Origin of the sequence: Flavobacterium sp. (assembly GCF_046293665.1) — a bacterium.
Taxonomy (GTDB): domain Bacteria; phylum Bacteroidota; class Bacteroidia; order Flavobacteriales; family Flavobacteriaceae; genus Flavobacterium.
Window position 1 is genome coordinate 1 of sequence record NZ_JBKBOL010000013.1, and the last position, 45918, is coordinate 45918.

At 35.8% G+C, this 45918-nt stretch carries 33 protein-coding genes; 28 read left to right on the plus strand and 5 right to left on the minus strand.

Features of this window, described 5'->3' with window-relative positions:
• From ACK4R1_RS14345 to pafA, 4 genes are all read left to right on the plus strand, one after another.
• Nucleotides 1-3257: gliding motility-associated C-terminal domain-containing protein (locus ACK4R1_RS14345; protein WP_409688548.1), on the plus strand; the 3257-nt coding region annotated here is incomplete at its 5' end.
• Nucleotides 3258-3274: 17 nt separating this feature from the next.
• The gene (locus tag ACK4R1_RS14350; RefSeq protein ID WP_409688551.1) at nt 3275-4228 is read left to right on the plus strand and encodes a type IX secretion system membrane protein PorP/SprF; all 954 of its coding nucleotides are present in this window, start codon (nt 3275-3277) and stop codon (nt 4226-4228) included.
• Nucleotides 4229-4238: 10 nt separating this feature from the next.
• Nucleotides 4239-6119 carry an OmpA family protein gene (locus ACK4R1_RS14355; RefSeq protein ID WP_409688554.1) on the plus strand — a complete coding sequence of 627 codons (1881 nt, stop codon included), beginning with the start codon at nt 4239-4241 and terminating at the stop codon, nt 6117-6119.
• A gap of 162 nt (nt 6120-6281) precedes the next feature.
• The gene (gene pafA, locus ACK4R1_RS14360) at nt 6282-7892 is read left to right on the plus strand and encodes an alkaline phosphatase PafA (protein ID WP_409688557.1); all 1611 of its coding nucleotides are present in this window, start codon (nt 6282-6284) and stop codon (nt 7890-7892) included.
• Nucleotides 7893-8028: 136 nt separating this feature from the next.
• On the opposite strand, the gene ACK4R1_RS14365 is transcribed toward pafA, so the two are convergent.
• The 3 genes from ACK4R1_RS14365 to ACK4R1_RS14375 all read right to left on the minus strand — a co-directional run bounded on the left by ACK4R1_RS14365 (nt 8029) and on the right by ACK4R1_RS14375 (nt 10358).
• Complete coding sequence (locus tag ACK4R1_RS14365; protein WP_409688560.1) at nt 8029-8511, minus strand: SixA phosphatase family protein; 483 nt, start codon at nt 8509-8511, stop codon at nt 8029-8031.
• A gap of 150 nt (nt 8512-8661) precedes the next feature.
• Nucleotides 8662-9867 carry a diaminopimelate decarboxylase gene (gene lysA / locus ACK4R1_RS14370; RefSeq protein ID WP_409688563.1) on the minus strand — a complete coding sequence of 402 codons (1206 nt, stop codon included), beginning with the start codon at nt 9865-9867 and terminating at the stop codon, nt 8662-8664.
• An 86-nt stretch (nt 9868-9953) separates the two neighbouring features.
• The gene (locus ACK4R1_RS14375; RefSeq protein ID WP_409688566.1) at nt 9954-10358 is read right to left on the minus strand and encodes a hypothetical protein; all 405 of its coding nucleotides are present in this window, start codon (nt 10356-10358) and stop codon (nt 9954-9956) included.
• 186 nt (nt 10359-10544) lie between these two features.
• Between ACK4R1_RS14375 and sucC the strand changes: the two genes are divergently transcribed.
• From sucC to ctlX, 15 genes are all read left to right on the plus strand, one after another.
• The gene (gene sucC, locus ACK4R1_RS14380; RefSeq protein ID WP_409688569.1) at nt 10545-11738 is read left to right on the plus strand and encodes an ADP-forming succinate--CoA ligase subunit beta; all 1194 of its coding nucleotides are present in this window, start codon (nt 10545-10547) and stop codon (nt 11736-11738) included.
• 95 nt (nt 11739-11833) lie between these two features.
• Nucleotides 11834-13195 (plus strand): glycosyltransferase family 39 protein, encoded by a 1362-nt coding sequence (locus tag ACK4R1_RS14385; protein WP_409688572.1) that lies wholly within the window; start codon nt 11834-11836, stop codon nt 13193-13195.
• Nucleotides 13195-14151: a glycosyltransferase family 2 protein gene (locus ACK4R1_RS14390; protein ID WP_409688575.1), complete on the plus strand. Its 957-nt coding sequence runs from the start codon at nt 13195-13197 to the stop codon at nt 14149-14151. Before ACK4R1_RS14385 ends, ACK4R1_RS14390 begins: the two co-directional genes overlap by 1 nt.
• A gap of 11 nt (nt 14152-14162) precedes the next feature.
• The gene (locus ACK4R1_RS14395) at nt 14163-14900 is read left to right on the plus strand and encodes a class I SAM-dependent methyltransferase (protein WP_409688578.1); all 738 of its coding nucleotides are present in this window, start codon (nt 14163-14165) and stop codon (nt 14898-14900) included.
• A 104-nt stretch (nt 14901-15004) separates the two neighbouring features.
• Nucleotides 15005-16966 carry a tetratricopeptide repeat protein gene (locus ACK4R1_RS14400; protein WP_409688581.1) on the plus strand — a complete coding sequence of 654 codons (1962 nt, stop codon included), beginning with the start codon at nt 15005-15007 and terminating at the stop codon, nt 16964-16966.
• A gap of 64 nt (nt 16967-17030) precedes the next feature.
• Nucleotides 17031-17789, plus strand: coding sequence for a LytR/AlgR family response regulator transcription factor (locus tag ACK4R1_RS14405; protein WP_409688583.1), 759 nt, complete (start codon nt 17031-17033; stop codon nt 17787-17789).
• A 57-nt stretch (nt 17790-17846) separates the two neighbouring features.
• Complete coding sequence (locus ACK4R1_RS14410) at nt 17847-20744, plus strand: T9SS type A sorting domain-containing protein (RefSeq protein ID WP_409688586.1); 2898 nt, start codon at nt 17847-17849, stop codon at nt 20742-20744.
• Nucleotides 20745-20929: 185 nt separating this feature from the next.
• Nucleotides 20930-22213: a citrate synthase gene (locus ACK4R1_RS14415; RefSeq protein WP_409688589.1), complete on the plus strand. Its 1284-nt coding sequence runs from the start codon at nt 20930-20932 to the stop codon at nt 22211-22213.
• 372 nt (nt 22214-22585) lie between these two features.
• Nucleotides 22586-24769 carry a beta strand repeat-containing protein gene (locus tag ACK4R1_RS14420; protein ID WP_409688592.1) on the plus strand — a complete coding sequence of 728 codons (2184 nt, stop codon included), beginning with the start codon at nt 22586-22588 and terminating at the stop codon, nt 24767-24769.
• 1 nt (nt 24770) lies between these two features.
• Entirely contained in the window at nt 24771-26744 is a 1974-nt protein-coding gene (locus ACK4R1_RS14425; RefSeq protein WP_409688595.1) for a T9SS type A sorting domain-containing protein, read from the plus strand.
• A gap of 110 nt (nt 26745-26854) precedes the next feature.
• Nucleotides 26855-28474, plus strand: coding sequence for a hypothetical protein (locus tag ACK4R1_RS14430; RefSeq protein ID WP_409688598.1), 1620 nt, complete (start codon nt 26855-26857; stop codon nt 28472-28474).
• Nucleotides 28474-29538 (plus strand): lipid II:glycine glycyltransferase FemX, encoded by a 1065-nt coding sequence (locus ACK4R1_RS14435; protein ID WP_409688601.1) that lies wholly within the window; start codon nt 28474-28476, stop codon nt 29536-29538. Before ACK4R1_RS14430 ends, ACK4R1_RS14435 begins: the two co-directional genes overlap by 1 nt.
• Nucleotides 29535-30008, plus strand: coding sequence for a hypothetical protein (locus ACK4R1_RS14440; protein ID WP_409688604.1), 474 nt, complete (start codon nt 29535-29537; stop codon nt 30006-30008). The genes ACK4R1_RS14435 and ACK4R1_RS14440 overlap by 4 nt, the downstream gene beginning before the upstream one ends.
• A gap of 85 nt (nt 30009-30093) precedes the next feature.
• Complete coding sequence (locus tag ACK4R1_RS14445; RefSeq protein WP_409688607.1) at nt 30094-31008, plus strand: dimethylarginine dimethylaminohydrolase family protein; 915 nt, start codon at nt 30094-30096, stop codon at nt 31006-31008.
• Nucleotides 31009-31082: 74 nt separating this feature from the next.
• Complete coding sequence (gene ctlX, locus ACK4R1_RS14450) at nt 31083-32018, plus strand: citrulline utilization hydrolase CtlX (protein WP_409688610.1); 936 nt, start codon at nt 31083-31085, stop codon at nt 32016-32018.
• A gap of 91 nt (nt 32019-32109) precedes the next feature.
• On the opposite strand, the gene ACK4R1_RS14455 is transcribed toward ctlX, so the two are convergent.
• The gene (locus ACK4R1_RS14455; protein WP_409688613.1) at nt 32110-32745 is read right to left on the minus strand and encodes a MarC family NAAT transporter; all 636 of its coding nucleotides are present in this window, start codon (nt 32743-32745) and stop codon (nt 32110-32112) included.
• Nucleotides 32746-32833: 88 nt separating this feature from the next.
• Between ACK4R1_RS14455 and ACK4R1_RS14460 the strand changes: the two genes are divergently transcribed.
• Nucleotides 32834-33199: a CoA-binding protein gene (locus tag ACK4R1_RS14460; protein ID WP_409688616.1), complete on the plus strand. Its 366-nt coding sequence runs from the start codon at nt 32834-32836 to the stop codon at nt 33197-33199.
• Nucleotides 33200-33291: 92 nt separating this feature from the next.
• Here the strand turns inward: ACK4R1_RS14460 and ACK4R1_RS14465 are convergent, their stop codons facing one another.
• Complete coding sequence (locus tag ACK4R1_RS14465) at nt 33292-34788, minus strand: sodium:solute symporter (RefSeq protein ID WP_409688619.1); 1497 nt, start codon at nt 34786-34788, stop codon at nt 33292-33294.
• 143 nt (nt 34789-34931) lie between these two features.
• On the opposite strand from ACK4R1_RS14465, the gene recR reads away from it, so the two are divergent.
• The 8 genes from recR to ACK4R1_RS14505 form a co-directional block, all read left to right on the plus strand.
• The gene (gene recR, locus ACK4R1_RS14470) at nt 34932-35552 is read left to right on the plus strand and encodes a recombination mediator RecR (RefSeq protein WP_409688622.1); all 621 of its coding nucleotides are present in this window, start codon (nt 34932-34934) and stop codon (nt 35550-35552) included.
• 77 nt (nt 35553-35629) lie between these two features.
• On the plus strand, nt 35630-36418 hold the full coding sequence (locus ACK4R1_RS14475; RefSeq protein ID WP_409688625.1) for a polysaccharide biosynthesis/export family protein: 789 nt from the start codon (nt 35630-35632) through the stop codon (nt 36416-36418).
• A 12-nt stretch (nt 36419-36430) separates the two neighbouring features.
• The gene (locus ACK4R1_RS14480) at nt 36431-38899 is read left to right on the plus strand and encodes a polysaccharide biosynthesis tyrosine autokinase (RefSeq protein WP_409688628.1); all 2469 of its coding nucleotides are present in this window, start codon (nt 36431-36433) and stop codon (nt 38897-38899) included.
• Nucleotides 38899-39885, plus strand: coding sequence for an SDR family oxidoreductase (locus ACK4R1_RS14485; RefSeq protein WP_409688631.1), 987 nt, complete (start codon nt 38899-38901; stop codon nt 39883-39885). Before ACK4R1_RS14480 ends, ACK4R1_RS14485 begins: the two co-directional genes overlap by 1 nt.
• 15 nt (nt 39886-39900) lie before the next feature.
• Complete coding sequence (locus ACK4R1_RS14490; RefSeq protein WP_409688633.1) at nt 39901-41292, plus strand: UDP-glucose 6-dehydrogenase; 1392 nt, start codon at nt 39901-39903, stop codon at nt 41290-41292.
• A 113-nt stretch (nt 41293-41405) separates the two neighbouring features.
• A complete protein-coding gene (locus ACK4R1_RS14495) occupies nt 41406-42683 on the plus strand; it encodes a nucleotide sugar dehydrogenase (protein ID WP_409688636.1) in 1278 nt (425 codons plus the stop codon).
• Between the two features lie 147 nt (nt 42684-42830).
• On the plus strand, nt 42831-43868 hold the full coding sequence (gene rfbB, locus ACK4R1_RS14500) for a dTDP-glucose 4,6-dehydratase (protein ID WP_409688639.1): 1038 nt from the start codon (nt 42831-42833) through the stop codon (nt 43866-43868).
• A gap of 648 nt (nt 43869-44516) precedes the next feature.
• The coding region (locus ACK4R1_RS14505; RefSeq protein WP_409688642.1) for a MopE-related protein at nt 44517-45918 on the plus strand (1402 nt) is incomplete at its 3' end.

Genomic DNA, 45918 nt, shown 5'->3' on the forward strand with positions numbered 1-45918 from the left:
GTGTAGCGAGTTCAGGCACGCCAAGTTGTGTCAATCCACAAACGAGCAGCGTGACTTTAACCATTCAGCCATTGCCAACCGCAAGTGTTTCGGTAAGTCCGACAACATTGTGTTCGGGAGACTCAGCCACGTTTACTTTCACCGGAACACCAAATGCAACGGTTACTTATAACATCAATGGCGGTGCAAATCAAACCATCACCTTAAACGGAGGCGGAACAGCAAGCATCATCGGGAATTATACCGCCAATACCACTATAAACATTGTTAGTGTAGCGAGTTCAGGCACGCCAAGTTGTGTCAATCCACAAACGAGCAGTACAGTACTAACAATTGTAGAACCGCCAATAGCCGGTACAAGTTCAAGTACAACCATCTGTATTCTGAATCCTTCATTTGATTTGTTTCCATTATTAGGGCCAACAGCCCAAGCGGGTGGAACTTGGTCACCAACATTAGCTAGTGGAACCGGAGTGTTTAATCCTGCTATTGATACCGCAGGAACTTATACCTACACTATAGTTGGAACATCTCCTTGTCCGTCTTCATCAGCTTCTGTAGAAGTAATTGTTAATCCAATTCCGGATGCGGGAATCGATGGAACTTTGCCTATTTGTTCGAATCAAAACTCAGTTGATTTATTTGCCTCTTTATCTGGGACTCCACAAATAGGAGGAACATGGTCTCCTGCGTTAGACAGTGGCACCGGAATTTTTAATCCTGCAGTCGATCCTTCAGGCGTTTATACTTATACGGTTCCCGGAATTTCACCTTGTGTTGATGATACTTCAACTGTAACCGTAACCGTCACTCCCGGACCTGAAGCAGGAACTAATAATTCTGTTACGTTATGTGTAAACAGCTCGTCTCAAGATTTAGCTTTGCTATTAGGTCCAAATTCACAACCGGGTGGAGTTTGGTCTCCGGCTATGGTAAGTGGAACCGGGGTTTTTAATCCGGCAGTAGATCCGCAAGGCGATTATACTTATACGTTAACGGGAAACCAACCTTGTGATAATGATTCAGCAATTATTACTGTAACCGTGAATCCGGTTCCGAATGCAGGAAATGACAGTTTGGTTGAATTATGTTCCAATGGTACAGCTCAAGACTTATTCCTGTTGTTAGGTTCCAATGCACAAGCAGGCGGGACTTGGTCTCCGACTTTAGCTAGTGGAACTGGAATTTTCAATCCGGCTATTGACACTGCCGGAACTTATACTTATAGCGTTGGTGGCGGTTTATGTACAACAGATACTGCTGATGTAGTTGTTACTATAATCCAAGCAGCAAATTCCGGTGGAGTTGGCCAAACTTTGAATGTCTGTGTAACTTCAACTTCAGTAGATTTATTTACCGGATTAGACGGAACCCAAGGAATAGGCACTTGGAATGATGACGATGCTACCGGAGCTTTAACAGGCAATGTATTCAACCCATCAACAGTTGGTGTTGGAACCTATAATTTTACTTATACCGTAATTGGAACTTCGCCTTGTGCTAATTCGAGTTCAACCGTTACCGTAATTGTAAATCCACAGCCTAATGCAGGAACATTTACAGGAATCGTTTCGTTATGTCCAAGTGTAGGTGTTTTAGATTTAACAACATTATTAACCGGTCAGAATTCAGGCGGCGTTTGGACAGACAGTAATGCAGTAGTGGTAACTTCGCCTATTACGATTATCAATTTTGCTCCGGGAACTTACAGCTATACTTATTCGGTTACCAATGCTTGTACCACTGATACCGAAGTTGTTCAATTTACCATTTTAGCCAATCCAATCATTTCAACCGTTAATGTCACAATTTCTCCGGCTTGTTTAGGGTCAAATGTGATTGTGAATTTAAACGGAATGGTAGATGGAACTTACACTTTGAGCTACGATTTATCAGGAGCCAATACATTATCAGGACAAACAGCAACAGTTACGATTGCTTCCGGAATTGGCAATTTCAGTATTCCAACGGCTTCACTTCCTAACATTGGAACAACCGTAATCACATTCACCAATATTTTAAACACGGTTACCAATTGTTCAAGTGTGTTGACCAATGTAACAGCACAAATTCAAGTTAGACCTTTAGCCGATATTGATAGTCCGAATTTATCTGCAGCTAGTGTTTGTTTCGGAAATAGTATTGTGGTGAATATTGCCAATGCAATTAATTTACCCGATGGTGTTTACCAATTTAATTACTCTATTCCGGGTGCAACGCCAACTACCGGTGTTACAGGTAATGTAACCGTTGCCGGTGGAATAGGGCAGTTCACTGTTCCGGCTTCGATATTTACAGTAGCAGGGAATTATACTTTAACCATTATTGGAATTATAGCCACAACCGGTTGTACCAATGCCAATGAAAATGTGGCGGTAAGTTTTACCATTAATCCAATTCCGGATTTGACAGGTGTAATTATTACTGCTCAAAATACTTGTTTGAATTTTGATTCAACAGTCACTATTAATGCTCCAAGTATGCCAGATGGTACATATACTATAAATTATGTATTATTGAATTCAAATACGGGCAACGGAACAACTGTTGCAACCTTTACAAATGGCATAGGTACTTTCGTAATTCCAGGAAGTTCATTGCCTAATGGAGGAATTACAGGTCTTTCAATTGCAGATTTCACCAATAATCAAACACTTTGTTCTGCAAATATTAATATACCAATTGGAAATATAACTAGTTTCAATGTTACAGAACTTGGTACTCCACAAATCATCCAAAGCGGTAATCTTTTCTGTCAAGATGATAACCCAACAATTGAAAGCTTAACCGCCAATTTGATAGGATTCCCAACTGTAATTTGGTACAATGCACCAACCGGCGGAACAGCTTATTCAAGTACAGATTTATTGGTTAACGGAACCACTTACTACGCAGCTTTAGTAGCAGCCAGTGGATGTGAAGGAGCTATTAGATTAGAAGTAACAGTTGATACAACCGTGTGTGATGACTTATTCATCCCGGATGGTTATTCACCTAACAATGATGGCATCAACGATACTTTTGAAATTCCAAACTTAGCGTTATTGTATCCGAATTTCAAGTTAGAAATTTATAATCGCTACGGAAATTTAATCTATACCGGAAACAGAAATACTCCAAACTGGGACGGAACAACTACCGTTAGCGGATTGAATCTTGGTAATAATTTATTACCGGTAGGGGTTTATTTCTACATATTGAATTTCAATGACGGAGCCAGAAAAGCCATCCAAGGCAGAGTATATCTAAACAGATAAGGAAGATGAGTACAATTATGAAACATAGCCTTTTAAAATATCTTTCTACAATACTTATCGTGTTGGGTTCTTCTTCATTGCTAGCGCAGCAAGATCCTCAGTTTACTCATTATATGTATAATATGAGTGTCATCAATCCGGCTTATGCAACAGAGAATAAAGATGTGATCAATATGGGTGGCATCTATCGTGCCCAATGGGTTGGTCTTGAAGGCGCACCAACAACCCAATCCTTTTTCGCCCACAAACCATTATCTAAGAAAGTCGAAGTGGGTATTTCGATTATTCATGACGAAATTGGAGATGTAGTGCAAGAAAGTAACATTTTTGCCGACTTTGCCTATGTTTTATCATTGTCAGAAAGAACCAGATTGTCCTTTGGAATTAAAGCCGGAGTAACACTTTTTAGTGCTAATTTCAACGGATTTCAATACACCGATCCGGTACTGGATCCGGCGTTTCAGAATAACATCAACCAAACATTTCCTAACATTGGTGCCGGAACTTATTTATTTGGCGATAATTATTATTTCGGATTGTCTGCTCCAAATTTAATGACTTCACGACATTTGGAAACCAATAACGGATTAGTTGGCAGCGGTGTTGAATCTATCCATTTCTTTATGACCGGTGGTTATGTGTTTACATTCAACGGTAATGACAATTTTAAAGTGAAACCGGCGTTTATGGCCAAAGGTGTCGAAGGTGCTCCGGTTTCTTTAGATTTTACTACAAATGTATTAATCAACAAACGATTCGAAGCCGGAGTTGGTTATCGAGTGGATGATTCGCTTAGCGGTTTGGTAGGTTTTTACGTTACACCAACACTAAGAATTGGTTATTCTTATGATTATACACTTTCGAATTTGAGAAGTTTTAACTCGGGTTCGCATGAGGTGTTTGTTTTGTTCGACCTCGATTTGGGCCGACTTTCGAAAAAAGGGTATGATAAATCACCAAGATTCTTTTAAAATGGATACGATGAAAAAAATCTTCTACCTACTTTTTGTTTTTTGCAGTATCACCACTCTTTTTGCCCAAAAAAAAGTCAGTGTCAAGCAAGCCCATGCTTTGTTTGACAGAAAATCCTATGTCAAAGCTGCCGAAGCTTATGAGCAGTGCAAACAGTCACAAAAAGTGTTGCAGAATTTAGGTGACTGTTACTATTACAATTTCCAAATGAGTAATGCCGTTCGTGCCTATGGACAATTGTTCTTTACTTACAAAGACAGCGTGAAAAAAGAAGTTTATTTCCGCTATGCAAATGCTTTAAAAGGAACCAAAGATTTTGACAAAGGCGACAAAATCATGTCGGAATATTTAGGCTTCGACCAAAATACACCGAAGTTCATGAAGAATGTAACTAGAAATACACCCAATAGTTTCAAACTCGAAATGATGTCGAAAAACAAGACCAATGGTGATTTCGGAATTGCTTTTTTTGGAGATAAAGTAACTTTTGCTTCACTCAGAAATGCTGATGAAAAAGCATATGGTTGGAATGACAGACCTTATCTAGACTTGTTTATGGCTTCTGTAAACGATAAAGGACAATTGGTCAAAGTGGAACCGTTTCCGGAAATTATCAATACTAAAAAACACGAAAGTAATGCTACTTTCAGTGCCGATGGTAAAACCATGTATTTCAATAGAACCGGTGACAAACAAGTAGAAGTCAATAATGAAAGAGTTGCCACAGTAAAAATATACAAAGCAGAATATGTTGGTGACAAATGGACCAATGTAAAAATGTGTTCGTTTTCGAGCGATGAATATTCTGTTCAACATCCATTCTTAACCAAAGATGGAAAAAAACTCTACTTCGCCAGCGATATGAAAGGAACGATTGGTTCGATGGATATTTTCGTAGTCGATATTTTGCAGGATGGCACTTTTAGCCAACCCAGAAATTTAGGAGAAACCATCAACACCATTCACCGCGAACAATTTCCTTTTGTAACCGAAGACGGAACGTTATATTTTGCTTCCGATGGTCATCAAGGCAATGGGAATCTGGATATTTTCATGAGTTATAAATTGACCGAAACCGAATTTGATAAACCGCTAAACTTAGGCTCAACGATTAACAGTGAAATGGATGATTTTAATTTCATTTTAGATGAAGCCAATGACAAGGGTTATTTTGCTTCAAATAGAACCGGAGATGACAATCTATACACTTTTGTCCGCGAAGAAAATAAATTACAATATTTAGTCGAAGGTGAAGTTAGGGATTTGAAATCATTAGAGCTTTTGCCGGGCGCAACCGTTAAATTGTATAATGACAAAGGCGAATTGCTCGAAGAAGTTTTGGTTGGAAAAGATGGTGATTTTACCTTCAATACGGAGCCAAATAAAAAATACAAAATCATGGCTTTCAAAGATTTCTATATTCCGGCCGAAGCCGAGTTTGACACTAGCCAAAAAGGGAAAGTTTATCTCGATTTACAAATGAAAGTTGAGTCTTACTACGATGCTGAAGATATCATCAACAAGAAAGATGACGGAACGGTATTAATTGATTTGGAAAACATTTACTTCGATTTAGACAAATGGAACATCAAACCACAAGCAGCGCAAGTCTTAGATGTTTTGGTTGGCTTGTTGAAAAAATACCCTTACATGGAAATTCAAATCGGTTCACACACCGATACAAGAGCTTCCGAAATGTATAACTTGAGATTGTCCAACAGAAGAGCGGCTTCGGCCTTAGAATATTTGGTGCAAAACGGAATAGACAGAAAACGTCTGAAATCTGTTGGTTATGGCGAAAGCAAGCCATTGATTATTTGTCCGAAAAATGATTGTACCGAAAGTGAGCATGCCACCAATCGTAGATGTACGTTTATGATTTTGAAATAAGTTAGTTGTTAAGTGTTGTTATAAATTGGATTTTTGAACTCAGATGCATGCTTTACCGAGCGTGCATTTGTTTTTTAGTAAAAACGTAACTTTACATTAACGTTAATATTCAGAAGGTTTTCAGTTGTATTCCTTATTTTTGTTGTTCAATAATAAACTTCGATGAAAAAAATATTCTCGTTATTCTCCTTAATTGTTTTCTCTAATCTTTCTGCCCAAGAAAGACCAAAGTTGGTTGTAGGTATTGTGATTGACCAAATGAAAATGGAATACTTATATCGTTTTCAAAATGATTTCTCCGAAAATGGTTTTAAACGATTGATGAATGATGGTTACACTTTTCACAATATGCATTACAACTTTATGCCAACCTATACGGCGCCGGGCCATGCTTCCATTTATACCGGAACAACGCCGGCGATGCATGGAATCGTAAGTAACGAATGGTTTCACCGAACCTTAAAAAAAGAAGTGTATTGCACAGATGATGAAAGTGTGACGACTTTGGTTCCCGGAACAGAAAAAGAAGGTAAAATGTCACCCAAAAACCTTCAAACTACAACGATAACGGATGAGTTGAAGTTGGCAACTAATTTCAAAGGTAAAGTAATCGGATTGAGTATAAAAGACAGAGGAGCTATTCTACCGGCCGGGCATTTCGCAGATTGGGCTTTTTGGTACACCAAAACCGGTGAATTTATCTCTAGTTCATTTTATGGCAATGCTTTGCCAAAATGGGTTGATGAGTTTAACAAAGAGAAACAATATTTACCTTACATGAACAGTGGTTGGTCATTGTTAAAACCTATCGAAACTTATAACGAAAGTTTGACAGATAACAACAGTTACGAAGGGAAGTTGTATAAAAAAGAACCGGTTTTTCCATACAATTTAAAAGAAATGTACGAAAGTAACGATGCCGGTGTGTTACGCGTTACGCCTTTTGGGAACGATGTGTTAGCCAATTTTGCCAAAAGAGCCATCGAAAAAGAAGCATTGGGTAATGATGACATCACTGATTTTTTAGCGGTAAGTTTTTCTTCAACAGATTACATCGGCCATACTTTTGGTCCGCGCTCTATAGAAATTCAAGATACCTATTTGCGCCTTGATTTGACTATAGCTGATTTTTTAAATTATTTAGACAAAACCGTTGGCAAAGGAAATTACCTTGTTTTTATGACAGCCGATCACGCTTGTTCTGAAAATTCTACGCACTTAAAAGACCATAAGTACGAGGTTGATAACATTAGTTATAAAGATGTTTCTAAAGATTTGATTGCGTTTTCTGAACAAACTTTTGGGGTTAATGTATTGTTGAAATACGATAGTTATAATGTTCATTTCGATAAAGAAATTATCAAAACCAAAGGATTAGATATTGTCAAAGTAAAACAAAGTTTCAAAGACTTTTTATACACCAAGAGTTATGTGAAAAGAGTGTATACCGAAGAAGAAATACTCACCTCTACAAGCAATGACCAGTTGTTAGGTTTTGTTCAAAAAGGCTATGATCCAACGCAAAACGGCGATTTGTATTTTGTTTACAAACCCGGTTTTGTTGAATATTCAGCAACCGGTGCTACGCATGGTTCCCCTTATGCTTATGATACTAATGTGCCACTGGTTTTTTATGGTTGGAAGATTAAAAAAGGAGAAACCCACGATAAAAAAGTAATCACGCAAATCGCTCCGACATTGGCACAAAAACTAAAAATCACTTTGCCAAATGCCACGGAAAGTGAAGTGCTTTTGGAAGTTTTGGATAAATAAAATAATTATACCGCAGATTCGCAGATTTTTTATTTTCGATTTTTATTTTTTTAAAGTTTTGGATAAGCAAAGTCCGATTCATAAATTAAAAAATCTGCGAATCCGCGGTGAGTTTTATAATAATTCTAAGTTGTAATCAAGGCGTACTTTTTCCGTATTTCATCTGAGCAACTTCAGCTTGTTTTCCATCGGTAAGCGTTACTACAAACAAATTGTCGAATTGGCTTTCGTTGATTGTTACTGCAAAAGTATTTTTGGTTAAGGCTTTTAAAATCTCCGGAACGCTATTCGAATGACCAACAATAACGACTGTCTTTCCACGGTGCGCCTCAATTAATTCAGTAACCAACTCTTCATAAGGTTTGTCAGCAGGATATTCAGTAATGGAAATTCTTTTTTCAGTAGCCAATGGTGTAACGGTTTGTTTAGAGCGATGGTAAGGCGTAGCATAAATAGCCTCAACAGAAATTGGACTTAAAGTTTTTCGCAACTCTTCTGCTCTTATCAATCCATCAGCACTAAGATTGGGGTCTTTTGTGTTGTCTGCTTTTTCAGCATGGCGCAAAACGATGAAAGTTGTAGTCTGGGAAAAGGAAGCTAAGGAAAATAGTAAAATCATAACTAAGCCAAAATTTTTCATAGTAGTTACCTTTAGGTTATAATCAAAGATAAATCTTTTTTGAGATATAATGGCGAATGTTACACAGTGATTATTCATAAAAAAAGCACCAATTAAGGTGCTTGAAATCTGCGAATTTGCGGTATTTTATTATACTTCAACCATAATCTGGTTCTGTAATAAATCTTCAAAAGATTCTCTTTCTCTAATCAAATGACCTTTGCCGTTTTTCCACAACACTTCAGCAGGTTTGAAACGCGAGTTGTAATTGGACGCCATCGAAAAGCAATACGCTCCGGCATTTCGGAAACACAACGTATCTCCTTCATGAATCTCCGTAATTCTGCGGTTGCTGGCAAAAGTATCGGTTTCACAAATGTAACCAACCACGGTGTAGAAACGCTCTTTTCCTTTTGGGTTAGAAATGTTTTCAATCGTATGTTGTGAACCATAAAACATAGGACGAATCAAGTGGTTAAAACCGCTGTCAATTCCGGCAAAAACGGTTGATGTTGTTTGTTTGATGACATTGACTTTAGCCAAAAAATAACCGGCTTCACTCACCAAAAATTTCCCCGGTTCGAAAGCCAAAGTCAATTCGCGACCGTATTCTTTTTCAAAAGCCAAAAAGCGTTTAGTTAATTTTTTGCCCAATTCTTCAATGTTGGTTTCGATATCGCCTTTTTTATAAGGTACTTTGAATCCTGAACCAAAATCCAGGAAGTCTAAATCTTTAAACTGTTTCGCAGCATCGAATAAAATTTCGGCGGCATACAAGAATACTTCGATATCTAAAATATCAGAACCGGTGTGCATGTGAATTCCGTTGATGTGCATTTTCGTATTTTCAACAATGCGTAAAATATGCGGAATTTGATAAATGGAGATTCCAAATTTACTATCGATATGTCCAACAGAAATATTCTCATTTCCACCAGCCATTACGTGTGGATTGATACGAATACAAACCGGAACTTTCGGATGTTTGGTGCCAAAATGCTCCAATACAGAAAGGTTGTCGATGTTGATTTGAACGCCAAGCGCTGCTACTTCTTCGATTTCTTCAAAAGAAACACCATTTGGAGTAAAAATGATTTTATCCGGTGTAAATCCGGCATGCAAGCCTAATTGTACTTCCTGAATGGAAACAGTGTCAAGACCTGAACCCAAGTTCTTCAGTAGCTTCAGAATTGAAATGTTTGACAAGGCCTTCATGGCATAGTTGATGCGAAGCTTCTCTACCTTGGCAAAAGCATTGGTTAAACGATTGTACTGAAACTCAATTTTTTCAGCATCATACACATAAAGTGGATTCCCGAATTCTCGGGCCAATTGTTCTAATTCTGTCGGTTGCATAATTGTGATTTAATTTAGCTGCAAAGCTAAGTCCCAACCGTCGCAATTCCAAAGAAAAAAATAACAGAATTCGTCCTTTTTGAAAGCTATTGTACCAATTGAAGCCTAAAACCGTCTGCAATGGATTGGTCAATCACAAAACTATCGTTTGATATTGAAAAACAGCCCATTTCAATTCCGTCAATTTTGATGATTTCACCACAAGGGAATTCAGGATTGTCCAAAATTTGATAGTTGTAAACTCCGGTTTCAAAAACATCCCACAAATTTACATCAGTATTGTTATTGACTATGGTTACCATTTGAGTAGTTGGATTAAAGTTCCAAGTAATTAAACCAGGAGCGAAATCATTGTTAATTCCGGCAAAAGTGCCACTAACATTGATGAGTTTCCATTGCCCTTGAACGACATCGGAATTTGGATTGGAATCATTACTGCAACTTGGAAGTAAAACCAGTATTAAAAAGGTTAGCGATAAGATTGATTTCATAGTTTTTTGATTTAAAACTTAGATGCTGTGACTCAAAAACGGTTGCGTGACTATTAATAAAAAAATACGGATTAAGAAATATACTAAATTGATATACATTTCTTTTTCGTTTGATTCTAATTAATTACTTTTGTGGCACATTTGGCTGAATTCATTTTTCAGCATCTCACAAACTAACTTCTTATTATGAACATACACGAATATCAAGGGAAAGAAATTTTAGCCAGTTACGGCGTTCGCATCCAACGTGGAATTGTGGCCAACAATCCGGTAGAAGCGGTTGCGGCTGCAAAACAATTGACTGCTGAAACCGGCACCGGTTGGCATGTAATCAAAGCACAAATTCACGCGGGTGGAAGAGGAAAAGGCGGCGGAGTGAAGTTGGCCAAAAACTTGCAACAAGTGGAAGAAATTGCAGAACAAATTATCGGGATGCAATTAATCACACCACAAACACCACCGGAAGGAAAAAAAGTTCACAAAGTTTTAATTGCTGAGGATGTTTACTATCCGGGAGAAAGTGAAACTTCTGAGTTTTATATGTCGGTTTTATTAAACAGAGCCAAAGGAAGAAACATGATCATGTATTCAACCGAAGGCGGAATGGATATTGAAGAAGTAGCAGAACACACACCGCATTTAATCTTCACTGAAGAAATTGATCCGGCTGTTGGTTTGCAAGGTTTCCAAGCCAGAAGAATTGCTTTCAACTTAGGTCTTTCCGGAAATGCCTTCAAAGAAATGGTGAAGTTTGTGGATTCTTTATACAACGCTTACATCGGTTCAGACGCTTCTATGTTTGAAATCAATCCGGTTTTAAAAACCTCTGATAACAAAATCATGGCGGTTGATGCCAAAGTAAATATTGACGATAATGCTTTGTTCAGACAACCAAAATATGCTGACATGCGCGACATTCGTGAAGAGAATCCAATTGAAGTAGAAGCCAAAGAAGTTGGTTTAAATTACGTTGACCTTGACGGAACAGTTGGTTGTATGGTAAACGGTGCCGGATTAGCCATGGCTACTATGGACTTGATTAAATATGCAGGTTTTGAACCGGCTAATTTCTTGGATGTAGGTGGAACAGCAGATGCAAAACGTGTAGAAACGGCTTTTAGAATCATCTTAAAAGATCCAAATGTAAAAGCGATTTTGATCAATATTTTTGGTGGAATTGTTCGTTGTGATAGAGTGGCACAAGGTGTTGTAGATGCTTATAAAAATATGGGCGATGCCATTAAAGTGCCAATCATTGTTCGTTTACAAGGTACAAATGCTGAGATTGCAAAAGAATTAATTGATAATTCAGGTATGCCGATTCTGTCTGCAGTACAATTCCAAGAAGCTGCTGACCAAGTGAAAGCTGCTTTGTCTTAAAATTTAAAATTCAATATAGAATTAAAATCCCGAGTGAAAGCTCGGGATTTTTTATTATTTTTCGGCTTTTATTTCTATCACCAAGCTAATCTAAAATGAATATTAAGAGTTTTTTCGCCAAAAGAATACACCTACTCATTATTTTGATTTCATCGTTAATGATGGTTGTTGTGCTTAATTTACCTTTTAAAGCAAAACCTTTTGGTGATATGAATTTCCACCGAGAAGCCAAGAATTTAGCTTTGTATCTGAAAGGCGCAGTTGACTATGATCAAGTGACAATCACGCAAGCGCCCGGACCGGTTTTTTATTATGCACCGGTTTACGTTTTGGTACCTTTGGAAGCTCAAGAAGATCAGTACTGGTACTATGCCGTTACTTTCTCCTTTGTGATGATGACCATTAGCATGCTAATGATTTACAGGATTGGTACTAATTTTTTTAGGAAGGAAATAGGATTGTTAACGGTCTTACTCTTTTTTATTTTTCCTATTCATTGTTATTATAACTTTGGCGTAGCCGCTGAATCACCGGCATTTTTTGCCATAGCATTGGCGCTTTATGGTTGGTCAAAAGTATATTTTCAACCCGATAAAAAATCAGGATGGATTATTTTGATACTCGGTCTTTGGTTTTTAATCATGAACCGACCTAATACAGTTTTGATATTGGCTTTTGGTTTCCTGATTGTTTTCTACGCCTATTTTAAAAGAAAAGATTTTTTCAAAACCTATGGAAAAAAACTGGGAACAACTTTTTTAATCGTTGGGTTTATGGGATTCGGAACTTTGATGACTGCCAAATCCATTACAGCCAAAAAATCTCCAGGCGACCAAGAAAACCTTTTTTACTATGTTGCTCATTTGGGAAGGTTTCAATTTAGAGAAGAAATAACTGATTTTCGTTTTTGGGATAACGACATTAGAAGTGATAGCTATGATTATCAAAATTGGGTGAAAAGTATAGAGGACTTAGACCAAAGAATGCTTGAAACCGGTATGACTCATAAAGAAGTTTACAGAGAGTTTTTAGTTCAAGATGTCTTTGATAATCCCTATTGGTTTACCCGTCAGTTTTTTGTAAAATGTTTTTATGGTCACGTTTACTTTATCAATAGTGTAAAGCCTGATAATTTTAAACTAGGACCTATTCATGGGCCAATAGGTTATTGGTTTGTCATTTTATTAATTAATTCTATTAATATTTTAATTCTATTTGGGGCTTTTCTGTTTTTGTGGAAGCAAAAAAATCTAATTAATTATTGGCCGTTTTGGGCTATCATTATAGCCCTTTTAATATTTCACGGATTGACATACATGGAACCAAGATATATGTTTCCTGCCAGAGTTGCTCTGTATATTATGAGTGCTGCAGGTCTGTACAAATTAGGTTGGGTTCAGAAATCAATAGGTTTTGTTTCAAAATTTGTTTTTCCCGTTAACAAATCAATCTCTTAATGGAAAGTAATTACAAACCCATAATTGGAATAGTATCGCCTTGCTATAACGAAGCCTTGGTGCTGAATGAAACTTCGGTACAATTGAATGCCGTTATGGCTGATTTGGTAATCCGAAATATCATTTCTGAAAAAAGCTTTATTGTTTTTGTAGACGATGGCAGTAAAGATATAACATGGCAAATCATTGAAGAAAAAGCCCAACAATTAAGCCATATTAAAGGGTTGAAGTTAGCAGGGAATGTTGGTCATCAAAAAGCTTTATTGGCCGGATTGCTTACCTTTAAAGATGAAGCCGATGCCTTAATTTCTATTGATGCCGATTTACAAGATGATGTCAAAGTGATTGAAGAAATGATTCTCAAACATAAATCAGGAATTGATGTGGTTTATGGCGTTCGCAAAGAAAGAAATACCGATACTTTTTTCAAAAGAAATACGGCTTTGCTTTTTTACAATTTAATGAAGAAAATGAAAGTCAACATCATTCACAATCACGCCGATTACAGATTGTGCAGCAAACGAGTTTTGAATGCTCTGTCGCAGTTTGGTGAAGTAAATTTATTCCTCAGAGGAATTATTCCTTCCATCGGTTTTAGTAAAGAGGTAGTATATTATGATCGTTTAGAACGTTTTGCCGGTGAATCCAAATATCCGTTTCGAAAAATGGCAGCTTTTGCTTGGAATGGAGTGACTTCTTTTAGCAATTATCCACTTAAATTAGTGACGATTATTGGTTTTGTTATCTTTTTCTTTTGCTTAGTTATGACGGGTTATGCGATGGTTGCTTTGTATACCGGAAACGTTGTGCCGGGTTGGCTTTCAACGGTGTTGCCTATGTATTTTTTAGGTGGCGTTCAGCTGTTTTGTTTCGGAATCTTGGGTGAATATATCGGTAAAATTTATTCCGAGGTGAAGCAAAGACCTCGCTATTTTATTGATAAACGAGTTGATTAAGAAAAGAAACTATGGAAAAGGATTTTGAAAAAAAGTACCACGATGTTGAAACCAATCACTGGTGGTTTAAATCAAGAAGAAAGTATTTACTCGATTTATTAAAAAGTGCGCCAAAAGACAGCAAGATTTTAGATATAGGATGTTCTTCAGGAATCTTTTTGAAAGATTTAGAAAAGATAGGTTTTGCTATAGAAAACCTTTATGGTGTTGATATCAGTGAAAAAGCCATCGCCAATTGCAAAGAAAATGGAATTCCTAATGCTTTTGTAATGGATGCTCAAAATATAACGCTTACCCAAACTTTTGATATCATTATTGCTTCCGATTGTTTGGAACATTTGCAGGATGATAAAAAAGCCTTGAAAAACTGGAATTCCTTATTAAAAGTAGGAGGAAAGATGTATGTTTTTGTACCGGCATTTATGTCGTTGTGGAGTTATCACGATGAAGTAAACATGCATCACAGACGTTATACTAATAGCGAACTCCAATCAAAAATGGAGGCCGAGAATCTTCAAATTCTTAAATCGAGTTATTGGAACTTCTTTTTGTTCTTACCAGTTTATGGTTTCAGAAAACTAAGTGCTTTTTTTCAAAAGAATAAAAAAGGCGAGTCTGATATTGCTATTGGAAATTCAATGGTTAACTCAGTTTTATTGCAACTTATTGTTATGGAAAATAAACTGTTGAGTGTATTTAATTTTCCTTTTGGCGTTAGTACTTTTTGTATTGCCCAAAAAACAGCGTAACAAAGTCGTTGCAAATTCTCGTCTAAAACGGCTAAATACTCATTTAGTACTTTTCAACCAAATGGAAATGCTATTTTTGTTTTGAACATTACATAAATGTACGAATGAAAATAGAGAAATACTTTCTTTTATGTGCTTTCATGCTTATTTCTGTTGTCTGTTGGTCGCAAAATCAAAAGGCAGACAGTTTGATTTCGGTTTTGCAAAAGACGCGAAATGATATTGATAAGGCACAATTACTCAATGCTATTGCCGACCAATATAAAACAAGCGATCCAAAGTTAATGTTGGATTATGCTCAAAAAGCGTATGTTTTGGCCCAAAAAATCAATTACGAATTAGCAAAAGGAAATGCTCTACTCAATTTAGGAAATGCCAACATTATTTCGGGAAATTATCCTAAAGCACTACAGTATTTTAGTGAGGCACAGCATCTTTTTGAAAATGCCACAATCAAGGAAAATAATGAGAAAGAAAAAGGATTAGCCAAAGCTTTAGGAAGCATGGGTATTGTTTTTTCAGAACAAAGTAATTATGCCAAAGCGTTGCAATATTATCTGAAATCCGTTAAAATATACGAACAAATTAAAGAGGAAGAAAAATGTGCCAAATTGTACAACAATATTGGTATCGTTTACAAATCTCAAGGAACTGATTTTAAAGCACTCGAGTACTTTATCAAAGCCCAGAAAATTCAAGAAAAGCGCAATGATGCCAACATCGGAATCACTTATACCAATATTGGGAACGGTTACTTAAAACAAAATAATTTGCCCAAAGCTTTTGAGTATTATTCAAAGGCTAAAACCACTTTAGACAAGTATCCTAATCCCCGAGCATTGGGCGAATGGTATAATAATGTAGGCTTGTATTATAAAACGGCTAAGCAAGCTGATAAGGCTATTGAATATTGGAATTTGGCTGTTTCGACTTTTGAAACCATTGGCGATAAATTCGGAGTAGGCGATACTTATATTCTTTTAGGTCAATTGTTTTTAGAGCAAAATAAAATTCCCGAAGCAACTCAAATGGCCGAAAAATCATTGGCTTTGGCCAAAGAAATCAAAGTCTTAGAGCAAGTAGTGCTTTCTGAAAAATTGCTGAGTGATATTTACCAAAAGCAAAATAATTCCGTTCTTGCGTTGCAGCACTTCAAATTGTACAGCCAAGCCAAAGACAGTTTGACCAACGAAGTAAACATTCGAAGAAGTGTTGAAGAAGAATTGAATTTTGATTTCGAAAAACGCGAAGCCCTTCAGCAAAAAGAAATCGAAAAACGAGATTTATTACTCAAAGAAGAATCGAATCGAAACGACCTGCAACTCTTTTTTGCCACAATTTTTGGGTTGTTGTTATTCGGAATTGCCTTTTTAATTTACAATCGAGTTCAGTTAAAAAAGAATTTAACTTTGCAGAAGGAACTTGCAGAATACGAACAAAAAGCCTTGCATTTACAGATGAATCCGCATTTTGTGTTCAATTGTTTGGGTTCGATTTCGAGTTTTATTGTGCAAAACGGAACCGATTCGGCCATCAAATATTTGTCTAAATTTTCAAAACTAATGCGATTGACCTTAGAGTATTCTAAAGAATCATTAATTCCAATCGATAAAGAAATTGAGAGTTTGCAAAATTATTTAGAGTTGGAACAATTGCGTTTTAATAACAAGTTTACTTTCTCTATTTTTAAAAGCGATGCCATTGAAGACGATATGGCGTTGCCACCATTATTGTTGCAACCTTTTATAGAAAATGCCATCATACACGGTGTAATTCCAAAAAAAGAAATTGGCAGTATAGCCGTGCGTTTTACGATTGAAAAAGAAAGTTTGTTTTGTACGGTGGAAGACAACGGCATTGGTTTTAACGAATCGAAAGCTCAAAAAGAGCACTCGGTTGTTGCGCATAAATCAATGGCGTTGGACATCACCAAAAAACGTTTGGAAATGATAGAATCTACGACCAAACAAAAAACAGAATTTAAAATTGAAGAAATAAAAAACAATCCGGAAGAGATTTCGGGAACCAAAGTAACCATACATCTGCCAATACAATATATAAAATAGTCACAGTTTACAGTCACAGTATTCATAAGCTGCGACTGAACACTTCGACTGAACACTTAAAGTTATGATTACAGCCATATTAATCGACGACGACAGCAATTTGAGAAACGGAATGAAAAGTTTGTTGTCGCGTTATGCTCCTGAAATTACTATTATCGGCGAAGCTGACAGTGTTGAAAGTGGTACGGCTTTGTTATTGCAAAATCCACCGCAAGTGTTGTTTTTAGACATTCATTTGGGCGATGGTTCTGGTTTTGATTTGTTGGAAGAAGTCAATAAAAAAGGGAAGTTGAATTCTCAAATAGTTTTTATCACGGCGCATGAGCAATATGCGATCAAGGCTTTTCGTTTTAGTGCTTTGGATTTTTTATTGAAACCGGTTGATCCCGAAGAATTACAGAAAGTAATCGGAAAATTGAAAAATGTCATTGACAAAAATGATAATGTAGCACACATCGATTTGCTGTTGGAAAACATCCGAAAGAAAGTCGATAATTTCAAACGCATCGCTTTATCAAATTCTGATGGAATCCATCTTTTTGAAGTCAGTGATATTATTCGTTGCGAGAGCGAAGACAATTATACTAAGTTTTATATCAAAAACAACAAACCGATTTTGATTTCAAGAACTTTAAAAGAATACGAAGAACTATTAACGGAACATGGATTTGAAAGAATTCACCAAAGTCATTTAATCAATTTGGCTTATTTGAAATCGTACATCAAAAAAGACGGCGGTTATGTGATTATGGCGGACAATACCAGTATTCCTATTTCGCAACGGAAAAGAGAAAGATTAAATGAAATTTTAAAATCTATTTAACAAATAATCGAGTAAATTAAATAAGCAACATATAGTTTAACAGCAAAAAATAGCATCATGAAAAAAATTATCTTTATACTGTTTTTTATAACAGCATCGTTCTATGCACAACCGCCAATCAATCAACCTAGTCAATTAGCTACTTGTCAAGTTAGTTCTGCTTATGGATTATTTGATTTGACTTCAAAGAATTCAGAAATATTGGGAAGTTTAGATCCGGGATTATTTACAGTGAACTATTATGAAAGTTTTCCCGATTCCCAAAATGGGATAAATCCAATTCAAAATCCAACTCAATATGTTAGTGTAATCGGTTATCAAACGGTTTTTGTTAGGGTGTTTGAAAATCTAAATCCATCCAATTTTGCATTGGTCTATTTGCAATTGCAGTTATATTATTTGCCATACATTCAACAATCGCCAAATATGACGGTTTATGAGTCTCCAAATGATGGGATTGCTACTTTTAATTTAAATCTTCAAACGCCATTGTTTATTGGTAGCCAGCAAGATGTTTTGGTAACTTTTTACACCTCTGAAACAGATGCTTTGAATGAGATTAATCAATTGCCAAATACTACCTCATACACAAACATTAGTAATCCTCAAACCATTTTTGCAAGGGTTGAAAACAGTATTACTGGTTGTTCTACCATTGTAGATTTTCAGTTAATTGTTATTTCGGATGGTATAGTTGTTATACCGGATACTAATTTTAAAGCCAAGCTATTGGCTGCGAATGAAAACAATAATATAGCTTCAAATGTAAATCCAAATAGTTCAGCAACGCTGAATGTTTATACCAAGGTAGACACAAATCAAGATGGAGAAATTCAATTTTCAGAAGCGCAGTCAATAATTTATCTTAACGTAAGCGGATTAGGTGTATCTGTAAATGGTGGCATTCAAAATTTGCAAGGTATAGAAGCATTTTACAACTTAATTACCTTTTTTTGTAATTATAACCAATTAAATTCTATAGATTTAAGTGTTTTGCCAAACATTAGGAATTTTTATTGCACTCATAATAATGCAACTTCTTTAAATTTAACCAATGCTAATAAATTAAGAATCATTGATTGTTCATATAATCAGTTTACGAATTTGAATTTTGAAGATTGTATTAATTTGACTAGTTTGAGTGCAAGAAATAACCAATTGACGGTTATGGATTTAAGTGCAAATAATAGTATTGAAAGAATTTTTATTCCTTACAATAATTTAACAAGTTTTGAATTAAGTAATAAAAACTTTCTAAGAACATTAGAAGTCGGATTCAATCAATTAACCAGTATTCAACTATCTAATTTACCTATACTATATCGTGTTAAAGTTCAAAACAACAATTTAACCAATATTGATTTGTCTTCGGTGGCTTTTCAAGTTGAACCTAATAATCTCCCGAGCGCTAATGTTTTTGATGTAGGCTTAAATAATAATCTCAATTTGAATGTAATTAATTTAAAGAATGGCTTTACGAATAATGATGTTAGTTTTTTTTCAGGAAATTTAAATGGTTTGCAACAGTATATTTGTATTGACGAAAGTGATGGGTTTAGTTTTTTTGGCACAACTCCTAATCCAATATTGGGGACATATTGCTCTTTTACTCCAGGGGGAAATTACAATACTATAACAGGAACCATCCTTTTTGATGCCGATCAGAATGGCTGTAATGCTAATGATTTGTCAAATCCAAATATTAGAATTGATATAAATGATGGAACTAATCAAGGTGCTACTTTTACTGATAATTCAGGTGTATACAATTTCTATACTTCGGCAGGAAGTTTTGTGCTTAATTTAAATGTTGAAAATCCTTCTTGGTTTACGATTTCACCAACTACTGCAACAATTCCTTTTGCCAACAATATCAATAACACTACAATCCAGAATTTTTGTGTTACTGCTAACGGAGTTCATTCAGACGTAGAAATGGTTATTGAGCCTGTTACGCCTGCGCGTCCTGGTTTTGATGCGGTTTACAAATTGGTTTATAAAAACAATGGAAATCAGACAGAAACATTGTTTGCTAATTTTGGTTTTGATGGTACAAGACTTCAATATGTTTCCAGTTCGGCTGTTCCTTATGGTTCATCCAGCAACAGTTTAGCTTGGCAGATAAACAATGTAATGCCGTTTCAAAGCGGAAGTATATTAGTGACTTTACACGTAAATTCACCAACAGATACTCCGGCAGTAAATATTGGTGATGGTCTGGCTTTCACTTCATTTATTGATGTGACAACAGACGAGAATTGGACAGATAATGCTTTTGATTACAACCAAATCGTAGTTGGAGCGTTTGATCCAAATGATATTACTTGTTTGCAAGGAGATATCGTTTCTCCAACTGAAATAGGAGCCTATTTGCATTATATGATACGTTTTGAAAATACAGGAACTTTTGAAGCAGAAAATATAGTAGTAAGAACAGAAGTTAATGCCGCTGATTTTGATATTAATTCCTTGCAGCTTATGAATGCCTCACATCCGGTTTATGCTAGGATAAACGGAAATACAGTAGAATTTATTTTTCAAAACATCTTACTAGAGTCCGGTGGTCATGGTAATGTTTTGCTTAAAGTGAAATCAAAAAGCAATTTGCAACAAGGTGATGCTGTAAACAAAAAAGCCAATATTTATTTTGATTATAATTATCCGGTGGAAACTAATGAGGCTCAAACGGTTTTCCAAGCCTTGAGCAATCCTGATTTTGAAGTTGATAATTCTATCAGCATTTATCCAAACCCAAGTGATGGAATTGTAAACATCAAAGGTGATTTTAATATCAAATCAACTGAATTGTTTGATATACAAGGAAGATTGCTCCAGACTAATATAATAAACGATACCACAACGGTAATTGATCTGTCATCACAATCTAGTGGAGTTTATTTTGTGAAAGTAATTACAGAAAAAGGAATAAAAGTTGATAAAATAGTTAAGCAATAAATTTTGGGTTAAAATTAATTGTGGTAAAGGCGTACGTAAGTACGCCTTTTTTTGTTTATATATCAATTTTGCAAAATTTATCAAATAATTAACGAAAACGTTGTTGTAATTCTTTTTTATTTCATTTTGAATTCCCTAATTTTGTTAAATTATTAATTTATCAGACTTAATTCCCATATTATATCATGTCTAAAACAGCTATATTAGAATTTGATGGCAACAAATATGAGTTTCCTGTAATCGTAGGAAGTGAAAACGAAGCCGCCATCGATATTGAAAAACTTCGTGCCTTAACTGGCGCTATAACACTAGATCCGGGCTATAAAAACTCAGGTTCTTGTAAAAGCGACATCACTTTTTTGGATGGTGAAGAAGGCATTCTTCGCTATCGAGGTTACGCAATTGAAGATTTGGCCGAAAAAGCAGGTTTTCTTGAAGTTTCTTATTTGGTAATTTTTGGAGAATTGCCAACAAAAGCACAATTAGAGCAGTTTGAAAATGATATTAGAAAATATACATTAGTAAATGAAGAAATGAAAAACATCATTGATGGTTTTCCAAAAACAGCTCATCCAATGGGTGTTTTGTCTTCATTAACTAGCGCACTTACGGCATTCAATCCAAAAGTAGTTGATGTTGAAAATGAAAAAGAAATGTATGAAGCGGTATGTAAAACCATGGGTAAATTCTTGGTGATTGCTACTTGGACCTACAGAAAAATGATGGGTTATCCTCTAAATTATTACGATAACACGATTGGTTATGTAGATAATTTTATGCAGTTGATGTTTAAATTACCAACCGGGCCATACAAAGCCAATCCGGTAGTAATTGACGCTTTAGATAAATTATTCATTCTTCATGCTGATCACGAACAAAATTGTTCGACTTCTACAGTAAGAATAGTTGGTTCATCTCATGCCGGATTATTTGCTTCAATCTCTGCAGGAGTTTCTGCACTTTGGGGACCATTACACGGAGGTGCTAATCAAGCAGTATTGGAAATGTTGGAGGCCATTCAAAAAGATGGTGGAGATGCCGATAAATATTTGGCAAAAGCCAAAGACAAAGATGATCCGTTCCGTTTGATGGGATTTGGTCACAGAGTTTACAAAAACTTTGATCCAAGAGCTAAAATTATAAAGAAAGCCGCCGATGAGGTTTTAAATACTTTAGGCGTTGATGACCCGATTTTGGATATTGCCAAAAAATTAGAAGCTTCAGCTTTAGTTGATGACTATTTTGTATCGAGAAAATTATACCCGAATGTCGATTTCTACTCAGGAATTATATACAGAGCTTTGGGTATTCCGACAGAAATGTTTACCGTAATGTTCGCCATCGGACGTTTACCGGGATGGATTGCACAATGGAAAGAAATGCGAATCAATAAAGAACCAATCGGAAGACCAAGACAAGTATATACCGGATATCCTTTGAGAGATTTTCAACCTATGGATAAAAGATAGTTAGAAACTTATATTTTTAAGCAAAACTCCCTGTGAAAGCAGGGAGTTTTTTGTTTGGGTATAATTTACAAATATCTTTTTATACTTTCTTTTTGTTAAGAATTGAATGTTTTAATTTGTTTTTTCTATTGATTATAATGTAAGAATATTTTATTAATATTTGCAAAAAATATGTATTTTATCGATTAAATATGTATTTTGTGGATTATTAAAAAACTATAATATATTTTTGATTTCATAATTACAAGCAGTAAAACTAATTTGATGCACAACCTACAATCGCAAAGAACTAGTATAAAAGTAAAGCCAAGCCTAAGTATCCCTGATTAACGAGTTTTTAAATGATTTTTTAATGCCCCAAATTTTTTAGTTATGAAAAAAAAATACTTTTTATTTACAACGTTAGCACTTTTAGCGCTAGTTGCCAAAACTACTGCGCAGACCGATAATACCTTTTTTGGTATTGGAACTGGAATAAATAGTTCCGGTAATTTTAATACCGGTTTTGGGAAAAATGCATTAGGGAATAATAATAGTAACAGTAACAACGCTTTTGGATGGAATGCTCTAGGCAGTAGTTTGGGTGGTTTCAATTGTGCTTTTGGGAATCAATCCTTACAAGCCAATAACACCGGTACCTTGAATAGTGCTTACGGAACCAGAAGTTTGGCAAATAATATTTCGGGTGCTAGTAATGTTGCTATCGGACACAGATCACTAGAAGCCAACACAATTGGTAATAATAATACTTCTGTAGGTTTTGGTTCGTCGTTAAGAACTATTGGAAACAGTAATATTGCTATTGGAGCCAATACCCCTCGACATTTAGTAACAGGTAATTTCAATACCTTTATCGGTACTGAAACTGGAGCCAATTTAATTAATGGTAATTATAATGTTTTTTTGGGCTTTGTTGCTTTGAACCCAACACCTTCATCAGCTAAATTGGCCGGAAATGACACTAATAACACGATTATTTTTGCCGATGGTCAAGGCAAACAAAGAATTTTCATTGACAGAAGCGGAAATACTGGTATTGGTTTAGGCAACAATGTTATTCCAGTAAACCGATTAGATATTAGCGGTGGAGTTGCTATTGGTAGAAATTATGTGCCTAATTTAACATTAAATGCCGGTGAAGGAACTGTTGCACCTGCTAATGGATTATTAGTAGAGGGACGAGTAGGAGTCGGAAACAAATCACCTAAAAACAAACTAGAGGTTACTCATGGCACCGATGGAAACTCTGGACTTCGTTTTACGAATTTAACAAATCAGTCAGCTCCAGTTTCAGCAACGGTTGTAACCGATAAATTTTTAACGGTTAACGCAACAGGAGATGTAGTATTGCAAAGAGTGCCAAGTGTTTTAAGTACAACAAATGCTGTATCGTCGAATGCTAATTTAATGACCACTAATGTAAATAATGTTTCAGCTTCTGCGCCTATCGTAAATTCAATAACCAATACAATTAATGCCAGTAATCAATTAGTAACAACAGTTAATGGTGTAGCAAGTAATCCGGTTAATTTACCAAGTACTTCTGTGCAAACTTTAACACAGTTGGGCAATACCATAACGCTCTCAAATGGTGGTGGATCAATTACACTACCGGATTTTGAAGATACTGATTCACAATCTTTAGCATTAGCCGGAAATGTGCTTTCTATTTCTAATGGTAACAGTGTAATCCTACCGGCACAAGTTCCTCAAACAATTTCTCAAACAGGCAATACTATAACGCTTTCTAATGGTGGAGGTTCTTTTACATTACCAACTTTTACTAATACAGATGCTCAATCTTTAACTTTAAGTGGAAATACATTATCAATCTCTAACGGAAACAGTATAACATTGCCTTCCCAAACTTTTCAAACGGTTTCTCAATCAGGAAATACAGTAACACTTTCTAATGGTGGTGGTTCTTTTACAATGCCAACAACAAGTGTAACTGCAGGTAACAATGTAACGGTTACCGGTACGGGTTCAACAGCTTCTCCTTTTGTAGTTAGTTCTATAGATACCAGTATTTATGCTAACAATGGTGTAATCAATCAGGCTACCACGACTGCCGGAAACAGAGTTGTTGATATGAACAACAGTAATATTTGGTTCAATACCGCTAATAGTACTTCTAATGGTAAAATATATTTGGGTTCAAGTACTGCTTATCCAAGTACAACAGGAAATTATAAATTATTTGTAGAAGGTGGCATTTTGACCGAAAAAGTAAAAGTAGCCCTGAGAAGTTCTGCCAACTGGGCAGATTACGTTTTTGCCTCAGACTATAAATTAATGCCATTGAAAGAGGTAGAAGAATTTGTAAACACTAATAAACATTTGCCTGGAATTGACTCTGCAGAAGCCTTGGCCAAAAATGGTCTTGATATCGCTGAAATGCAATCCAAACAAATGGAAAAGATTGAAGAATTAACCCTTTACATCATTGACCAAGACAAAAAAATAGAAGCACAAGGCAAAGCCCTTGAAAAATACAATAAAGAAATTGAAGCGTTAAAAGCACAAATGCAAGCTATACTTGCTAAAACTAAGTAATATGTACAAGATATTTAAAATAGTTTTACTTAGCTGTTTTGTGCTCAATTCAGCTACTGTTTTGGCTCAGATCGATCAATATCTGGCTGAAGAAAACAGCAGAATTTTAATTTCTCAGCAAACAGAAGTCGAAATTCAACGGTTTGTAAATGATAATTTCAAGAAATACAAATTATCAAAAGAAGTTACTGATGATGTAATTAAACATCTGAAAGAAGAAGAGGAATTTACTGAAGAGGAATTTCAAAAAGCTGTAATCAATACCAAAATATACGAACTAAGAAAGCTATTCTTCCTGGAAAACCCGAGTAAAAGAGACGGTTATATTGCTAAACCACCGCCGCCAACCGTAATGCAAACTTGTACCAATGGCGACTTCGAAAACGGAACTGCAGGTTATTCTTTTTGGTCTGATGCTTATCCGCAACCGGCAACCGGTGAAGGTTTTTTTCAGTCATGCTCAATGCCAACAGCGCAAACAGCAACTAATTTGGTAACACCTAGTACCAATAACTTCGGGTCAACCATAACTCTAATCAGCAGTACTAATTCGGGTTACCAAATGTATGATCCAACTTTAGCAAGTTTAGGGGTTAATGTACGAACCATCAATACCAATGGCGGAACAAGATCGATTAAATTAAATAATTCAAACGGTTTCGGTTCTTCTGATGTTACAACTATGTCAAGATATTTTCCGGTGATTAATCAATCAACTATCGATTTCAATTTTTCACTAATTATGGATAACAAGCCGGCGCACGGTCAGCCCATACAACCATTTTTTAGGGTTAGGGTTTATGATCAATTCAATAATATAGTAGATGAAATTTGTATCATTGCCAATCCCGATAACTGTTTGTTCAATACTCTGGTAATTGGAAGCAATAGAAGGGTTTTGTATACCGGATGGATTTGTGCTCGTTTAAATGTTCAAGACATTTTAAACCAACCGGGAAGAATTGAATTTACGGTGAGTGATTGTGAACCTTCTGCTCACTTTGGTACAGTTTATATTGATAATATCTGTGGATTTACGTGTGCAGTTCCGCAATTAGGAGCCTTGAGTACCGAACCAACAAATTTCAATTGTCCGGATATGACCGGTACAACTCCAATACAAGTTTGCGGAACATACCAACCGCCGGTGAATGCTACGGTAAATACTATTTCATTAAATGTTCTTCAAAATAATATCGTGATTGGAACGATGGCTGCGCCAACTACTTTGACTTCTAGTACTTATTGTTTTAATGTTAGTCCAAGTTTGTTCGGTGCCAATCCATCAGGTGATTTTGAATTCCAGGTCAATGGAACTTTCAATGTCAATTGTCCGGCCGGAACGTTTATTTATGACATTTCAGATAACTCGGCTAATGTTGGTCCCGATGTAACTTTTGATAATTGTTGTGAACCGACTTTAACTTTGATTTCTCCGGCAGACAACTTAAATAATTTGGCGGCAACCAGTTTAACTAAAAGGGAAAGATCAGATTGGATTAAAGCCACGAATTTGATTTCAGTTGGCGACAACACCGTTGGAAATGGAGTAGTTTACCATGCTGAGAATTATGTCGAATTAAATCCGGGTTTTGAAGCAGTTTTAGGCTCTCAATTCGCCGCATACCCAGAAGGTTGTTCGGCTAATTTCATCTATAAAACTCAAAGTATAACCGAACAAGAAATAAGACCTATTGTTCAGGAAGAAGAGATTGTTATCAATTTGGTTAAAATAGCCAATGGTTTTGCTATCATTCCAAATCCATCCAGTAGTTCTATTGAAATTGTGATGAAAGATGCCCAATTTAATAAAATCAATATCACTTCTATTGATGGTAAAATGATCATGAACCGCAATGTTGAAATGACAGATAAAATGCAATTGGATGTAAGTAATTATGCCAATGGTGTTTATATCATCAACATAACTTCTGAAGATGGTCGAATACATACTGAGAAATTGGTTAAAAATTAATTTTAAATTGATTTACTTCCAGATAAAGCCTCTCCAATCGGAGGGGCTTTTTTTGTAATTTTAGTTAAGTGTATTTCCCTATATTTGTTAAAATTTAACTCGGCTTCCCAATGGTTGAAAGTGTTGTCTTTCTTTCTAAAACACAAAAATCAGTTTCGCTTCCTTGTGCTATTCAAAATCACAAATTGATTATAGAAACGGCTTTTTTTGACCGTGAAGCCATACCGTCTTTTGATTTGGTCATTACTTTTAAAAATGACATTACATCCGTCAGAAACCATGACTATACTTGGGTTAAATGCAATAATGACTTTGTTTCGAGTTCATTTTCTCCTAAAATAATCAAACTGGATAACGGTTTTTTTGTACAGCCCAATTTGAATTATGGCTACTGGGAAATTCAGAAAAAAAATCCAAAAGTACTTTATTGGCGATTCCATCCGCAACAGGCACATCCTTTGACAGTTTACTCCGGTGAATACAATCAAAGAGTAGTAGCGGAAGCCGATTCGGGCATCGATTTTAAATTAGATTTAGCTTTATTGTTTACAACTCAAAACGCTATAGAATTCAGCCGTTCGTCGATTCCGTTTTCATCCGTGGCTTGTTTTACCGACCATTGTGATTTTGATACTTTACCAAGTCTCAAGCTACAAAGAACTTTCTTTAAGAAGCATAATATTAAAGTTACCAAAGGCTTTTTTCTAAATCATTTTTCCAAAAGAACAGACAATGCTTCTGTTGAATTTGATCGTGATGAGTTTGAAAAATGGTTGGATGACGGACACGAATTGGCCTACCATTCGTTGTCTCAATCTTTGAAAAATGACGAAGAAAGTTTCAAAAATTTCTTTTCCTTCACACCGCCGTTTGGTGATGTTCCAACTTGGATTGACCACGGCTACCAATCCTATAATTTCTCACTCTATCAGAAAAAAGGAATTAATGAAGCCGACTTTTCTAATAATTTAAAAGAGAAGAGTATAACCACTCTGTGGAATTATATCGATTCCGGAACAACGGCTTTAGGGGTTATCAACCAATTAAACCCTAATGATTTTACCCTAAATAGCTTTTATAGTGGTATCAAAAAAATGAGTTTAAAAACCAAACTCAGCCTTTTAATCAAAAACATTATGTTTCATTACTATGCCGATGAAGCCATGATTTTAAAATATAAAAGTTTGGCCTCGAGTTTTAAAAAAATGATTCAGAAAAAAAATCCGCTACTCTTTTTTAACTTTTTAGGCAGTTTGTTTTCGTTGGCCGTACCCATTTTAAAAGTGCTTATTTTTTGGAACCAACATAAAAACAAGCCTTACAAGTTGGCAAAATATACACCATTAGTTTTCAAACATACCATTGCTGAGAATGAATTTTATGTCTTTCAAACCATCGAAATGATTGACTTTAGAATGTCATTGCATCCCGATAATATCAATAAACTAATCAATGAAAGTGGGATTTTTATCGCGCATACTTATTTTTCCGTACCAATGAAATACCATGAAGGCAGAATGTTTAAAAATCCCGAAACTATTGATGAAGTAGTCGAAGCCAATTTTAAGTTTCTAGGCGAAAAAATGAAAAACCAAGAAATTTGGAATCCGACAATTAAAGAATTGGTTCAATTTTTAGCTAATTTTGAAAAAACCGTTTTGGATATAAATGCCGATGGTAAACTGATAGTAATCAATGCGGCAACATTACCTTATCGAACAGCAATCTGATGGAAATATTTTTCACCAAAAATAAGGAAGAGTTAGACCAATGGGATGCTTATGTTTCAGTTGAAAACAAAGCCAGTCATCTATTATTATCGGATTGGAATCAATCATTTACTTCCTATGGTTTTGATTTTGAAGTTTGTCTTTTAAAAGACCAAAATGAAATTGTTGGTGGATTTGTTGGCGTTATCGCTAAAGCTCTTTTTTTTAAATTCTATATCGTTCCTTATGGTCCGATTGTTTCAAAAGGTTATGAAGACCAACTGAATCATCTGATTGCTCAAGTTCCCGAAAGAGCCAAACAATCCGGTAGTTGCTATTGTCATATTTCATTGCCTTCTACTAAGGAAATGAATAAACATACTTTTACCAATTTGCCTGATTTACCTATACTAAAAACAGCTAAAGCAGGCCAGCTTTTTAAATATGTTTATTCCGGTTACGGACTCAATTGGATAGATTTGGTTGGATATGATGAAGAATCAAAAATCATAACCTTAAAACCATCAGTACGTAGAAATATTAGAAATTCCTATCGCAAAGACTTGATTTTTAAAATCATGACTTTGGATAACGACATAGAGCAGGCTTACCATTTATTCAAAGAAAATTCAATAGCGGCCAATTACAGCATCAGGGATTGGAAAGACATGAGAGAAACACTTTTGAGTTTAAATAAAAAAGGATTCTTGAAAATATTAGCCGCTTTTAAAGACGAAGAGTTAAAAGGCGCCATTTTATTGATTAAAGGTGGAAATTATTACACCTACATTCTTGGCGGTTCCAAAAAAGAAGTGCCCGATTTAAGAACCGGTGATTTCTTGCAATGGGAAGCCATTAAATTATCGCTGCATGAAGGATTAGATGGTTACAATATCTCGCTTGGCGGTTCGCCGGGTGTGGTTGAATTTAAAAATAGTTTCAATACAGTACAGTTTTATTTCGAAAACGCACAATTCCATTGGGTAATCAAACCAATTTATTTCAAGCTATATTTGTTTCTCGAAAAGCATTTGAAAAACCACAAAAAAACCATTGCCAGAATTTTATCTCTACTAAAAAAATGATAAAAAAACTGTTGAAATATTTCAGAGTTATTTCTATTGATGTCTTTATCTATTCAATGAGTAAAGAAACTATTGCCGAGTTTGCCAATCTTGATTTACCCATTCAAAGCGAAATAGTAAGCCAAAACAAAAAACGTTTTTTTGTCACAATCGAGGGTAAATTAGCACACGAGAGTTATTTGTTTCAAAAGCTTTTTCTACTGAGAGTAATCCATGAAAAAGGACCAACCATAGGTGATTGTAAAACCATGCCCGAGTTTAAAGGAAAGTCAATTTATCCCTTTGTGATTAATTTTATTGCCAGAGAAGAAATACTGAAAAACCACCAAAAAGAAGTTTTTATTGTGGTAAACACCAATAATAGCAGTTCTATTAAAGGAATAGAGAAAGCAGGTTTTAAACTCCATACTAAAATTAAAGCCAAAAGATTTTTGCTGTTTCACTTCAATACACAACTGACCAAAAATTAATGCGATTTTATTCAAAATACTTATAAACAAAGCTTCTCCTAACCAAGAAGCTTTTTTATATTTGTCAAAAGCCAAAAGCTACTTTATGTTACAATTAAATGTAAAAAACGAAACGTCAAGATTAAGAGCCGTAGTACTCGGTTCAGCCGAAAATAATGGGCCAACTCCAACTGCTGAAGAAGCCTATGACCCAAAATCATTAGAACACATTCTAGCCGGAACATATCCTATTGAAGCCGATATGATTAAAGAAATGGAAGCCTTCAATCAAGTATTTCAAAAATACAATGTTCAGGTTTTCCGCCCGGAAATGATTGAGAATTACAACCAAATCTTCACCCGTGATATCGGATTTGTCATTGATGATGTCTTTATAAAAGCCAATATTTTACCGGATAGGGAAAGAGAACTCGATGCAATTCAATATGTTATTGACCAAATCAATCCGGATAAAGTTGTTCGTCCACCGGAAGAAGTGCATATCGAAGGTGGCGACGTAATGCTTTGGAATGATTATATTTTTATCGGTACTTACAAAGGTTCCGATTATAAAGATTACATCACAGCACGAACCAATATGCAAGGGGTAAATTATATAAAAGAATTATTCCCACACAAAAAAGTAAAAGAATTCGATTTGGTAAAATCCAAGCTGGAAGCTCGCGATAATGCCTTACATTTAGACTGTTGTTTCCAACCCGTTGGTAAAAACAAAGGAATCATCTATAAAAGTGGTTTCCGCCAAGAATCAGATTATGTTTTTCTGGTTAAATTATTCGGTAAAGAAAACCTCTTTCACATCACGCGTGACGAAATGTACCACATGAATTCCAACGTGTTTTCTATAGATGATAACGTAGTAGTTTCGGAAAAAAACTTTACAAGACTAAACCATTGGCTTCGCGAAAACGGATTCATCGTTGAAGAAATACCATACGCTGAAATTGCCAAACAAGAAGGCTTGTTGAGATGTTCAACTTTGCCGTTGATTAGAGATTAAAAATTTGTTTCAATTTTAATGTTTCAAGTTAATTAACCTGAAACTTGAAACCTGAAACTTTAAACCCAAACAAAATGAAACAAACTACAAACTCAATCCTAATGATTCGCCCGGTGGCGTTTCGTATGAACGAACAAACTGCTGTAAATAATTATTACCAAAAAGTACTCGACGGCTTATCACCAGAAACCGTGAATGCCAAAGCCCAAGCCGAGTTTGATGCGTTTGTAAACAAGTTGCGAAAAGTAGGCGTAAACGTGGTTGTAGTCGACGATACTTTAGAACCCAATACTCCCGATAGTATTTTTCCAAACAACTGGATTTCGTTTCACGAAAACGGCGATGTGGTTTTGTATCCCATGTTTGCCGAAAACCGTCGTGCCGAAAGAAGAGAAGATATCCTCGATATCTTAGAAGACGAAGGTTTCGAAATCAACGAAATCATGGATTATACCTTGGCAGAAGAAGACAATGTTTTCCTCGAAGGTACCGGAAGTTTATTATTAGACCGCGAAAATGGTAAAGCCTATTGTGCTTTATCGCCGCGTGCCGACGAAGAATTGATGATTGAATTTTGCGAAGATTTCGAATTCACTCCGGTGATTTTTGAAGCCTTCCAAACAGTCAACGGCGAAAGAAAACTCATTTACCATACCAACGTCATGATGACTTTAGGCGATACCTTTGCCGTAGTTTGTGCCGATTGTATTGATGACAAAAAAGAACGCAAAATGGTTCTAGACAGCCTTCGCGGTGATGACAAAGAAGTGATTTTAATCACCGAAGACCAAGTCAACAACTTCGCCGGAAACATGCTCGAAGTAAAAGGAAAAGACGATAAAAGATTCTTGGTAATGAGCGAGTCAGCGTACAAAAGTTTGACCAAAAAACAAATTGCCCAACTCGAAGCTCACGTTGAAATCATCCATTCCAGTTTAGATACTATTGAAGCTTGCGGTGGCGGAAGCGCCCGTTGCATGATGGCGGAAATCTTTCTGCCAAAAGAATAATTGAAAGAAATAAAGCAATAAAAAAGCCCAAAATCATCTCGGTTTTGGGCTTTTTCAATTCGTAATTCGTAATTTCTAATTCGTAATTCTTTTATATTCCACGTATTATACTCAAAACCGCACTAATGATATACTGAATGCCAATGGCAACCGTAAGGAAACCTACGATTCGAGAAATCGCCACAATTCCGGAAGCACCAAGATATTTAGCCAAATAATGAGCACTTCTTAAAATTAAAAAAATCAATAACGACACGATAATAATGGAAATGACTGAAGACAAAATTTCCGGTGTCGAATGATGGTCTTGGTTAAAAGCAATTAACAGCGAAATCGAACCCGGACCAGCCAACATGGGCATCGCCAAAGGCGTTAACGCAATCGAATTCCTGTTGGCCAAATCTTCTTCCACTTCTTTGCTAATTCCTTTTCTTTTTTTCGGATTGGCATTAAGCAAACCAAATCCCGAACTAGCAATCAAAATCCCACCGGCAATCCTAAGGGCAGAAATGGTAATCCCGAAAAAGCTCAAAACATATTCTCCAATAAAAAAAGAGATTAATAAAATGATGCAAACATTTACAGCGGTCAAAAGCGATACCCTGGAACGTTCTGATTTGTTATAATCTTGTGTTAAACCAACAAAGAAAGGAATGACACCAATGGGGTTTAAAACCGAGAACAAAGCACCTAACAGGACAAAAAAAGTATTCAAAAAGAGTTCCATTTTTTCTAATAATTCAAATCGGCCACAAAGATAGGTAAAGAATAAAAGTAAGTGTTAATTTAAAAACATTATTCGTTAAATTTGCGCCATGAAAAATAAGAAAACACTAGTGCTCGGCGCTACGACCAAACCCGAAAGATATGCTTTCAAAGCCATCAATATGTTAGTCGAAAAAGGCCATTCGGTACTGGCGATTGGGCAAAATCAAGGTGAAGTGGCCGGAGTTGCTATCCGAACTAAAAATATTCCTTTAAAAAATATTGACACCGTGACTTTGTACTTAAATCCGGTGCGACAAAGAGATTACTACAATTACATCATCGAAACCAAACCCAAACGCGTCATCTTCAATCCCGGAACCGAAAATCCGGAATTTTACCAATTATTGCAAGGCAACGGAATTAAGGTTGAGGTTGCTTGTACGTTGGTATTGTTGGCCACGAATCAGTATTAGGAGCGAAAGGTTCGGGCATTTTTGGCATGGTAATTCCTGCTTTCCGCGCTACGCGGTAGCTAGCTCCAATCAGGGCTAAAAAGCAATCCATTTTAATATCGGGTATTTTCAGTCGCCGGTTTGCTAATCAAAAGCAATCCTATAAAAGTGATTAGTCCGTTTACTATAATCAATTCGTTATCTATAGTATAATTTCCCAATAATTCCGCAGAATACTTGCTGATAAAAAAGCAAATCGCCGGCGAAATCACACAAACCAACGGCACAAACTTATCATGAACCGTTTTCGATTTCACAAACAAACCAAACGCATACAACCCTAAAAGCGGTCCGTAAGTATAGGAAGCAATCTTGAAAATCATCTTCACTACCGACGCATCATTCACCGCATTAAAAAACACGATTACCAAAAACATCAGAAATGAAAAACCAACATGAACCCAATGACGAGTTCTAACAATGTTCGGTTTGTTTTGATTTTCAGTTTTATCCATACCTAAAAAATCCACACAGAAGGAAGTCGTTAAAGCCGTCAATGCACTATCGGTTGTGGCAAAAGTCGCTGCAGTCAATCCCAATAAAAACACCACAGCCGGAATTACGCCTAAATGATTTAAGGCAATTTCAGGGAATAAAAAGTCGGTTCGTGCCACGCCATCAATCATTGGAACAGCGATACCATTTTTCTCGGCATACATATAAAGCAAGGCGCCAACACTCAAAAAGAAAATGTTAATCAGCACAAAAATTCCGGTGAAAGTGAACATGTTTTTTTGGGCTTCGCCTATGTTTTTACAACTCAGATTTTTTTGCATTAAATCTTGATCTAATCCAACCATAGCAATGGTTACAAAGATGCCACCAAGGACTTGTTTCCAAAAATAATTCCCTTTTAAATAATCTTCAAAGAAGAAAATTTTAGAATAGTTGCTTGCTTTCACCGTTTCAAAAGCTTGGAAAAAGGACAAATCCAAACTGTTACAAATAAAAATAATGGTCAAAAATACCGAAGAAACCAAGAAGAAAGTTTGCAAAGTATCAGTAATAATAATGGTTTTCAAACCACCGCGATAAGTATAAGCGAAAATCAATCCAAGTGAAATCAAAACCGTTAAAGCGAAAGGAATATTGAACGCATCAAACACATACCGTTGCAATACAATCACCACCAAATACAAGCGAAAAGCAGAACCAATCGTTCGACTAATCAAGAAAATTGAAGCGGCAGTTTTATAACTAATCGTACCTAAACGCTGTTCGATATAACTGTAAATCGACGTAAGGTTCATGCGATAATACAACGGCAGCAAGACTTTGGCAATGATTAAAAAACCAATGGCGTTTCCTAAAACAAATTGGAAGTATTTAAACTGCAAATCGGGATTCCCCACTTCACCCGGAACCGAAATAAATGTCACTCCGGACAATGCCGTGCCAATCATTCCAAAGGCCACTAAATACCATTTGGAATTTTTATTGGCTTTGAAAAAAGTATCGTTATCCGTTCCTTTTTTACTGACAATGTTAGAAATCAAAATCAATAAACCGAAGTAAATAATGATGATTATTAGGATGGTAGTTGGTGACATAGGTTAGGTTTTATAGTGAGCCAAAATACAAAAATTAATGTCTCAATTTGAAGATTTGAAGATTTGAAAATTTGAAGATGAGATAATACATTAATTTTCAAATTTTCAAATTGAATAATTTTCAAATTAACTATTTTTGCCTCATGGAATTCTCATCAAAACTTTTAGAAAAAGCAGTTAATGAAATGGCGCAATTGCCCGGAATCGGTAAGCGAACGGCTTTGCGATTGGTGTTGCATTTGTTGAAGCAACCGATAGAACAAACCCAGTTTTTATCACAAGCGCTAACAACCATGCGAGAAGAAATTAAGTTTTGTAAAACTTGCCATAACATTTCTGATATAGAACTTTGTGAAATTTGCAATAATCCTGCGAGAAATCATAAAATAATTTGTGTAGTGGAAGATGTTCGCGATGTAATGGCGATTGAAAACACCAACCAATTTAAAGGAATTTACCATGTTTTGGGTGGCAAAATTTCACCTATTGATGGTGTTGGTCCAAGTCAGTTGAACATTAATTCTTTGGTAGAAAAAGTAAAATTGGGACAAACAGAAGAATTGATTTTTGCGTTGAGTTCAACTATGGAAGGCGATACGACCAATTTTTATATCTTCAAGCAAATCAAAGATTTCGATATCAAAACGTCTACGATTGCCAGAGGAATTGCCGTTGGAGACGAATTAGAATATGCCGATGAAGTGACTTTGGGTAGAAGTATTTTAAATCGGGTTCCATTTGAAAATTCTTTGAAAAATTTATAGCAAAATAATAGCCCACTACATTTTTGTATTTAGATTTGAAAAATCTATCTTTGTTTGCTAATTTTTTTAAAAAAGTAATGAATAAACCCTCGATATATTTATTTTTCCTCATTAGTATTTTATTAACCTCTTGCGTTCCTACCAAGGATTTGATTTACTTACAAAACAAAAATGATGGTGAAAATACTGTTGTAACACCTTCAAATCAAAAGCCTTACCGTCTTCAATCTAATGATATCTTAAGCGTTTCTATTAAAGCGATTGATCCAAAATTAGTGGAGATTTTTAACCCTAGCGGAAGTCAAACCGTTAGTGTTACAGGAGAACAAAGTAGTTATTTGAACGGATATAGTGTTGATGATCACGGGAATATAAGATTACCGGTTTTGGGTGAAATTAATGTTTTAGGGTTTACAGTTGAGGAAGTTAGAGGCAAAATAGAAAAATTGCTTTTTGAGAAGTATTTTAAAAATGAGGCTGGTGTTTTTGTAATTGTAAAGCTTTCCGGGTTTAGATATACGATAAATGGGGAAGTACAAAATACAGGAACCAAAACATTATTTCAGGATAAAGTGAATATAATGGAAGCCATTGCTAATGCCGGAGACATCAATGTAACCGGAGACCGGAAAGATGTAAAAGTTATCAGAACATTTCCCCAAGGCAGCGAAACCTTTAGTATTGATTTGACTGATAGCAAAGCGGTTAATTCCCCTTGTTTTTATCTTCAACCTAATGATTACATTTATGTTAAACCATTGAAACAGAAATCTTGGGGAACCGGAAAAACAGGAATCGAATCTCTGACAACTATAGTAACCCTATTATCCTTAGCAACCACCACTTATTTGTTACTTAGAAATTAACACCAATTTTTCATGTTAGACGTAAAAGATTTTACTTTTTTTGATAAACAAAGTAGCTTTGATTTTAAAGGGTTTTTAATCAAAACACTTAGCTATTGGAAATGGTTTGTTATGGGTTTAGTAATCGCTTTTTCTATTGCTCATCAGGTTAATATTAGAAAGCAAAAGATTTATGGCATTCAAACCACTATTGCAGTTCAGGAAGAAAACAACCCATTTTTTACAGCCAATACCAGCTTAGTTTTTAATTGGGGCGGAACCTCTGATAAGGTTCAAATGATTTCTACAACTTTGAAATCAAGATCTCACAACGAGGCAGTTGTTGATAGTTTGCAGTTTTATGTTGATTACATGAAACAAACCAAATATTTTTTACAAGATGTTTATGGCCAAGTGCCTTTTAAAGTTTCTGTTGATAAAACCAAAAATCAATTACTGGATCATTTTATCAAAGTGAAAATGATAAGTGATAATACCTTTCAGATTACAACCTCTTTTGAGTCTAATAATATTTCGGTTATACAATATCAAGAGAATAAAAAATCAATGGTTACTGTACCGATTGGTGAGTTTAAAAAAATATACAAAATAGGACAACCCATCAATTTGCCTTTCCTTAATTGTAAATTAGAGTTGGCTAACCATAACGGAGAGAATTTTGGAGAGGAGATTTCTGTTCGCTTTAATTCTTTTGACAACACGGTTTCCTATTATAAAGGATTGGACGTTGCCATTGATGAAAAGGCAGGTTCAATTCTTAAATTAGGTATGGATGGAACCAATAAATTCAGAATGGTTGACTACCTGAATGCTACTGTCAATGTGTTGATTAAAAGACAATTAAGAAATAAAAATAAATTTGCTGAGAATACCATAAATTTTATTGATAAAACTTTAAAAGATATGGAAGATCAATTGAAAGACTCTGGTGAAGATTTGAAAAATTTTAGTAAAACTAATAATGTTCTTGACATTGAAGAAGGTGGCGCGACCTATAAAAACCAATTGTTGAGTTTTGACACTCAAAAAGATGAGGTTGAACGCAAGTTGGCTTACTTGAATACGTTAAAAACATACCTTAAAAACAGTGTCGATTTCTCAAAATTACCGGCGCCAACTGTAGTCGGAATTGACGAACCTAATATTGTAACCAATGTTTCAAAGTTAATATCGCTTTCTATAGAAAGAACAGAGTTGGCCTATTCGATAAAAGGAGACTTGTATTACGAAAGAATTGACAACGAGATATCATCTGTAAAAAAAGCACTTTTAGAGAATGCAAATTCACTCAAAACAGCGCTACAATATGATTTGAATCTTGTTAATGAAAAAATTCAAAGTTTAGAAAGACAAATTAGAAACCTTCCCGAGAACAAACAAGAATGGCTTAAATTATCCAGAAAATATAATTTAAGCGATAATATATACAATACTTTTTTACAAAAAAGGAGTGAAGCTTCTATTGTAAAAGCAGCCAATTTACCAGATATTCAATTTATTGATCCGGCCAAAGATGTAGGCGGTGGATTGCTCGGGCCGAAAACAAGTGTCAACTACGTCTTAGCGTTTTTTATAGGCTTATTGGTACCACTGGTTTTGGTGTTTTTTATATTCTTCATCAGCAATTCAATCCAAAATATTGACGATATTTCCAGTCTAACGCAGTTGCCGCTTATTGGGGTTGTGGGAGTGAAACATTCGGAAACCAATTTGTCTGTATTTGAAAGACCTAAATCGGCACTTTCAGAATCTTTCAGAGCCATACGTTCTTCTTTGCAATTTTTATACAAAAAGCAAAGCATAGAAGGCACCAAAACCTTGATGTTAACATCATCAGTCAGCGGTGAAGGAAAGACATTTTGTTCGATTAATATTGCTACCGTTTTTGCTTTGAGTGAAAAAAAGACAATTATATTAGGACTCGATTTAAGAAAGCCGAAGATTTTTGACGATTTCAATATTCAAAACGATATTGGAGCAGTAAATTATTTGATCGGACAAAAAACTTTAGATGAGGTTATTCAACATACACATGTTCCTTACCTCGATGTTATTACCTCGGGACCGATTCCGCCAAATCCATCCGAATTGATTCTTGGCGACTCCATGAAAGAAATGATTATGAGTCTGAAAGAGAATTATGACTATATCATTTTAGATACACCACCGGTTGGGCTGGTTTCCGATGCGCTAGAGTTGGCTCAGTTTTGTGACGCAACCTTGTATATTGTTCGTCAAAATTTCACCAAGAAGGAAATGTTGACATTGTTAAACAACAGAACCAAGCGTGGTGAGTTGAATAATGTAAGTATCATTTTTAACGGTTATGAAAACAAGGCTAAATATGGTGTGGGTTACGGCTACGGCTATGGCTACGGCTATAGTTATGGCTACGGGTATGGTAGTGGATATCATGAAGATGATGAGCCAAAAGGATTTTTTGAGAAATTGAAATATAAAATACTAAAAAGATTCAAATAATGGCAGACAATGCAAAAGCAATTCTCATAACCGGAGGTGCCGGATTTATTGGTTCAAATCTTTGTGAGTATTTTTTAGAGAAAGGATATTTGGTGACTTGCTTGGATAATTTTGCGACAGGTCACCGACACAATATCGAAGGCTTTTTAAGCCATGATAAATTTAAACTGATTGAAGGTGATATCAGAAATATTGAAACTTGTCGGGAGGCTGTAAATGGTATTGATTTTGTTTTGCACCAAGCGGCTTTAGGTTCGGTACCGCGTTCTATTAATGATCCTGTGACTAGTAATGATGTTAATGTTTCAGGGTTCTTGAATATGTTAGTGGCTTCCAGAGATGCCGGTGTGAAAAGATTTGTTTATGCAGCCAGTTCTTCCACTTATGGTGATTCTGAGAGTTTGCCTAAGGTTGAGGACAAGATTGGAAAACCACTTTCCCCTTATGCGATAACTAAATATGTAAACGAGTTGTATGCGGATATTTTTGGAAAAACTTATGGATTAGAAACCATTGGTCTAAGATATTTTAATGTTTATGGCAGAAGGCAAGATCCTAATGGTGCTTATGCTGCGGTTATTCCTAAGTTTGTCATGCAATTGATGGCGCATGAAAGTCCGGTGATTAATGGCGACGGCAATTACTCAAGAGACTTTACTTATATTGACAATGTGATTCAAATGAATGAGTTGGCTATGTTGACTCAGAATCTCGAAGCGGTGAACACAGTTTATAATACTGCTTTTGGAGACAGGACGACTTTAAATGATATGGTGAAATACCTTAAATTGTATTTATCCGAATTTGATCCTGACATAGAGCACATTGATGTTGTTTACGGACCAAACAGGGCAGGAGATATTCCTCATTCTTTGGCCAGTATTGAGAAAGCAAAGCAATTGTTAAATTACAACCCTAAGTTTTCTTTTCCAGAAGGGTTGAAAGAAGCAGTAGCTTGGTATTGGAAGTATTTAAAAAAAGATTAAAAATTACTATTGATAATGAAAATAACTAATATTTGTTGTATCGGTGCCGGATATGTTGGAGGACCAACGATGGCTGTTATTGCCGAAAAATGTCCGCACATAAAAGTGACGGTAGTCGATTTGAATGAAGCCAGAATTGCGGCTTGGAATGATGAAGATGTGAATAATATTCCAATCTATGAACCGGGATTGAACGAAATTGTAGCCAATACCAGAAATAGAAATTTATTTTTCTCTACTGCTGTTGATCAAGCGATTGATGAAGCAGAATTGATTTTTATCTCGGTAAACACCCCAACCAAAACCTATGGTACCGGAAAAGGTATGGCAGCCGATTTAAAACACATAGAATTGTGTGCTCGACAAATTGCAAAAGTGGCTAAAAATGATAAGATTATTGTGGAGAAATCGACTTTGCCGGTAAGAACGGCTGAGGCTTTGAAAAGCATTTTAGACAATACCGGAAATGGAGTGCAGTTCCAAATTTTATCTAATCCAGAATTTCTCGCGGAAGGAACGGCTGTACAAGATTTATTAAATCCGGATAGGGTTTTAATTGGAGGTGAAACTACGCCGGAAGGTCAAAAAGCAATCGAATCTTTAGTGGATGTTTATGCCAATTGGGTTCCAAGAGAGCGTATTTTAAAAACCAATGTTTGGTCATCGGAATTGTCCAAATTAACAGCTAATGCCTTTTTGGCACAAAGGGTTTCTTCGATTAATGCGATGTCGGAATTGTGTGAAAAAACAGAAGCTAATGTGAATGAAGTGGCCAAAGCTATCGGAATGGATAGCAGGATTGGAGCTAAGTTTTTAAAAGCTTCTGTAGGATTTGGCGGTTCTTGTTTTCAAAAGGACATCTTGAATTTGGTTTATATTTCCAAAGCTTTCGGATTGAACGAAGTGGCTGATTATTGGGAACAAGTTATCATTATGAATGACCACCAAAAAAGACGTTTTTCCAGAAATATAGTGCAAACATTGTACAATACCGTTTCGGGGAAAAAGATTGCTTTCTTAGGTTGGGCCTTTAAAAAAGACACGAATGATACCAGAGAATCGGCTGCGATTTATGTTGCGGATGATTTGATCAATGAACAAGCCAATATTGCGCTTTATGATCCTAAAGTAGGTCACCAGCAAGTATTGTCTGATTTGGATTATTTAGACACCAGAAAACCAGCAGTTAATGAAAAACACATTCATACGTTCGACAATCCTTATGGTGCGTGCGAGCAAGCGCATGCGATTGCAATTTTAACGGAATGGGATGAGTTTAGAGACTATGATTGGAAGAAAATTTACGACAGTATGTTGAAACCGGCTTTTATTTTTGACGGTAGAAATTTGTTGGATGGTGATAAGATGAGAGAGATTGGTTTTGTTTATCAGTCTATCGGTTCTTGAAAAAAATAGTTATTGTTAAGGTTTAACCGCAGATTAGCAAATTTTTTAAATGGAATGTTTGAAGTCGATTTCTTATTGTGAATTAAATCTTAATGGATAAAAATATAATTAATATGAGTATTAAAATTGCAGTTATAGGGTTAGGATATGTGGGTTTGCCATTGGCAAGATTGTTTGCTACAAAATATCCTGTTGTTGGTTTTGACATTAATCAAAATAGGATTCAGGAGTTAAATTCCGGGTTAGATGCTACCTTGGAAGTTGACGAGGCCACTTTAAAAGCAGTACTTGTTGCTTCAAATAGTACTTCAAATGGTCTTTTTTGTAGTAATGCTATAGCTGATATAGCGGATTGCAATTATTATGTAGTTACGGTTCCTACCCCTGTAGATAAAAATAATCGTCCCGATTTAACACCGCTTTATAAGTCGAGTGAGACCGTTGGAAAAGTCTTGAAAAAAGGGGATATCGTGATTTATGAATCGACGGTTTATCCCGGTGTTACTGAGGAAGAATGTATCCCGGTCTTAGAAAGGGTAAGTGGTTTGAAATTCAATGTAGATTTCTTTGCGGGCTATTCACCGGAAAGAATAAATCCGGGCGATAAAGAACATACGGTAGAGAAAATCTTAAAGGTAACTTCGGGTTCTACTCCAGAAATCGGACAGCAAGTAAACGAATTATACCAATCGGTTATTACAGCGGGAACGCATTTGGCACCCTCCATAAAAGTGGCTGAAGCGGCGAAAGTGATTGAAAATTCCCAGCGAGATATTAATATTGCTTTTGTAAATGAATTGGCTAAGATTTTTAATTTGTTAGAAATTGATACCCATGCTGTTTTAGAAGCTGCCGGAACTAAGTGGAACTTCTTGCCTTTCAAACCCGGATTGGTTGGTGGGCATTGTATAGGCGTTGATCCTTATTATTTGGCTCAAAAAGCCCAAGAGAAAGGGTATCATCCCGAGATTATTTTGGCCGGAAGGCGCTTGAATGACAGTATGGGCGAGTACATTGCTGCTCAGGTCATCAAGATGATGATTAAGAAAAACATCAAAGTCAATGGGTCGAAAATTTTGATGCTGGGTATCGCTTTTAAAGAAAATTGCCCAGATGTACGAAATACAAAAGTGGTTGATGTTGTGAATGCTTTGCTCGATTTTGAAACTGAAATAACTATTTATGATCCTTGGGCTAATCCTGTTGAAGTGATGCATGAATACGGACTTCAAACGGTGTCAAAATTACCGGAAGGTACTTTCGACGCGATCGTTTTGGCGGTGTCTCACAAAGAGTTTTCTGCTATTAATTTCAATTCGTTGAAAAAACCAACAGCGGTTGTTTTTGATGTAAAGGGCGTTTTGAATGAAAAGGCGGATGGAAGATTGTAGTGTTCAGTCGCAGTCACAGTCACAGTTTTGTTTTAAGACAAGTTTAGTGGTTTGGTACTATTAATTTGGAAGTTTTAACATTAAGAAGTTAAGGGGATTAAGCGTTTCATTAAGGCTTAATTTTGCTTAAACATATATTTCAGAGAAATGAAAAAGATATTAATAACCGGTGGTGCCGGATTTATTGGTTCTCATGTGGTCCGTCGTTTTGTGACTAAGTATCCATCGTATCAAATTTTTAATTTGGATGCCTTGACTTATGCCGGGAATTTGGAAAATATTGCGGATATAGAGCGTTCTTTAAATTATACCTTTATTAAAGGAGATATAGTTGATGCTGGCTTTGTTAATGAATTGTTTCATAAACACCAGTTTGATGGGGTGATTCATTTGGCTGCGGAATCGCATGTTGACCGTTCAATTACGGATCCTTTGGCGTTTGTTAGGACGAATGTTATGGGCACAATGAATTTGTTGAATGCCGCTAAAACCATTTGGAAAGACAATTATAAAGACAAAAGATTTTACCACGTCAGTACCGATGAAGTATATGGAAGTCTAGGGGCAACGGGTCTGTTTACCGAAACCACTCCGTATGACCCGAATTCTCCTTATTCAGCTTCAAAAGCGAGTTCGGATCATTTTGTTCGTGCGTATGGTGAAACTTATGGATTGCCTTATGTGATTACGAATTGCTCGAATAATTACGGACCAAATCATTTTCCGGAGAAGTTGATTCCGCTATTTATCCATAATATTATAACCAACAAGTCTTTACCGGTTTATGGCGATGGGAATTATACCCGAGATTGGTTGTATGTCATTGATCATGCGATGGCTATAGATTTGGTTTTCCATAAAGGACGTAATCACGAGACATATAACATTGGGGGTTTTAATGAATGGAAAAACATCGACTTAGTTAAACTACTTTGCCAAAAAATGGATGCCAAATTAGGAAGAGCTGCAGGTACTTCTGAGCAGTTGATTACTTATGTTAAAGACCGACCTGGGCACGATTTGAGATATGCTATTGATGCTTCTAAGATAAATACAGAGTTGGGATGGCAACCTTCGGTTACTTTTGAAGAAGGTTTGGAACACACAATTGATTGGTTTTTGGCTAATAAGGCTTGGTTGCATAACGTTACTTCGGGGGAATATGCGAAGTATTATGCGAAGTAATATTCTTCTTAGTTTGCAGTCACAGTTTTAAGTCTCAGTCTCAGTTTGCAGTTTTATAGGAAGTCTTGCTTTTGCGGGGCTTTTTTTTTAACCATATAAGGCATGTAAGTTTGTTACTGGTTTTTACTTTTGCCTAATTGTATTTGTTGTCGGTTGTTGGTTGTCGGTTGTCTGTTTTGGTTTCAAGATTCATTGTGAAGATGAAAGTATATGGCAGAAGGCGTGAGTTTTTGGGTTGGTTACACAGAGATTCACAGAGGGATAGAAGGAGGTGAGTTTGGGTTGCCATCTTTACAATTTTGTCGTCATGAACTATGAGAATGATTTTTTTGATAGGGAAGATATAATGTATAATGGGGAAATGATTGATTGTGTTTCGATTTGTTGTGGTACTGGGAATTGTTTAGTTGGTAATTTTGACCAGTTATTTTTTTGTAATTTGTAGTTTATTAACTAAAAATCAATAATTTATTAACACGCAAACGTTTTCGTTCGTTTGGGAAAGTTTGTTTTTGTAATTTGATTAATTTAATTTTATAGTTTTAATGACCCAAATTCTATTATTGTTGCTTAATTCTTTGTTGGCTTTTTCAAGTCATTTGAGTGTTATTGTCTTTTTTAACTTTAACTAATTTAATAATTACTTTTATGAAAAGAATTTTACTCGCAATGAGTTTGTTATTATGCTCATTTATTTCCTCAACTGTTTATTCACAATGTCCTTCTGACAATGGCGGGAATACTCCTTACAATGATGGATGGGGAGCCTCGGATAATGGAGGAAGTGGATTTAATGTGTGGAATCGTACTTTGACTTCGGGAGATGGTTCACGAAACGGATTTTTTATAGGGAACTCTAACAGTAATGGTGATGGAGGTACATACGGGATTGGTTCATCATGTTGGGCTCTTTATGCTAATAATAGCCAAACGGCCTCTGCTACCAGAGCTTTTACTAATACGTTGAGTATAGGTGGAACCCTTTCCTTTGGGATGGATAACGGCTGGATTGACAATGGGGCAGTTGTTGGATTTGGAATACAAAATGCATCAGGTGAAAATTTAGTTGAATTTTATTATATAGGAAATTCAAATAAATACAAAATCAATGATAATGGTAATCAAAATGATACCTCATTAGACTTTACAGATGATGGTTTGACTTTTACTTTCAGTAGAACTGATGCTAACAATTATTCTTTAGTTGTTACAAGATTAGAAAGCACTACTACTATCACCTTAACCGGAGCATTGAAAAGTCCAGCAGGCGGAAAAGTTCCAGCTCAAGTAAGGTTTTTTAACTTTAATGCCGGTGGTGGCAATGAAAGAAATGCTTTTTTTAACAATCTTTCTATAACGGATAATCCTATTGCTACTGCTACTAATGTAAGTGGTTGTGCCGGTAGTGCAATCACTTTAGTAGGTTCGGGATTGCCATCAGGTGGAACCGGTATTTATAGTATTGCAAATCCCTACACCGGTCCATCAACAACTTATACTTATACTTACACAGCACCAAATGGTTGTAGTACAACGAGTGCACCGGCTTCAGTAACAGTAAACCCACTAACCACCAACGGTAGTGTAACCACCTCTATATGTGCCGGTGAAACTTATGTTTGGCCTGCTAATGGGCAATCTTATACCACGACTCAAACTAATCTTACGCATGTAGTAGGTTGTAATACGGCTACTTTAAATTTGAGTATTACGCCTCAACCAACCTGGTATTTAGATGCTGATGATGATGGCTATTATACAGGAACTCCAATAGTTCAGTGTGCTTCACCAGGTATTGGCTATACTACCACGGTTTTAGGCGGAGGTGATTGTGATGATACTAGAAATTTCGCTTATCCAGGCGCAACAGAGATTTGTTTCAACAACGTCGATGATGATTGTGATGGATTAAAATCTGAGGGTTGTCAATTGGTTGCTTCGAGTTTGACTAATAGTTATCCAAACAATTTTATATTGGGATCTATCAGTACAACGATTATGTCAACTATTCCGGTCGTTCCGGGTTATCCTATTACGGGTTATATCTTTG

Excerpts from the sequence above, each read along its gene's own strand:
- ACK4R1_RS14350 (WP_409688551.1), top strand. The coding sequence starts at position 3,275 with ATGAAACATAGCCTTTTAAAATATCTTTCTACAATACTTATCGTGTTG.
- ACK4R1_RS14355 (WP_409688554.1), top strand. The coding sequence starts at position 4,239 with ATGAAAAAAATCTTCTACCTACTTTTTGTTTTTTGCAGTATCACCACT.
- pafA (WP_409688557.1), top strand. The coding sequence starts at position 6,282 with ATGAAAAAAATATTCTCGTTATTCTCCTTAATTGTTTTCTCTAATCTT.
- ACK4R1_RS14365 (WP_409688560.1), bottom strand. The coding sequence starts at position 8,511 with ATGATTTTACTATTTTCCTTAGCTTCCTTTTCCCAGACTACAACTTTC.
- lysA (WP_409688563.1), bottom strand. The coding sequence starts at position 9,867 with ATGCAACCGACAGAATTAGAACAATTGGCCCGAGAATTCGGGAATCCA.
- ACK4R1_RS14375 (WP_409688566.1), bottom strand. The coding sequence starts at position 10,358 with ATGAAATCAATCTTATCGCTAACCTTTTTAATACTGGTTTTACTTCCA.
- sucC (WP_409688569.1), top strand. The coding sequence starts at position 10,545 with ATGAACATACACGAATATCAAGGGAAAGAAATTTTAGCCAGTTACGGC.
- ACK4R1_RS14385 (WP_409688572.1), top strand. The coding sequence starts at position 11,834 with ATGAATATTAAGAGTTTTTTCGCCAAAAGAATACACCTACTCATTATT.
- ACK4R1_RS14390 (WP_409688575.1), top strand. The coding sequence starts at position 13,195 with ATGGAAAGTAATTACAAACCCATAATTGGAATAGTATCGCCTTGCTAT.
- ACK4R1_RS14395 (WP_409688578.1), top strand. The coding sequence starts at position 14,163 with ATGGAAAAGGATTTTGAAAAAAAGTACCACGATGTTGAAACCAATCAC.
- ACK4R1_RS14400 (WP_409688581.1), top strand. The coding sequence starts at position 15,005 with ATGAAAATAGAGAAATACTTTCTTTTATGTGCTTTCATGCTTATTTCT.
- ACK4R1_RS14405 (WP_409688583.1), top strand. The coding sequence starts at position 17,031 with ATGATTACAGCCATATTAATCGACGACGACAGCAATTTGAGAAACGGA.
- ACK4R1_RS14410 (WP_409688586.1), top strand. The coding sequence starts at position 17,847 with ATGAAAAAAATTATCTTTATACTGTTTTTTATAACAGCATCGTTCTAT.
- ACK4R1_RS14415 (WP_409688589.1), top strand. The coding sequence starts at position 20,930 with ATGTCTAAAACAGCTATATTAGAATTTGATGGCAACAAATATGAGTTT.
- ACK4R1_RS14420 (WP_409688592.1), top strand. The coding sequence starts at position 22,586 with ATGAAAAAAAAATACTTTTTATTTACAACGTTAGCACTTTTAGCGCTA.
- ACK4R1_RS14425 (WP_409688595.1), top strand. The coding sequence starts at position 24,771 with ATGTACAAGATATTTAAAATAGTTTTACTTAGCTGTTTTGTGCTCAAT.
- ACK4R1_RS14430 (WP_409688598.1), top strand. The coding sequence starts at position 26,855 with ATGGTTGAAAGTGTTGTCTTTCTTTCTAAAACACAAAAATCAGTTTCG.
- ACK4R1_RS14435 (WP_409688601.1), top strand. The coding sequence starts at position 28,474 with ATGGAAATATTTTTCACCAAAAATAAGGAAGAGTTAGACCAATGGGAT.
- ACK4R1_RS14440 (WP_409688604.1), top strand. The coding sequence starts at position 29,535 with ATGATAAAAAAACTGTTGAAATATTTCAGAGTTATTTCTATTGATGTC.
- ACK4R1_RS14445 (WP_409688607.1), top strand. The coding sequence starts at position 30,094 with ATGTTACAATTAAATGTAAAAAACGAAACGTCAAGATTAAGAGCCGTA.
- ctlX (WP_409688610.1), top strand. The coding sequence starts at position 31,083 with ATGAAACAAACTACAAACTCAATCCTAATGATTCGCCCGGTGGCGTTT.
- ACK4R1_RS14455 (WP_409688613.1), bottom strand. The coding sequence starts at position 32,745 with ATGGAACTCTTTTTGAATACTTTTTTTGTCCTGTTAGGTGCTTTGTTC.
- ACK4R1_RS14460 (WP_409688616.1), top strand. The coding sequence starts at position 32,834 with ATGAAAAATAAGAAAACACTAGTGCTCGGCGCTACGACCAAACCCGAA.
- ACK4R1_RS14465 (WP_409688619.1), bottom strand. The coding sequence starts at position 34,788 with ATGTCACCAACTACCATCCTAATAATCATCATTATTTACTTCGGTTTA.
- recR (WP_409688622.1), top strand. The coding sequence starts at position 34,932 with ATGGAATTCTCATCAAAACTTTTAGAAAAAGCAGTTAATGAAATGGCG.
- ACK4R1_RS14475 (WP_409688625.1), top strand. The coding sequence starts at position 35,630 with ATGAATAAACCCTCGATATATTTATTTTTCCTCATTAGTATTTTATTA.
- ACK4R1_RS14480 (WP_409688628.1), top strand. The coding sequence starts at position 36,431 with ATGTTAGACGTAAAAGATTTTACTTTTTTTGATAAACAAAGTAGCTTT.
- ACK4R1_RS14485 (WP_409688631.1), top strand. The coding sequence starts at position 38,899 with ATGGCAGACAATGCAAAAGCAATTCTCATAACCGGAGGTGCCGGATTT.
- ACK4R1_RS14490 (WP_409688633.1), top strand. The coding sequence starts at position 39,901 with ATGAAAATAACTAATATTTGTTGTATCGGTGCCGGATATGTTGGAGGA.
- ACK4R1_RS14495 (WP_409688636.1), top strand. The coding sequence starts at position 41,406 with ATGAGTATTAAAATTGCAGTTATAGGGTTAGGATATGTGGGTTTGCCA.
- rfbB (WP_409688639.1), top strand. The coding sequence starts at position 42,831 with ATGAAAAAGATATTAATAACCGGTGGTGCCGGATTTATTGGTTCTCAT.